Consider the following 57,077-nt stretch of genomic DNA (forward strand, 5'->3'; position numbering starts at 1 on the left):
ATCATCTGTTCTCTTCTACTCTTATCTTATAATTTTTTATGTCTAGCTACTTATTAAGGCTAAAACAAATCTAACGAATTTACCTGAATTATGTCCTTATACCTTTTGTTTATATAAAGATTCAGGTAGCTGTACATTTAAGTTAGTCATGGAATTTCTCCTACTATTTGCAAGAATTCTTTGGGTGAAACTACCCTCAGTCCAAATTTTTGTACGCCTTGTAAATCTTTTTGATTGTAAGTGATGATAAAGTCTGCTTGGCATTCAACAGCTAAATCGATGAGAAAATCATCATTCAATTAATCTTTGAATTATCCATTAAAGACCATCCTAAACTGGTTGGCTGTTCATAAACCCGCTTTAGAGTATTTATATCTCTAGCAGAAATAGGCGACGGGTTACGAACTTGAGAAAAGTATAAAGCATCAGTTTGTAGCGGACTATGACCCCAAATTCCTAGTGCATGACCAAATTCGTGGCGGGCTGCTGCAATCAGATACTCACCTGTTTGACTGGGGCTTAACAAGATGGTGAAGCGGTGGGACAAAACTTTGTTGCTGGTGTATAACTCGTAAGTAGTTTGTGCCGATCGCGCACGAGGTATATTACTACCTGGAGAAATTTGTAGAGGTGGCGCTTTTCGCACAATTGTAATATCAGCAACTTCTGGCTGTTCGACTACTGTTAAAGGTAAATAAGTACTCCATTCATGTACACCCTGCAAGACACCATTAACCCATGCTTGAGCTTGTTTTTTGCTGATGGCTTTTGGTGGTTCTACGTAAACTCGAATCGGAAATTGTGACCAAACTAAATAACCTACTTGGGTTGTTGTGATTTGGGAAAAGTAGTCACCACTGTTAGTGTTATCTTGCCACTGTGCGAGTGTGGGCGGTAGGGGATGAGGTTTTGGGGAAGATGAGGGAGATGGAGAGATGGGGAGAGAGATTATTAAGTCTGAATATGCATGTTTTGGTATTAGTGTAAACCCATCACTCGACTGGAGATTAATAAAAATGATTAACAGCCCTGTGCCAATAAACAAGGCAAGAGCTGTAATTAACCGTCGTGAAATTAAATTTATAAGGGTGTTAAGTATTGGGTGTTGGGTTCTTTTCCCCATTGACCTATCCTTATTTAGGCAGCCAACCGGCACTTAAAACTACTGTTAAACCGAGAAAAATTACTGTCAATGCCCAAGTAATTCGGTTTAAGGTGTTTTCTGCACTTTTGGTGCTGCTAAATAGCTGGGCTTGTCCGCCAATGGCTCCAATGCCATCACCTTTGGGGCTATGCAGTAAAACTAAGATAATCAAACCAATGGCGGAAAATGCCCAAATGCCTTGCACGATATTACTAACTGTCATGGTAGGAATCTCATTTATAACAATTTTTCAAACAGGGGGTCAGGGTTGGGAGTTAGGAGTTAGGAGTTAGGAGTTAGGAAAGTCTTAATTGATCACTATTAACTCTTAATTATTCACTCCTCACTATGAACTCTTAACTCCTAACTCTTTTACAGTCCCACTTGTACGGGGGTGCGAGTGCGTTGCAGTTCATATTCTGCTGTTTTTAGCAGCGATCGCCCAGTCATTTCTGGTGGCTGAGGCAGCTGTAAAATCTCTAGAATTGTGGGGGCAATGTCGGATAGCTTGCCATCGCTTCGCAGTTCGACATTTGTACCATATCCAGGGATTTTGACTTTCTCACCTTCTACCAAGATCAAGGGGACTGGGTTAGTGGTGTGGGCTGTCCAAGGATTACCCCCTTCATCTAGCATATACTCGGCGTTGCCGTGGTCGGCAGTAATAATTGTTGTACCACCGGCTTTGATAACGCTCTCTAGTAAGCGTCCCAAACAGCGATCAACTGTTTCAATTGCTGTAATGGTAGCGTCAATTTGACCAGTATGCCCTACCATGTCTGGGTTGGCATAGTTAATTACAACTAGAGAATACGTACCCTTTTGAATCGCAGCGATCGCTACATTTGTAACTGCTGCTGCTGACATCGCTGGGGCGCGATCGTAAGTCGCTACCATCGGGCTGCTTACTAGTTCCCGATCTTCGCCGGCAAAAGGTTCCTCCAGACCCCCATTAAAGAAATAGGTGACGTGAGCGTATTTTTCTGTTTCAGCGGTGCGGAACTGATTCAAACTATGATTGGCTATAACTTCTCCCAGAATGTTACTGAGATTCTGAGGCTCAAAGGCTACAGCCACAGGTAAGTCTGAATCATACTGTGTAAAGGTGACAAAAGACAGCGGTGTGATTTGCTGCCTTTCAAAACCGTTAAATGTGGGACTGACCAAAGCTTGAGTCAGTTGTCTGGAGCGATCGGGGCGGAAGTTGAAAAATATCACCCCATCCCCTGGTTGTATTGCGCCCGGAGCAATTCTGATGGGGTTGACAAATTCATCTTTTATCCCTTGGTCGTAAGATGCTTGCAAGACTTCCACAGCCTTGAGACCATTACCAACACTATCTTGTATCATCACGTCGTAGGCGCGTTTGACCCGATCCCAACGGTGATCGCGATCCATTGCGTAGTAGCGACCGCTGAGGGTGACTATGCGCCCAATTCCAATGCGGTCTAGATAATCTTGCAGCAGTGCGATCGCTCTTACACCGTCAGTTGGTGCGGTGTCACGACCATCGGTGATAGCGTGGATACAAACTTCTGGAATTTGCTGGTCTTTGGCTAAGTCAAGTAGTCCGAATAGATGGGTGATATGCGAATGTACCCCTCCCTCAGAACAAAGCCCGACTAGATGCAGCTTGCTATTCCGAGAACGAACTTCCTGGCAAATTTTGACAAGTGCTGGGTTTAAGGCAATAGAACCGTCTTCGACCGCATCGGAGATGCGTACCAGTTCTTGCGGTACCACTCGCCCAGCACCAATGTTCAAATGACCAACTTCTGAGTTGCCCATTTGACCATCTGGCAACCCTACGGCTTTTCCTGATGTGTGGATGAGGGTATGCGGGTAAGCTGCCCATAAACTGTCCACAATCGGAGTTTTAGCAGCAACAATAGCGTTTCCTCGCGTCTGATCGCAGTAGCCCCATCCGTCTAAAATGACTAGCACCACAGGAGCAACAGGTGCTTTGGTCATAGTAAAATTGCCCTTTACTTTTTGTAATACCCGAATGATACCATTGCTAATCCACGCCGCAAGTGAATTTTTGCTTATTAATTTCTTTTATGAATGACTTGCAGTGTTTTGAAAGATTTTTAATTTTTAGTAATTTTTCTATGATATTTTTGAGCGCTATTAAACCAATTCGCAATTCGCAATTCGCAATTCGCAATTACGTTTTGTGACGGGGGTTTAGACCCCGACACAAAACGTTCTGCCGTCGTTAGGCTCTTTATTTAAACCCCCAAACTTTGTTAACGAGTGATTACTTAGTAGTAGCGTTTTCGCACTACTACTAAGGCATTTTCCAATCCCTTATTTCCTTTTTGTGGAAGATTTAGCAGCTTTAGCAGCTTTTTTCGCTGCTTTTTCGGCTTCTATTGCAGCTAACTTTGCCTGTTCTTTTTCTTCGGCAATTTTCTGGAGATAGTAATGATAATCTCCTAAATAGACGCGGAATTCTCCATCACGAATTTCAACGATTTTATTTGCTACTTGAGAAATAAAGTAGCGGTCATGAGAGACTACAATTGCCGTGCCATCATAGTTTTGGAGCGCCTCTTCCAGCATTTCTTTAGCTGGAATATCTAGGTGGTTTGTTGGCTCATCTAAAATTAGTAAGTTTGCGGGACGTAAGAGCATTTTTGCCAACGCCAAACGAGCTTTTTCTCCTCCACTTAATGCCGCAACTGCCTTGAATACAGTATCACCACTGAATAAGAAGCGTCCCAAAAGCGTGCGGACTTCTTGATTATCCCAATCTGGAACTTCATCATGGATTGTTTCCATGACAGTTTTCTTAAAATCCAAGGCTTCAGCTTGATTTTGCTCAAAGTAACCGGGAATAACGTTGTGAGCGCCTAATTTAACGCTACCTTCTGTGGGTTGTTCCATACCCATAATCACGCGCAGAAGTGTAGATTTTCCAGCACCGTTAGGGCCAAGAAAAGCTATGCGATCGCCCCTTTCAATGAGAAGATTCGTTCCTAAAAACAGAATCTTATCATCATATATATGAGTTAAATCTTTAATTTCTACTACCTCCCGTCCACTACGGGGTGCAGGAGGAAAACGGAAGTGGAGAGTTCTTAACCCAGCAATGGGTGCTTCAATGCGCTCAATTTTTTCGAGTTGCTTTTCTCGGCTTTTTGCCTGGGTACTACGGGTAGCACTGGCGCGGAATCTATCAACAAAGGTTTGCTGTTTTTCTAATTCTTTCTGTTGACGTTCGTAGGCGCTAAGTTGTGCTGATTGATTTTCACCTTTTTGTAACAAATATGCCGAGTAGTTACCAAGGTAAGTACTGGAAACGCCACGTTCAGTTTCCACAATTTGGGTGCAAAGGCGGTCAAGGAACTCCCGGTCATGGGAGACTATTACCATCGGTGTAATCAGCCCTCTGAGGTAATTTTCCAACCACTCAATGGTTTCTAAATCTAGGTGGTTAGTCGGTTCATCCAGCAGCAACAAGTCAGGTTTTTGCAGGAGGATTTTACCTAAACTCATCCGCATTTGCCAACCACCACTGAAGGCACTGACGAGGCGATCGCCATCTTCTAGCCCAAACCCCATTTCTGGTAAAATTTTCCCAATGCGTGCATCTAAGTTGTAGCCATCCAAGGCTTCAAATTTGCGCTGCAAGCGATCCAACTTGTCGATCAGTCGATCCAGTTCCTCTGGGGCAGCCGTTTCCATCTCTTGAGGCACATGCGCCAGAGATAACTGTACTTCGTTGGCTTCTTTGAAGACAGTCCAAAATTCTTCTCTAACGGTGCGGGTGGGGTCTACTTCAAACTCTTGGTTGAGGTAGGCTATATGTAAGCTATTAGGACGGATAATTTCACCAGCGGTGGGTTCAATTTCCCCAGAGATGATTTTGAGTTGGGTAGATTTTCCAGCACCGTTGACACCGACTAAGCCGATGCGATCGCCTGGTTTAACTTCCCAGTTGATATCTTTGAGAACTTCGCCTGTGGGATAAATTTTACTTATATGTTCTAGTCGCAGCATTAAGTTTCTCTCAGGTAGGGAGTGGGTGGTTGAGGACGAAGTACTAACACCGCCTCTAATATTAACAAAAATTAACTATAAATTCGTCATTAGAAAGTCTGGTGAGTCGCAAACCAAATTTGGCTTGAGTCATGGATAAAATTTACCACATCTATCTTAAGGCTGGCTTTGTGTTGCTTGTCTAACTTCTTCGACACTCAAATCTAACGCCTCTGCTACTTGTCCTACAGTCAACCCTGCTGCCAACATTGCTGGGACTGCTTTTAGTTTCCCTTTAAGCTCACCTCTAACCTCACCTCTAATCTCACCTTGTTCAAGACCTTCCTGAAAGGCTTCCTGATAAAATCTGGTTTGCTTTAACTCGCTTAAGCCAAACATTTCCTCCATCTCCTCCCTACTCATTGCAGGAAACTTGTAAGCCAAAATAGTCTCTATAAATTGTAATAGTTGCTGCTGTTTTGGTGGTGAGTTTATTTCTGACTTAGTTCTGTTTATCAACTCCCTTGCTTGTGCGATCGCTATATGTCGGTTGCAATTACTAATTTAGCAGTTGCAATGCCAATTGGAAACGATGCACCTTCATTTAATTCATCCAAATAAATGCACCTGACGCGTCCACTTGTGAAAAACTCACGGTAATGTTTGATATTGCCTATATCTACATTCCTATTTGGGTATAAAACCACAGCACCCCAGTCATTTAATGGTTGATTCTGACGGAGATATAAACATATTTCTGCAATTAGCCGTGAATAAATTCCCCCATCAGCTTGAAATTGCACTTCAACAAAGTAAATTGGGTTCTCGCGTCCTTGTGTAGGTAGAAAAACACCATCGATTCTGAAGGCTGTTTGTTTGATTTCAACTGATGAAAATTGATAAAGGCTAGCTGATTCTGGGGGATTCCTAATAAGCTCAAAGAATATATCAGGAAATTCTTGAAACAGGCGATAAAAGATGATGTCTGTTTTCACAATTTTATATAATTTGAAGATTTTGATTTGCTGTTCATGTGTTGCTTGATTCTTCCGAACCATCTCGCACTTCCAGCAACCGCTCTTTTGCCATCCCTAATATCCGTGATAGGGGCGCTAATAAACTATCATCAAATGCTTCTCCAGCATAAATATTATTCAGTTCAGTGGGAGATAATTTAAAGGTGTCACAGAATTTAGTAAACTCCTGGTTACTCAAGTCAAGCTCTTTTTGCCGATCATGAAGTAAAACTGCGATCGCTCTAGTTCCATACTTCGGACGTTCACTAGTTTTTATATATTTTTCCATTAAATAATATACTTTTCTCGTATCGCCTCCCAGTTTTTTAATTAAATCAGTACAAGCCATTTTTAGTGCTTTTTTTAAAACTTCTTCTTCATTCAGAAACTTAATAATTTCACTAGCATATTCTGGTTTAAAAAATCCCACTAAATCGCCTTTATGGTAAACTGGGATATAAGGCTCATTTGATTCAAAATGCCAATCTAACGGTTCGTTACGTAGAGACATAAATACCCCTCTAAATCATTTAAGATTTCACCATTTTAAAACCATTTATTCTTTAACTGCCAGTGGTGATATTGGGAGCATCTCACTTTTGTAAAAATACTATAGGCGATTATAAATCGCAGCTATACAGACAAAATCCACGTTCGTGGGTTTCAACTTGCTGGAGTCCGCACAGACTGATTTAGTTTGTGTAGCCGTTATGTATTTCTACCAAAACCTCGAACTCAACCAAAATTAGCGATCTCGCCTTGCTCATTCCCAAGTGGCTAAAAGGTTCCCAGAGGGGCATTTGGTAGTCTTATGAGGCTGTTGTTAGATATTCAACCATAATGGGCATACTGTAAATATCAAGTAAGTAAGCATCAAAACAGGGTAAACAGTATGTTGACGATAACGTGGCAAGAAGAAATTGCATCTTTGAAACAAGATTTGAGGAAGGAAATTAAAAAAATCTCAAGTAATTCTAAAATTAATATACCTAATCATATTTGCATTAATAATTTGAAATCTAAGTTAGAGCGATTAGATGAAATAGAAAAAATTCTTAGTATAGAAAAATATAAGATTGCTTTTATAGGTACTATTGGTCAAGGAAAGACGACAGCTATTTGCCATTTGTTTAACTTAATAAGCAACTTCAATGTTTCCAAAACTATTGCTAATAAGTCTCGAAATGTAATCGAAACTAAAGAGTTGCTATCAACAGGAGCAGGTAGAACTACTATATGTGAAGTAATTCTCAAAGCTGCGGAAAAAACTTACATAGAAATAGAACCTTATACAGTTGATGAGATGGAAAATCTTATTTTTGAATTCTGCGAGTATATTGCAGATAAAGACAATACTCAAGCAGATAAGAAAATAATTATTTCTACAGAGATTGAAAGGGCTATTAGGAATATTACAGAAATGAAGTTACGCTATCCAACAATTAATAATGAAGTAACAAAAATTGACCGAGCTAAGGAAGAATTTGATAAATTAGGATTAGATGAGTTTAAAAAACTTGCTTTGAATAATGCAAAGCTTGAATCTAGAAATAATAAGAATATTGAATTTGATAATCAAAAAACTGAGCAAGAATGGATAAAAAATACCTTTGCTGCTATTAATAATGTTGAGTTAAAAGAGTTTGCTATCCCAAGAAAAGTATATCTTTATGTGAGCCATGATGTTTTATCTGGCTCAAACTTGTCTCAGTTTGATTCAATTGTGGATACTAAAGGACTTGATGAAAATCCAATTCGTAAAGACTTACAGAAATATATTGAAAATCAGGATACTATCTGTCTCTTTGTAACTCCCTTTAATGCGGCTCCTGAAGCTAATATCAGTAAATTAATAGGTTATCACCTTACATCTAAATCCAAAGATTTTCATCATAGATTTGTAACTTTGGTATTGCCTCACAAAAATGAACCTGAAAGAGTAAATGGATGTGATGGAGATCGAGATATAGGAATTAAAATCAGAAAAGAAGAGATTCAAGCAACATTCAAGCGTTTAAACCTAGATTTTTTCCTAGAAAACATTTTGTTCTATGATGCTTTGAGGTACTACCGTGATGATATAGTCAAGCTAAATACTGACATTTATAATGAAGAAGATGTACAGGCAGATAAAGATGATTTTCTAAATGCTGTAGCCAGTGTAGTAAAACGTAGACATAATATTTTATTGGACGAAATAAAAAATATTCAAGAAAGCTTTACGAGAATAAAAAATGGTGATGCTTTGACAGTATCAGAAATAAAAGCAATTGAAAATGCCATTTATAATATAAAAGATTTACGCTATTTAAATAAAAGAGTACCTAGTTTTGTTTATAAAGATTTTATTGATAAATATATTGAATATTATCGTACTGTTTATCGAGCATGGAACACTAAACATGCTATACATAGAAACTTTGGTTACTATGATCCAAGGAATATAGATATATATTACGATATGAGGATTATTGCTGAGGGAATAAATGAAGATGAAATGTTGAAAAAGTTTACCAAACAAGCTAAACAGGAATTAGAAAATATCCTTAATGAGCTTACCTCTGCAAATGAATCATTAAAAACACTTATTCCTGAATTAGTCATGCAATTTAACTCATTTTATGACAATTTTATAAGTGAAGTAGGTGTAAAAATTCAAGATGAAGCTATAAGAAAATTATCACCTCAAAGTGAAGATTCTGATTTCTGGACAGCTCTAATTAATGAAAAGGGTAGGGTACAGCTTCCAGGTGAAACCTATACAGGTAACGTATGTCAGACCTTGAAGCACGAACTTGAAACTGAGCAAAGCTTAAATATATTTTTAGAGATTAAAGCAGGACAATATTGGGCAGAATTAGTTACTAAAATATTAAGCTTTTTTGGAGAAAAATAGACAGATAGTAATTTTAAATGGCATGGAAAATATTAAGGAATGTAAGGAGATTGCGTCTCTATAACCAGTTTATAAATAAACCTGATTATCTATGAGTAGCTTAAGTGAAGAAATATCTATAAAACTAAATATATATAAGAGAAACTATGCAGAATATACAAAGTGTTTAATTAGAGGTAATGAAATTGTTCTTGATGGACGACCAGAAGAAAAAGTTAGGCAATTGTTTATCTACTTTTTGGTAAACCAAAGTAAATTATTTCCAAATGAAATTGATATAAGAGTGGAATCTGATTATCATGATATAGAATTATGTAAAACTGTAAAAAATGACTATTTTAAACCATATTGTCCCCCTCTAATGATTGTGGAAGTGAAGCGAGAAGAAGAAAACTTACGGAATCATGAGAAGCAGATTGAAAGATACCTAAAAAAATCTTGTTCAGAAATTGGAATTTTATATAATTACCATGAAATTATTGCATATACAAAAAAAGATGGCGTATTTACGAGTAATCATCTCAATAGTCTTGAAGATATACCACCTTTAATCTTGCAAAGTTCTAATAAATTAAATGAAAATATACTAAAATTTGAAAAAGCTAGAAATGGAAGTTTTGATAGCTTTATTTATCTTGTTAATAAATATGGAAAATATAAACTTAACAGAATAGTTTTCAGACTTAAACATGAGCAGTTACCCATAGTAGGATCTTTCTTCAAGTTTCAAGATAACAAGCTGTACTACAATATATATGTTCAAAATGTTCAAAAACAGCAAAGCTGTGATTTCCAAGATTTTGAAAAGCTAGTTTGTATTATTTATTGACAAATATAACGTGTTTCAAAATAAAAATGAGCGTCAGAAAAATGGCAGTAATTATCCTTCCCAGTCTTGACGAGTATCCCACAGAAAATTGGCTGCGATCGCATCATCAAATAAATAGGGGCAATCCTCTGGAAAAGTTCGTAGCACTCGACGCAACATTAGAAAACCACCTGTGTGTATTAAAAGCAACAATACAACAAGTGGTTTTACAGTAATATTAACAGCAAAAATTAGTTAGCGGCAGAAGTCGCTAACTCCGCGAGACGTTCTTGTTGGTCTAGAGATATACAAGACTGGATTAGTGTCTCTAAATCACCATCCAAAACAGGGTTAAGAGAATAATTCTGACCTAACCGATGATCGGTAGCACGGTTATCTTTATAATTATAGGTGCGAATTTTTTCCGATCGCGATCCTGTACCAACCTGCGATCGCCGCATAGAAGTTACAGCTTCTTGTTGTTCGCTTAACTTGATTTCATACAACTTCGCCCGCAAAATTTGCATCGCCCGTTCTTTGTTTTGCAACTGGCTGCGTTCTTCTGTACAGAAAATCCGAATTCCCGTTGGTTTGTGCATCAAGTCAACGGCTGTTTCCACCTTGTTGACGTTTTGTCCACCAGCACCACCAGAACGGGCTGTGGTCATTTCAATATCTTTCGGATCAATGTGAATTTCCACATCATCCACCTCTGGCATAATCGCCACCGTAGCTGTGGAAGTATGAACCCGTCCCCCGGATTCAGTTGCCGGCACGCGCTGCACACGATGCACTCCAGCTTCAAACTTTAACTGGCTGTAAACGTCATTACCTTTAATTTCGAGAATGACCTCTTTCCAGCCACCCATTTCTCCACGAGATTCGCTCACTAGAGAAACTTTCCAACCTTGAGTCTGGGCATAGCGGGTGTACATCTGCATCAAATCACCAGCCCAAATACTTGCTTCATCGCCACCAGTACCAGCGCGAATTTCCAACATGATATTCTTTTCATCATTGGGATCGCGTGGTAGCAATAAGACTTTTAACCGAGACTCTAAATGTTCTATTTTTTCTTCAAGTTCTTTTACTTCCAGTGCTGCCATTTCTTGCAACTCTGGGTCACTCGCAGATTCTCTATAAACTTCACGCGCTCCGATTAAGTCTTCTTGGGCTGCTTTCCAAATTTCATAAGTATTAACTACCTCTTCCAAAGAAGAACGAGACTTAGCAATTTGTTGATACTCATCAGGATTGCTAGCTGTATCGGGGTCGCCAAGACGACGTGTTAACTCATTAAAGGTTTGTTCAACAGATTTTAGTTTGTCCAGTAAGTATGATTCAGCCATGACGAGTGCGATCGCTCCTTAAAAAAATAACAAATTGGCTCGAGCATATAAATGACAATCGACCCCGAAAAATGCAGGGTCGTCGTTAACAGCAGAGCCAACCCGCTACTTTTTCTTTTTGGTGCCGGTGCTTTGTTCGCTGGACATGCCGTATTTGCGGAGGAAACGTTCAACTCGACCCTCAGTGTCAATAATCTTCTGAGTGCCTGTGTAAAATGGGTGATTTCCAGACCAAACATCTACGTGCAATTCTGGCTTGGTAGAGCCAATGGTCATAACAACTTGACCGTTGCAGTAAACTTTAGCATCTGGATACCACTTGGGGTGAATATCAGCTTTAGCCATTGTTCCTTGTGTGATGAATCTATATTAATTATAACTTTCAGGTTTCAATTGGGGTTAGGGAGTGGGGAGTAGGGGAAGATGAGGGAGTGGGAGAAACCAATACCCAATTCCCAATACCCAATGCCCCATGCCCAATGCCCAATTTCCTAACGCTTAGAGTACTGAGGTGCTTTCCGGGCTTTATGTAAACCATATTTCTTCCGCTCTTTTGCTCTCGGATCGCGAGTCAAATAACCTTCGGTTTTCAAAGGTGGGCGGTTATCTGGGTCTAGTTGGCACAAAGCACGAGCAACTCCCAAGCGGACAGAATCAGCCTGTCCGGTCAAGCCGCCGCCTTCTGCTTTTACCAAAATGTCATATTCGTTTTCTAGTCCTAGAGTTTCTAAGGGTGCTTTAATCACTCCTAAGTAGTTGGGGTTAAATTGAAAATACAAGTTTCCATCTTTACCGTTCACAATCAGTTGACCGCTACCTGGAACCAAGCGCACCCTTGCTACTGCATTTTTACGACGACCAGTACCCCAGTATACGGCGCGACCGCTATTAGCATCTGCTACTACCATTAATTTTCTTCTCCAGGAATTGTACTAACTTTTAGTTCTTTAGGTTTTTGAGCATCATGGGGATGCGTAGGCCCAGCGTAGACTTTCAGCTTGGTGAACAACTGCTTACCGAGGCTATTCTTCGGTAGCATACCTTTAACAGCTTGTTCTAAAATCCGCTCTGGTATGCGCTCTTGCAGTTTAGCGAAAGTTTCCGTTTTCATCCCACCGGGACGACCAGAATGGCGGCGGTAAAGCTTTTGAGTGCGCTTTTTGCCTGTGACTGCGACTTTCTCGGCATTGATGACGATTACGAAGTCACCTGTATCTAGGTGGGGCGTATATTCGGGTTTCTTTTTGCCTCTTAGTACCTGAGCGATTTCGCTGGCGAGGCGACCGAGGCGTTTATCGGTAGCATCTACTATGTACCACTCACGCTCAAGGGACGCTTGAGAAGGAAGGTATGTTTTACTCGTTGTCATTTGTCATTTGTCCTTTGTCATTTTTGATTTGTCATTAGTCATTTGTCATTTGTCCTTTGTTATTTGTCCTCTGTCTTTTGTCAATTGTCGTTTGTCATTTGTTCTTTGTTATTCACTAATGACCAATGACTAATGACTAATGACTAATGACCAATGACTAATGACTCTTGACTAGTGACGAACTTTGGTAAGGTGTCGTACCAAATCTCTTTTGGAAAGGGAAAATCGGGATAGCCGACTCGCAACAAGCACAAGCCTTGAGGTGGTGCGGCGTATTTCACTTCTTCCCGGCGTTGTTCTTTCCACAGTTCGGTGAAGCTAGAAAGTGTTCGTTGTCCAGAACCTACTTCTACCAGCATCCCTACCAACAGCCGTACCATGCCATACAAAAATCCATCTGCCTGTATTTCAATATGGATAAATGGCCCACTGCGACGACACTCTGCTGCTTGCACCTCTACCCAGGAATGCGATCGCTTTGAGCCTGCACGGTGAAAGGCAGCTAAGTGATGTTTTCCCAAGAGAGGTTTTAAGGCAGCTTGGATTAAAGATTCATCCAGGGGTGCATAATAATAATGCCAACTGAAGGGTCTTATAAACAAGTTAAGCCGATCTTCAGTATATATTGTGTAGCGATACCGTCGATAGGCTGCACTAAAGCGAGCGTGCCAACGGTTATCAACACTAGCTGAAGCCCTGATTAATATATCTGGTGGCAGATAGCTATTTAGGATTGTTGCCCACTTGTGAGGCGGAATTAAACCTGTAGCTTCAAAATGGGCTACTTGAGCAGCAGCGTGAACTCCAGAATCGGTTCGCCCAGCACCATGTAATGTCACATGATGCCCAATAATAGTAGCGATCGCAATTTCGATCTCTTCTTGGACAGTCCGTTGGTTTTTTTGCCGTTGCCAGCCATGAAAATGAGTGCCCAGGTATTGAATTACCAAGGCTACTCGATGAGTTTGTGTCGGCTGGTGGCTTTCTAACATACAGATTTTGTCCTTTGTCATTTGTCTTTTGTCAGTTGTCCTTTGTTATTCACTAAAGACCAATGACTAATGACTAATAACCAATGACCAATGACTTAAACTAATTCAATTATTGCCATTTGGGCATTATCACCCCGACGCGGTACGGTATGCAGGATGCGGGTATAACCGCCCTGGCGACTACCATATCGAGTCGGAGCTTGCTCAAATAGAGCGTGAACCAGTTGTTTGTCGAACATATAGCCAAGAGCTTCGCGGCGTGCTGCCAAGGAGCCATTTTTGGCTAAAGTAATCATTTTTTCCACTTCACTTCGCAGAACTTTTGCTCTAATTAAAGTGGTGGTGATTTTACCATGACGGATCAGCTCGGTGGTGAGCGATCGCAGTAAAGCACGACGTTGATCGGCGGGTTTACTGAGTTTTTTGACGCGACAACGGTGACGCATAATTATGCACTATGAATTATGAACGGTTTTTCTTAAGGGTGTTTCGAGCCTCTTTCCATTGGCAGGGTGATGCCCAAGCGTCGCTGCAAAGCTTCTACAACTTCTTCTGCTGACTTCTGCCCAAAGTTCTTAATTTCTAAGAGGTCTTCTTGGGTATAATCCAACAAATCTGCCACAGAGTTAACTTGTGCCCGTTTGAGACAGTTATATGCCCGCACAGAAAGTTGCAACTCCTCGATGGGTATCTGAGCAGTTGGGTCGTCTGGAATATCCGAACCTGTGTCTGTTGGTTCTAGAGAGATATCTTTCAACGGGTTGAATAAATCTACCAATATTGCAGCGGCCGAAGATAGTGCTTCTTGAGGGGAAATACTGCCATTTGTCCAAACTTCCAACAGTAGTCGGTCTTTTGGAATCAAGCCTTCCCCACGAGATTCTTCAACACTGTAGTTGACTTTTCGCACAGGCATAAATATCGAGTCGATTTGGAGAAAATCCAACGATGTGGCTTCCTCGCGTCCTCGCTCTACGGTACGATAGCCTTTGCCTTTCTCAATCCGAAATTCCATTTCCAGCTTTCCACCCTCAGCGATGGTGGCTACATACTGGGTAGGATCGATGACTTCTACTTCACTGGGTAAATCAAAATGTGCCGCAGTGATTGTTGCTGGGCCGCTAACGAGTAATCTACCAATCTGGGGCTGCGAAGAATAGTTTTTCAGGATAACTTCCTTCATTCTCATGAGGATTTCCAGCACATCTTCCCGCACGCCCGGAACTGTAGCAAACTCATGTGAAACGCCTGCAATCCGCACTGCTGTAACTGATGTACCTTCTAGATTAGACAGTAAAACCCGCCGGAGTGCGTTGCCAACAGTTGTTCCTTGACCGCGTTCTAGAGGTTCTAGAACAAATTTACTGTAATGGTTCCGACTTTCTTCGGTATTTGACTCTACACATTCAATTTGAAACTGCGCCACGGATGAGCCTCCCTTTTTCTAAGGTGCTGCTAGCAGACAAATCAATTGCCTCCCGAATTGAATTTATGTCCTGTAGATTATAGGTATATCAAACTATTAATATAAAAATATAGTATACTTTGATACTTCTATTTCACTTGCAGGCGCTAATAATATTTTGGGTAGCCCGAAGATTAACAGCTTTTCCAGCGGGAAAATCTGACGTGCTTCTGGTGGCCCAAGCTTTGAATCAATGACAGTTTGCACGTTAGACGCTCAAGCGGTCATTACTAGGCTGTAACTTTTCGTCCTCACTGCCCAAGTCTTGGTATTTAAACTCGACGGCGCTTGGGTGGACGACAACCATTGTGAGGAATCGGGGTAATATCCCGAATCAGTGTAATTTCCAGCCCTGCTCCTTGGAGTGCCCGAATAGCGGTTTCTCTACCTGCTCCTGGCCCACTGACCATTACCTCGATTTGGCGCATTCCTTGATCTATAGCTCGGCGAGCTGCACTTTCAGCTGCGGTTTGCGCTGCAAAGGGAGTCCCCTTTTTTGCTCCCTTAAAACCGCTAGAACCAGCGCTAGCCCAGGAGATGACATCTCCATTTTGATCGGTAATGGTGACAATGCTATTGTTGAAAGTAGACTGGATGTAGGCCATTCCACTGGGTACATTCCGTTTCTGCTTCTTGCTCCCGGTTTTTTTAGTTGGTTGTCTCGCCATACTTGTTTAGTTGATTTAAGGTAAAACTTGCTCGGATTAGCAAGCGTTGCAAAATTATTTCCCTGGAGCCTTCTTCTTCCCAGCCACTGTCTGCCTTCTGCCTCTACGGGTTCTGGCATTTGTGCGAGTTCTTTGGCCTCTGACTGGTAAGCCCATACGATGACGACGACCTCTGTAGGTACCAATGTCAACTAAGCGCTTGATGTTCAAACCCTCCAAGCGCCGCAAGTCGCCTTCAACTTGATAGTTGGTTTCTATTTCCCCTCGTAGGGCTGTCACATCAGCATCACTTAAGTCCTTAACGCGGGTGTCTGGGTTCACACCTGTAGCCGCTATAATTTCTTGAGAGCGTGATAATCCAATTCCGTAGATGTAAGTCAGACCGATCTCGACGCGCTTATCGCGTGGAAGGTCTACTCCGGCAATCCGTGCCACAATGAACTCTCCCTATTGTTTTCGCAATTACTATTGGTTGGAAAAACGTGATTAATCGCGTCTTTTCGTTTTAATGATGATATGCGTGTTACAACTGACTCTGTTGGTAAGATTGTTATCCTTGACGTTGTTTGTGCTTGGGGTTCACGCAAATCACCATAACGCGACCACGACGTTTGATCACGTTACACTTTTCACAAATTTTCTTGACTGAGGCTCTAACTTTCATGCCTTTTATTTTTTGACTCCAAATATAAGATTATAGCATTTCTAGGAAAATTAATCCAGTTAAATGACTAGTAAACAGTCAAAAAAATGGTTTTATGGTAAAATTCTCTACATATACTTACTTCTTTCGTAGTCGATAGGTAATTCTGCCTTTGGTCAAGTCGTAGGGGGTTAATTCCACCTTGACGCGATCGCCGGGCAAAATCTTGATATAATTTCGGCGAATCTTGCCGGAAATGTGAGCTAGCACGTTAAAACCATTGTCCAAGTCAACGCGAAACATCGCATTGGGCAAGGATTCTGTAACCGTGCCTTCCATTTCAATCAAATCTTGTTTAGACAATTTGTTTTTTCCTCAACTCAACAATTTCGTGTTCAGTTGCAGCGCTTCATCTGCAAAAGAACACATTTTAAGAAATATATCAACAGTTTATTAATATATCTTAGCTAAAATTGCTCTTTTTTTTGGTAAAGAGGCATGGGGCATGGGGCATTGGGCATTGGGCATGGGGCATTGGTTATTAATTCTTGTTTCTAATTCCCTCACTCCGTCACTCCCTCATCTCCCTCATTCCCCTCATCCCCTCCCCCTCTTTTTCAGTCAGCAATTAATTACCTTTTGCAGTTCACCAGTGACATCTTCTTGGGACTGATTGCCATTAACTGTTAGGAGTTTTTGGCGATCGCCGTAATAATCAATTAAAGGTGCAGTTTCAGCGCGGTACACTTCTAAACGACGACGAATCACCTCTTCGGTATCATCTTTTCGTCCTCTAGCTAGCAAACGTGCGATCACAATTTCATCTGGTGCATCTAAATTGACTACCCTTTCGCCACCTTGATGTATTGCTTCCAGTAACTTCTCCAGAAAAGCTGCTTGGGTCACTTTCCGGGGAAATCCATCAAGAATCCAACCATTTTTGGCATCTGGTTGATTGAAGCGCTCCTGTACCAAGTCCTGCACTAGCTGGTCGGGTACTAACTCGCCGCTATCAACATAGCTTTGAGCTTTGATTCCTAAAGGAGTCTGCTCTTTCATGGCTTGTCTTAATATTTCACCAGTAGAAATATGGGGAATATTCAAGTGTTCAGCCAAGGTTTGAGCTTGTGTTCCTTTACCCGCTCCAGGTGGCCCCAAGAAGATTAATCGCGTCACTATTATTTCACCATTCCTTCATAGCGCTGAGAGATGACATAAGTTTGGACTTGTTTGGCTGTCTCAATTGCCACACCAACTAAAATTAACAAAGAGGTCGCACCTATTCCCTGGAAAGTTTTCACATTCAAAGCGCTTTCCACGGCGGTAGGGATAATAGCAACAAAGCCCAAAAAGATCGCACCTAAAAAAGTGAGTCGGTTGGAAACGCGTTCGATATACTCGCTAGTTGCCTTACCGGGACGAATGCCAGGAATACTAGAACCCATTTTCTTCAAGTTCTGTGCCACATCTACCGGGTTGAGAATCAACGAAGAATAGAAGTAGCTGAAGAAAATGATGGAAACCATGTATACCAAGGCATAGACCCAGGAGCTAGAACCGCCTGGACTCAAATAAGTGTTAACTATATTCGCCAATTCGGGATTTTTAGTAAAATTGGCGATCAGCAGTGGCAAACTGAGGATGGCAGCAGCAAAAATAATTGGCATCACGCCGCCTTGATTTAGCCGCAGAGGCAGATAGCTACGTTGCTCTGCCAAAACTCGCCGACCTACTTGGCGGCGTGCCGAAATAATTGGGATGCGGCGCATTCCTTCTTGGACAATCACAATACCAACAATTGTTGCTAGGAAAACTAAGATCAGCACGATCACCCGACCCACTGTTTCCCGACCGCCGACTTGTACCAAGTCGATGGTATCACCCAAAGCTTTTGGTAATGAGGCAACAATGTTGACAAAAATCAACAATGATGCTCCGTTCCCAATGCCCCGTTCTGTAATCAGTTCCGATGCCCACATGACGAACATTGAACCAGCAGTCAGAGCGATCGCAGTTTCAGCTACGAAGATCGGCCCTGGCTTTAAGGCGAATTGCTGGAGGAATAATGCCGAAAAAGCTGTACTTTGTAGAATTGCCCAACCTACAGTGACATAGCGGGTAATTTGCGATATTTTTCGCCGACCAGCTTCCCCTTCATTTTTCTGTAAATTTTCTAAAGATGGAATCGCTGCGGTGAGCAATTGAATGATAATAGACGCATTAATGAAGGGCAAAATCCCTAAAGCAAAGACTCCCAAAGTCGAAAGTCCTCGCCCGGAAAATATATCCAATAAGCCGAATATAGAATTACTCCCCGATATGGCTTCGGCAAATCTCGGTCTATCAATCCCTGGTACGGGTAAGAAGATACCCAGGCGAACCAAAATCAAAATACCGACAGTGACAAGCAACCTACCTCTGAGGCCAGCTGCCTGTGCCATCTGCATAAAAGTTTCTTGAGCCGTTGGGGCTTTATCTCGACTGATCATAGAGTGCTACCTTTATAGTGAACCAAGCACTGGCAGCGAGTTGGCTTGCATTTAAGTGCGCTGTTCCGGCTCACTCATAAGACTTCACAACTCCCCCCAGCTGCCTCAATTTTGCTACGAGCTGAACCTGTGAAAGCTGCCGCTTGTACTTTGAGCGGAATGCTCAATTCCCCGTTACCTAAAATTTTCAATGGCCCTTTGACAGCAGTCAGGATACCTGCGGCTTTCAATGAGGTCAAAGTTACTTCCGTATTCGCGGGAAGGGAGGCTAGCTTCTCTACATTAATCGTAGTGTAAATCTTCTGATTAATAATCGGAAAGCCCTTCAGCTTAGGTAAGCGGCGGTACAATGGCTGTTGACCACCTTCAAAACCTGGTCGAGTTCCACTACCAGAGCGAGATTTTTGACCCCGCATACCTAGACCAGCACTAGCACCTTGACCAGCAGAAATACCTCTGGCTACACGGCGCTTGCGTTTCTTTGAGCCTTTTTGCGGCTTAACATCATGGAGTCTCATAAGCTAAAAATGTCATTTGTCATTTGTCATTTGTCATTTGTCATTGTCGTTTGTCATTTGTTCAAAACAAAGGACTACTGACTAAGGACAAATGACTAGTTAGATGTAGAGATTTTGAATAGGAATACCGCGATCTTCGGCGACTTCAGAAAGGGTACGCAGTGTAGATAAAGCATTAACTGCGGCTCTAGCATTATTGAGCGGATTGTTGGAGCCTAGTTGTTTGGCTAAAACGTTACGAACTCCTGCTAATTCCAACACAGTTCGCACAGCACCACCCGCAATTACCCCAGTACCAGGTGCGGCTGGACGCATAATTACTTTTGCACCGCCACCGACACCATCAATGGGATGGGGGATGGAGTTGGATTTGGTGATTGGGATATCAATGAGGTGTTTTTTACCGTCGGCTACGCCTTTTTTAACGGCACCAATTACATCTGAGGCTTTGCCTACTCCGACACCAACTTGACCGCGTTCGTTACCAACGACAACGATCGCTCGGAAGCTGAGTTTTTTACCACCTTTGACCACTTTACTTACGCGTCGGATTTGGATAACCCGCTCTTGCCAAGTAGTTTCTTCTTTTTTGGCCCGCTTTGTTCTACTTTTACGCTCTGTTGCCATAACTTATGCTCTTTTAATGTCATTTGTTCTTTGTCATTTGTCTTTTGTCATTTGTCAGTTGTCCTTTGTCAGTTGTCCTTTGCAAACGACCAATGACCAATGACTAATGACCAATGACTTTAGAAATCTAAACCAGCTTCGCGTGCTGCATCAGCTAGTGCTTTGACACGACCATGATATAAGTTACCACCGCGATCGAAGACTACTTTGGTGATACCTTTTTCTAGCGATCGCACTGCGATCAACTTGCCAACTTGCACTGATGCATCGCGGTTTGCACCTGACGCTAAACTAGATTTCAACTCTGGTTCTACAGTCGATGCAGCCACGATGGTTTGATGCTGAGTATCATCAATTACCTGGGCATAAATATGCTCATTAGAACGAAATACCGCTAAACGCGGACGTTCTGGGGAGCCAATAACCTTGCCGCGAACGCGTCGATGACGACGGTTTTTTGATTCTCTACGAGTAAGTTTCATTTCTACTTCTTACCACCCTTACCAGTCTTACCAGCTTTCCGTCTGACCACTTCACCGGCATAGCGAATGCCTTTACCTTTGTAAGGTTCTGGTGGACGAACAGCACGAATTTTGGCGGCTGTGTTACCTACAATTTCTTTGTCATAGCCGCTGACAATAACATTAGTAGTACCTTCTACAGCAAACTGAATCCCTTCTGGCGGTTCAATTTGAATTTGATGGCTATAACCCATATTTAAAACTAGGTTACGTCCTTGAACTTGTGCCCGATAACCAACACCTTGAATTTCCAAACGGCGCTGAAAACCTTGAGAAACTCCCTCGACCATGTTGGCAACTAAAGTACGACTCAAGCCGTGCAGTTGCTTTGAGGTACGAGTTTCATCCCGACGATTTACCTGTAATATTTCTCCCTCTTGAGAGAGTGAGACATTCGCTGCTAGAGTGCGAGAAAGTTCTCCTTTGGGCCCTTTCACCACAATATTCGTACCATCGATCGCCACTTGAACTTTGGCGGGAATAGTAATTGGACGTTTCCCAATACGAGACATGACTTTTTGTCCTTTGTTATTTGTCCTTTGTTATTTGTCTTTTGTTATTTGTCCTTTGTTATTTGTCCTTTGCTAAGACAAATGACCAATGACAAATGACTAATGACAAATGACCAATGACCAATGACTACCAAACGTAACAAAGTACTTCGCCACCCAAGTTCTGACGCCGCGCTTCGCGGTCAGTCATAATGCCACTGGATGTAGAAATAATGGCAATGCCAATACCGCCTAGTACCCTTGGTAATTCTTTTCGATTGGAATAAACACGCAAGCCAGGCTTACTCACTCGCTTTAAGGCGGTGATCAGAGGCTGACGGTTTTTACCCTTGTATTTCAGGGAAATCACCAGATTGCGTTTTACCCCTTCTTCTGCTTCTTCGATTTCAGCAATAAAGCCTTCCTCCCGTAGCACTTTGGCAATGCTCCGGGTCAATTTTGTCGCTGGCACTTGTGTAGTTTGATGCCGCGCCAGGTTGGCATTGCGGATGCGCGTCAGCATATCTGCAATTGTGTCGTTAGCCGCCATCGTTCCCTCTATAGATGAACTTCTTGATCGCGAAAGGGCATTCCTAATTCTTTAAGTAAGGCGCGTCCCTCTTCGTCGTTTGTTGCTGTGGTAATGATGGAAATATCCAGACCACGCACTTGATCGATGCTGTCGTATTCGACTTCTGGAAAAATTAACTGTTCTCTGACACCCAGAGTATAGTTACCGCGTCCGTCAAAGCTTTTAGGGCTAACGCCGCGAAAATCTCGAATTCTGGGTAGTGACAAGCTAACTAATCGGTCGAAAAAGGCATACATCCGTTCAGCTCTGAGTGTCACCATGATTCCCACAGGCATCCCTTGACGAATCTTAAAGCCAGCGATCGCCTTTTTCGCCCGTGTCACCACTGGTTTTTGACCAGTGATCACTGAAATTTCGTTTATGGATGCTTCCAGCGCCTTCGCATTTTGAGCCGCTTCACCCAAACCTCGGTTAATCGTAACCTTTACCAACTTCGGTACTTGATGAACGTTGGTATATTGAAACTGATTGATCAGTTTGGGGACGATTGTCTCTTGATATAAGGTTTTGAGTCTTGTTGTCGCCATAGTTTTTTGTCCTGATATCCCTGGGCTTGGTCAGGGAACAAAGTTATAAGTTATGAGTTATGAGTTATGAGTTATGAGTTAAATTTAATTCCTAACTCTTAATTCCTAACTTCTAACTATTTATCCAGAATTTCGCCAGTTTTCTTGAGTTTTCTGACCTTTTTGCCTTCTGAGGTAAAGGTATAACCAACACGACTGGCAACGTTTTGCTTGGTGGAATAAAGCATCACGTTTGAGCTATGAATCGGGAATTCTTGGGTAACAATTCGCCCTGATTCCCCTTCTTGCTGGGGTTTGACGTGCTTGGTTTTAATGTTGACACCTTTGACGATGACTTTACTCAGTTGGGGAAGTGCTTGGATAATTTCACCAACTTTTCCTTTGTCTTTGCCAGCAATCACTTGTACGGTGTCGCCAGTTTTGACATGCATTTTGTGGAATACTTTGGGCGTACCCTGTTTGGTTGCCATTAAAGCACCTCCGGAGCCAGAGAAACAATTTTGGTAAAGTTTTTATCGCGCAGTTCCCGGGCAACTGGGCCAAAAACCCGTGTGCCTCTGGGATTACCGTCTTTATTGATGATTACAGCAGCGTTATCATCAAAGCGAATGCTCATGCCGCTGTCACGATTTACAGCCTTCCGAGTCCGAACAATTACTGCTTCCACAACATCAGACTTTTTTACAGCCATGTTGGGTGTAGCATCTTTGACAACTGCAATAATTTTATCGCCGATAAAACCATAACGACGGTTGCCTCCACCCAAGATGCGGATGCACATCAGCTTGCGGGCGCCGCTATTATCTGCAACATTCAGGTAAGTCTGGGGTTGAATCACAATTATTTTCCCTTGTAATGTTGTTAATTTCTAACAACGATGAGGTTTAAGTAGGCTTGACGTTCAGGACTTCTGTGATTTTCCAGCGCTTGGTTTTACTCAGGGGTCTAGTTTCCTGAATGCGAACGCGATCGCCTACTTTACACTGATTTTCTTCGTCGTGAACTTTATATCGTTGGGTGTTGACTACAATCTTGCCGTACTTGGGGTGAGGAGCGCGGTTTTCTATGGCGACTACCACAGTTTTTTGCATTTTATCGCTCACTACCAAGCCAACTCGTTCTTTAACTGCCATAATCTCCTACTTTTTTTCTTTAGCCGATTGACTTGCTGCCCGTTTGCGTTCTGTTTCTACCGTCAGCAATTGGGCTAGGCGGTGGCGCATTTGTCGGAACTGGTGGGGCTTTTCTAATTGTCTGGTGGCTTTTTGCAAGCGCAACTGAAATAGTTGTCTTTTGATCGCGACAATTTCATCAGAGAGTTTCTCGTCACTTAATTCTCTAGCTTCTGAAATCTTGGGAAGAGGCATAAGCTACTCCTGCTCCTGTGGTTGAGAGCGCACAATAAACTTGGTTTTGATGGGCAGTTTAAATGAAGCCAAACGCATCGCTTCACGGGCGATTTCTTCAGAAACTCCACCGATTTCAAACAAAATCCGTCCTGGCTTGACTACAGCTACCCAAAACTCTGGATTACCTTTACCGGAACCCATCCGGGTTTCAGCAGGACGCATGGTTACAGGTTTATCAGGGAAAATCCGAATCCAGATTTGTCCACCCCGACGAATATAACGAGTCATTGCTCGACGGGAAGCCTCGATTTGACGCGAGGTAATCCAAGCAGGTTCTTGCGCTTGGAGTGCAAAATCACCGAAGTTAAGGGTGCTGCCACGGCTGGCTAGTCCCTCCATTCGTCCGCGCTGTTGTTTGCGGAATTTAGTTCTTCTAGGGCTTAACATGGTTTGTCATTTGTCCTTTGTCATTTGTCCTTTGTCATTTGTCATCTGCCATTTACTAATGACTAATGACTAATGACTAATGACGATTTACCCTTCATTTGAGCGGTCTTCAAATTGCTGGCGACGACGTTGTTGTTGACGGCGACGGGGATCGCGATCGCGTTCGCCGCGATCACCGCGATCGCGTTCGCGGCTTGCTGGTGGTAACGGAGTTTCTTCCTGTCCAGGAATAATTTCTCCCTTAAACACCCATACTTTAATACCCAAAATGCCGTAAACAGTTTTTGCTGTGCAATAAGAGTAGTCAATGTCAGCCCGTAAGGTATGTAAAGGTACTCTACCTTCACGAGTCCACTCTGTCCGAGCAATTTCCGCACCGTTGAGGCGACCGCTAACTTGGATTTTAATACCTTGGACACCAGCGCGTTGGGCACGTTGAATCGATTGCCGCACTACTCGTCGAAAGGAAACCCGACGTTCCAATTGTTGAGCAATGTATTCGGCAATTAGGTAGGCATCAGCATCAACCCGTTGAATTTCAACTACGTTAATGCGAATTTGGCGATTACTACCCAACAGTCCTTGGAGTCCGGTACGTAAGGATTCAATACCTTGTCCACCGCGGCCTACTACTACGCCTGGTCTAGCTGTGCGTACTTCTAAGTCGATTTGGTCAGCTTTGCGCTCAATCCGCACTTCGGAAATTCCGGCGTTGTTTTGAGCCTGTCTACCCAACTTTTGTTCTATGTATTGACGGAGTTTGTGGTCTTCTTGGAGAAGTTCTGGATAGCGATCGGGAACAGCAAACCAACGGGATTGATGTTCATGTGTAATACCCAGGCGAAAACCAACTGGATGAATCTTTTGTCCCACGAATGCTTCCTCTAAAATTTCTGACTTTACGCAATTTATTCCTGTAAAAAAAGCTTATTTTTCTGGGGCGGCTGCAACAGCTACAGTAATATGACACGTCGGTTTGCGAATTTGGTAAGCTCGACCTTGCGCTCTTGGCTGAAACCGCTTCAACGGCGGCCCTTGATCGGCATAAGCCTGAGTAATCACAAGTTGAGTCCGATCTAACCCAGCGTTATGTTCGGCATTGGCAGCAGCGCTTCTGAGAACCTTCAATATGGGTTCAGTGGCGCGATAGGGCATAAACTCCAGGATGATTAACGCTTCCCGGTACGATCGCCCCCGGATTTGATCGAGGACTCGACGCACTTTGTAAGCCGAGATGCGGATAAAACGAGCGATCGCTTTTACTTCAGTAGTATTATTAGCCATAATTTTCTCCAATTTTGTCCTTCATCTTTTATCTTTTGTCCTTTGTCGAAAGCTAATAGCTAATGACCCTTCGGGTGAGCCAGTTGCTCATGGGGGAAACCCCCAACACCGCACTGGCTCACCAATGACAAATGACCAATGACTAATAATTACCTACCTGCTTTTTTGTCGCTTTTTCCATGACCCCTGTAGGTACGTGTCGGGGCAAATTCGCCCAACTTGTGTCCTACCATCTGTTCATTTACAAAAACGGGAACGTGTTGGCGTCCGTTGTGAACAGCTATGGTATGACCTACCATTAAAGGCAAAATTGTCGAAGCTCGTGACCAAGTTTTAATAACTTCTTTTCTGTTGTTGTCATTGAGCTTTTCAATTTTCTTTAGAAGATGATCCGCAACAAAAGGACCTTTTTTTAGAGAACGACCCATAATTTAATTTTGGATTTAGGAATTAGGAGTGAGGAATTAGGAGTGAGGAGTTAGGAGTGAGGAGTTAGGAGTTAGATTTTACTCTCAACTTATAACTCTTAACTCCTAACTTTTTAAGATTCACGACCACCACGACCGCGTTTAGAAGACTTACGACGACGACGCACAATCAACTTGCTGCTAAGTTTCTTGCGATTGCGTGTCTTCGCACCCAATGTGGGTTTACCCCAAGGTGTAACAGGCCCCGATCTCCCGATAGGCGCTCTCCCTTCACCACCACCATGTGGGTGATCCACTGGGTTCATGACGCTACCTCTAACTTTAGGACGGCGACCTTTCCAGCGATTTCGTCCGGCTTTACCTGCACTCAGGTTTCTCGCATCGGTGTTGCCTACTTGCCCAATAGTGGCGTAGCACTCGCGTCGAATCAAACGGACTTCTCCTGAAGGCAACTTGAGAGTTACATAATTACCTTCTTTTGCCACGACTTGGGCGCTAGCACCAGCAGCCCGGACAATTTGACCACCTTTACCAGGAGTGAATTCTACATTGTGAACACTAGTACCCAAGGGAATCTTTGAGAGCGGTAAGGCATTACCGTCTTCAAAGGGTGCTTCAGGCCCAGCAATAACTATTGTTCCAACTTTCAAACCGTTGGGGTGGAGGATGTACCGTTTTTCGCCGTCTTGGTAATACAAAAGAGCAATTCGGGCATTGCGATTAGGATCGTATTCAATCGCTGCGACTTTGGCAGGAACATTATGTTTATCCCTTTTAAAATCGATGATCCGGTAAAGCTGTTTGTGTCCGCCACCCCGGCGACGACTAGTAATCCGCCCGTGATTATTCCGACCTTTGGCGCGATGCTTCGAGGTTGTTAAAGATTTCTCTGGCTCGGTTTTTGTAATTTCCGCAAAGTCAGAGACTGTAACTTGGCGAGTGCTGGGGGTATAAGGGCGATAAGAACGAGTACCCATAATCTATTTTGGATTTTGGATTTACTTAATTTTGGATTTTGAATTTTGGATTTTGGATTTAATGAGTGTTTAATTAATTACGTCCATTTTTGGGACTTGATTGAGTAAACTCCTCAATCTAAAATCTAAAATCTAAAATTCCTAGACTTCTGGGAATAGAACTTGTCTAATCTTTTCTTCATCCCCAGGTGCGACGGTGACAATGGCTCGCTTATATTGGGGTTTATAACCAATAAATTTACCAACGCGCCGCTTTTTGCGCGGTGGTAAGGTGGTGTTAACTTTTACAACCTTGACCTGAAATAAGTCTTCGATCGCAGCCTTGATTTCTGGCTTAGATGCCTTTGGAATTACTTCAAAGGTGTACTTGTTTTGCTCCATCAAAATGGTCGCTTTCTCGGTGACGATTGGGCGACGTACTAAATCGGCAAGGTCGCGGGGGTCAAAGCTAGGCACTGTAGACCTCCTGAATTTTTTCTAGGGCTGATGCCGTAACTACAATTTTGTCAGCGTGCAGTAAATCAAAAACATTTAACTGGTCGGCTGCAATTAGTTTTAAATTTTCAATATTGCGGGCTGATAAATAAACGTTATCTGTACCCGCAATTTCAGACAAAATTAACAGTGATTTGGTTTCTGGTGCTACTCCCCAACGGGCAAGCGCGGCCACTAATTCTTTAGTCTTTGGGCGAGATAGCTCGGTGCTAAATTCTTCTACTACGATCAAGTCGTCAATGCGGCTGACAAATGCTGTCCGCAGTGCTAAACGTCGCTCTTTGCGGTTCAACTTCAGGTCGAAGTCTCTGGGCTTTGGCCCAAAGATCACACCACCACCACGCCACAATGGTGAACGAATAGACCCTGCACGAGCGCGACCAGTACCTTTTTGCCGCCAAGGTTTACGACCGCCACCTCTGACTTCTGAACGAGTTTTTGTGCTGGCATTGCCTTGACGAGCATTGGTTAATTGCCGTACTAAGGCGCGGTGCACAATATGAGACGCTGTTTCTTCCTTGGCAGTGCGCAACTCGAAGGTCGTCTCGCCGACCTGTTCTCCTTGCCAATTTTTAACTACGCTTTCAACCATCTTTGTTATTTGTCCTTTGTCCTTTGTCATTTGTCATTTGTCATTTGTCCTTTGTCCTTTAACCAATCGACTAATGACCATTGTACAGACACGATTAATCGCGTCTCTACTGACTAATGACTTTTAACTATCCCACTATTTTTGCTGGCACAACACTTACTAAAGCGCCTGGTTTACCAGGAATGGCTCCCTTAATTAGCAATAAGTTGCGTTCTGGGTCAACTCGCACTATGGTCAGTTTGCGGATTGTAATACGTTTTCCACCTAAACGCCCTGCCATCCGCTTACCTGGATAGACACGACCGGGTGTTGTACCAGCACCAATAGAACCGGGTGCTCTGTGGTTTTTGGAACCGTGTGACATTGGCCCGCGACCAAAGTTGTTGCGCTTCTGGTTTCCCGCAAAGCCGCGACCGATGCTTGTACCGACGACATCGACAATTTGACCAGCGCTAAAAATATCTGCTTTAATCTCTTGACCTAAAGCATAATCATTAGAGCGATCGGTGTGATATTCATTTAGGTGACGCAATGCTGGGGCAGATGATTTAGCCAAATGACCCAGTAGTGGTCTGTTTAGTGCCTTGGGTTTGACTTCGCCATAACCAACTTGAATCGCAAAGTAACCGTCGGTTTCTTTCGTTTTAACTTGTGTAACGGTGCATGGCCCTGCTTGAATGACAGTTACAGGAATAGCTACTCCTGCTTCGTCAAATATTTGGGTCATGCCCAGCTTGGTGCCGAGAATACCTACAGACACAGTAACTGGTTCTCCTTTCTACTTGCTGACCTTGGAATTGGACTCTAGTGGACACGCTTTGTACGCATCAGTTTCGGCTGGGTTAGCCTGCGAAATTTAGAATGGTTTCAATAAACCGCTCCAAATGCTTTCGGACACAACAAACCGTGTCCGTACTGCTTGGTGAATCTGTTTAGCTTCACTCATCAGATCACCAGAACAGCCACAAGTCTCTTCCCCTTGGGAAGAAGTAACTTCTGGAATCAATGCAAGGCGCTACAGCTTAAAGCTGTGTGCAGCAATGCTTTCGTCCAAGCAATTGCTCTGGCACTTTCTGGAGGCAGCGCTGTCGGCGGGTTTTCCGATTTTTACACGCCCGAAGGGCGGCTTCCCGGAGATTGGCTACTGCCGTGTTGCAGTTGGACTTAAGCGGTTATTACCGCCCAGTATCCGTTAACTGAGACTGACGTAATGCCATGAAACCAACATTGCTGCTCAGTCTTTACTTCCTTAAACACCTTAAACTATTGTTTAAGCTTTTGCCTGCTTTTTTTGAGGCACAGGAGTAAACGTACCTTGGAGCTTAGGATTAACTTTATTATTCTTCCATAAGCTCTAATGTTGACCTAAAAGCTTTCTTAGTTTACCAGTCTACGATCGCTCTGAGTTAGATTATCCAATTTGGATTAAGTCATCAGTTTTTGATGCTAACACTACCTCAGAATGACAATAAAAAGTCAACCTAATTTGCGTGTTTGGTCACAATCTAATAATATAAATTATTTATTTATGTTTGTCCAGTAATTTATAGAGCTATTTTTAGGGAGTGAGTGACGGAAGTAGGGGAGCAGGGGATGAGGGAGATGAGGGAGATGAGGGAGCAGAGGAGAAGTAGCAGTAAGTCTTTCCCCTTTGCACCTCTGCCTCTTGTGCCCAATGCCCAATGCTCAAAAAAAAATGCTTTTAATCTATCGGTTCAGGGTAAATAATAGAGATATCTAAGTGGGATAAGACGAAAATCTATGGCACTAATTACCACTGGCAATGGTTTAATCCGCGATCTGGAGAAATTTGGCGCTCTGGGAGTGTATCTACCTCTGGAAGGAGGTTATGAAGGTCGATATCAGCGCCGACTACGGGCAGCTGGCTATACTACCCTCCACATTACTGCTAAAGGACTGGGTGATGTAGCTGCGTATCTCACAAGAATTCATGGAGTCAGACCTCCTCATCTTGGTAAAAAAAGTACTGGTAGCGGTGCGGCAGTAGGTCAAGTGTACTATCTTCCACCAATTCTCAATTCTCATTTAGAACAGCTACCACCAAAGTCTAAGGGGCTGGTCTTGTGGATTATTGAAGGACATATTCTTTCCAATCAGGAACTTGAGTATTTAGCGAATTTGCCTCAGCTAGAACCACGAGTGAGAGTAGTAATTGAAAGAGGTGGCGATCGCTCTTTCCGTTGGACTTCTCTAGAAAAAACTCTGTTAGCTAGTTAGTCCTTTGTCATTAGTCATTAGTCATTTGCTTATGACTAATGACTCAATTCAATCAGCATTTCAATAATGCTGAATCGAAAACCACAAGATGCAAACAACCGTCGTGAAGCTTCGTTAGCAATTGCTGTATCTAGACGAATTTGCTTGATCCCCATCTGATGAAAGCGTTTAACACTTAGCATCACCATCTGCCGCGCAATTCCTTTTTGGCGATATTCCGGCTCGACCCAGATATCATGAATAAAAGCAAATTCCTGTAATCGGTAAATTGGTATTTCTCGCTCAACTGTTGCCACCAGAAACCCTAGAATTTGCCCTTCATTTTCGGATACTAAAAATACACTGCGATCGCTATTTGTCAAACGCGTCAACCATTGCTCATAACGCTGTTCTGGATGCGGTAGAAAACCATACTTAGCGGAATCCCAAGATTCATGCAAAGCACAAATTTTGGCAACCATTGGTAAAACTGCGGGTACGTCAGTTATTGTAGCGGGGCGGATCAGCATAAGCTTTCAAGTACAAAAAGCACAAACAAGAAAGAATGCCTTGCAGTGAGGTATTAGTTTTTATTCACTTACTCAGCCAAGAGTATCGTTTTGTTGACCCTGAGCATCATAAACTTTGAAAAACTTTGTTTTTAGCATTGGGGAAGGGCTGGCTTGGTTAGAACAAGAGTGATGTCTAAGTGGAGTATTTGAACCACATCTGTTGTAGGGGTGCAAGGACTTGCGCCCCTACCGCGTGGTCTATTTACCTGAAAATAGCTGTAAATGCTGATTAGCTAGTAAGTTTTTTCGTAAATCCACGCAATCGGGTTAACACTGGCTTTGCCCAATTTCCACCAAGCAAATCGTGCAACAGAATATAAAAACAGGGGATGATGAATAATGTCAGCATTGTTGCGATCGCCATCCCAAAGAAAACTACAATCCCTAAAGGCTGCAAAAACTCAGAACCTTCGCCAATACCCAATGCTAAAGGAAACAGCCCCAAGATAGTAGTGACTGTGGTCATGATAATTGGGCGCAAGCGTTGAGGAGCAGCTTTCACGATCGCAATTTGGCGAGTACAACCAACTTCTTCCCGAATTTGATTCGCCAGTTCCACCATGAGAATCCCTGCGTTCACCACAATTCCCACCAGCAGGACGACACCAACAATTACAGTTGCGCCAATTGCAGTTTGGGTAATGTAAAGTCCAAAAATTCCCCCAGCTAATGCTAGTGGTACGGTGAAGATAATTACCAATGGGTCAATCAGCGAATTATATTGCACCGCCATAACTACAAAGATTAAGAACACCGCCAACGCCCCCAAAGTTTTTAAAGCATCCTGAAGTTGCTGATTCGTTTCTTGGGCAGAACTAGGCACAATTGAAACGCCATCAGGTAAGTCTACATCCTTGAGTACCTCGTTGACTTCTGCGATCACTTCACCAAGACTAGCTCCCTCGCTGAGATTTCCTGCCACAATAAAAGCTTGGCGCTGATTAATCCGTTGCACCTCACCAGGCGCTTGACCTTCTTGAATGTTTGCCACATCAAAAAGCCGGATTAGTTGATTGTTTTCTGTAAATAGCGGTAATTGCTCTAACTGCGAAGGACGTTGAATCGCTTCTTTATTTAGCTGCACCCGCACATCAACTAAACGATTACCGCGTTGAATTTGCGTGGGAACTGAACCTTCAATTGCTGTTTGAACTGTTGCACCAATTTGCTCTGCGCTCAACCCTAAAGCTGAAACCCGTTCCCAGTCGGGGCGAATTTGGATTTCCGGTTGTCGGGGGTCGGCATCTGGTCGGAATGTCGCTAATTTTGCCCTTTCTTGCAATGCTTGCAGTACTTGAGCGCCTGCTTGCGTTAAGTTTTCTTCATTTTCGCCTTGCAGAATCACGTCAACTTCTGACCCTTGCACTGGAGAATTACTCAAGATTAAACCCCGCACCTGACCAGGATTGAGGCGCAGCAGAATTCCTGCTAAGTTGAGTTTGTTAAATTCCTGAGTTACTTTTTTGACGAAGGCTTCGACATCTGTGCCTGGTTTTAGATTGATGGTACTACTGGCACGTAAAGGATTTTCTGTAGTATTGCTACCAAACAAAGAACCACCCACAGTTGTAAAAGCAGACTCTGTTTCTGGTTGTTTGAGCAAAATGTCATCGACAATTTGCATAACTTTTTCAGAAGTTGCTAAAGGTGTACCGGGAGGAAACTGCGCTCTCAAGTTAGCTTGACCAGTACTGATCCGGGGTAAAATTTCTTGGGGAATTTGACCAAACATGAAGAAGCTGCTGCCGCCTAAAATTACCAAAGCAACGGGAACTACGAGGAGCCGATAGCGTAAAACCTTGGTTAAGAAGTTACTGTATCCCCGCGTAGCATCTTCAAATCGGTGATTAAACTGTCTAAGCAGCCAAAATTCGCTGATCCGACTAGACCAGCGGATTCCCAAAAGTCGAGAAGACAGCATCGGCACTACTGTAATCGCAACAACAAGGGATGCTGCGACTGCAAAGCTAATTGTCAGAATCAGTTCATTAAATAGTAGTGCAATAAAGCCGCCAATTAAAAGGAACGGCACTACAGAAACTAAGTTAGCACCTGTAGCAGCAACTAAAGCAGATTCTACTTCTTGGGAAGCTGCGATCGCACTGTTAATAAAGAATTTGGAATTCCTCTGCTCCCCCTGCTCCCTCTGCTCCCCCCTCTCTCTCTGATTGGGAGTCATCCCTGCTCTTTCGGAAATGTTCTCCAAGATTACAACCGATGTATCAATTGCTTGACCGACTCCTAATGTCAGACCTGCCAAACTAAACACATTCAAGGTTAAACCAAATATTCTCATTAAAGCGATCGCTGCCAGAGTACACAGCGGAATCGTCAAACTGATAATAAATGTTTGCCTGAACGATCCCAAAAATAACAATACTGCTGCTGCTGCTAACAATGCCCCGGAAATCCCCGAAAAGATCACATCATTTAAAGAATTGCGGATGAAGACAGATTCATCTGTGGTCGGACTCAAAGTCATGTCTGCTGGAATTAAACCTGATTGCCGTAATTGTTCAATTCGCCGCTTCACAGCATCTACAACTGTGATTGTGTTGGCTTCAGGCTGCTTTTGGATTGAAAATTTCACCGCAGGCTGACGATTTAGGTAAACAAATACTCGCTGTTCTTCTGTATCATCAATTACCTCCGCAAAGTCTCGCAAATAAACGCGGCGGGAAGGTGCAGGGGAAGTGGTAGTAGTGGTAGTGGTATTACTGTTATTAGTGGTATTAGCACTAGCAGGAGAAGAGGAGGAAACTTCCAAGGAAAGGTTTTCAATTTCCTTGGCATTTTGGAAGCGTCCGACAGTTCGGGTCAATGGCTCGGAATTTTGCCCCAGAATCCGACCTCCAGAAGTATCTTGGTTACGGGCTGTTAATTCATTTAAGACATCATTTAACCCTACACCCAAAGCTTGCAATCGGTTTAAGTCAACAAGTACCCGTACTTCCTCCTCTGCACCGCCAGATACGTCAACTGAGGCGACTCCCGGTACAACACTGAGTTCACGCGTTAACTCTTCATCAGCAAATATGCGTAAATCTTTCCCTGGCAATGAAGCAGAGGTCAGCGCTAATTCATAAACTGGCAATTGAGAAGGATCGACTTTGAATAAGCGCGGCTCCTCTATCGTATCTGGTAGTTGTCCTCGATTTCGGTTAAAAGCAGCAGTTGCATCGTTTAGAGCTTGGTCAATATCGCCCCCTGGTTGGAAGTATAAATCGAGGCTGACCTGTCCTTCACGGGTGCGAGAAAAAACTTGTACTACATTCTCAGTTGCTCTTAAAGCTTCTTCTAAGGGTCTGGTAATTTCATCTACTGCTACTTCTGGTGAAATACCAGGGGCTTCTAGCCGAACCCCAATTCGGGGATAGGTAATTGATGGTAGGAGATCGACTTGGATCGTTGTGAGAAAAAATACCCCAATGACAATTACTGCCACAGTGAGCATGAGTGTGCCAATGTGTTGGCGGATAGCGATCGCACTAAGGCTAAATCCGCCATTGCCATGATTATTTGTCTGTTGCATGATACTAAGTGATAAGTGCTAAGTGTTGACTACTGAGTACTTTTTTCATTGGTATGGTGGTTATTACCCACCAAAATAGTGCTGAGTGCTGAGTAACAAGTGCTGAGTAAAAAGTAAAATTCAACGGACTAGGCATATAGAGTAGTCGCGCCCCTAAATTTATTTATGAAAAAAATAAAAATATTTTTTTCGAGACACATAGTGCAAGAAAAAATATGTCCTTATTTCAATCCCCCCGCTTCGCTATGGGGTTACTCAGCACTCAGCACTCAGCACTCCTGAACCTACTATTACTTTTCTGAAAGAATTGAAAGACTTACAGTGTCACCTTCTTTTAACGGCTTACCACTACGAACAACATAGCGTTCTCCCGCTTGCAAACCGGATAAAATTTCCACCTTGCCATCAGCCTTTTGTCCTAAAGTGACAGCACGTGTCGCTACTTTCGTCTTGCCTTCTGTGTCTTTCACCACAAATAGCGTCCCCGACAGGTTTTCTTGCTCTTTTCCGGCTTCCTTTGCTGCCCCTGCTTGTTTTTGAATAGCTGTTTGCGGCACTACTACTCGCTGTTGAGCCTGGTTTTCAAAGTTGACTCGCGCCAGTAGTCCGCTGCCAATCTTACCTTGAGTGTTGGGAATCACTACTTCTATCGGTATCAAGCGAGCTGTGGCATCGGCAGCTGGCGAAATGCGCGTAACTCTGCCAATTAATGCTTCTTTGGGGAAGGCATCTAAGCGCACTTGTACAGACTGCCCAACCTGAATTTGTGCTAGTTCTAATTCGGAAACTTGGACTACGACTTTGACACGGTTAAAGTCACCAATTTTCAAGACTTCGCTACCTGCTTGCAGCAGGTTGCCTGGTTCTGTCACCTTTTCTGTGACTACGCCAGTGATGGGAGATACCAGCCGAGTATAAGACCTGCGCTCTTTAGTTTGGGCAACCAATGCCTGTTGAGCAAGTACTCTACCTTGGGCGGCAGCAACGGCTTGCTGTTCTGTCCGAACTTGTTCTTGGGCTGCCCGGAGTGCCTGGGCGGCTGTTTTTGCCTGGGTACGCGCTTGCTGGGCAGTTTGTTCAGCGATCGCTCCTGCTTGGAAGAGTTTTTGCTGCCGTTGGGAGTCTGCTTGAGCTTGTACTACTTCTAGCCGCGCCCGTTCAACGTCTGCACGAGCATTGCTTACCTGATTTGTTGCCCTAGCTACTTCTGATTTGAGAGCTGCTAATTCTGCTTCTGCTTGCTTTAATTCGGTCGAAAGTATGGCATCATCTAACCGCCCGACGTTTTGCCCAAGTTTAACTGTATCGCCCACATCTAAGTTTAAAGCCAACAACCGGGCTTCTACCTGCGATCGCAGTGACACAATTCGGAAGGGTATTGTATTACCTGTGTATTCTGGTTGTGTTTGTAGCGTATCAGTTCGAGCGATCGCTGCATCTACAGCCGTTGCACTACCACCACGTTTTCCACTACCAGGACTCTGAGATTGTGCATCAGCCGCTTCTTCTTTCGGTAGCGCTCCACAATTCGCTGTCAGCAGTCCTATGCCCAGCAAACAGGGAATCAATAATATGGATGCAAAAGGGGAAGACACCTTTGTTTCAATGCGACTCTTTGTATCTGCAACAGCCATATCAGTCTTCATAACTGAATTTAACTGGGTATTAATTACCTGGTTAGCGGCTGCGAAAGGTGAGATTTTCGCCTGCTTGTGCGGCTTATTTCTGTCCAAAATCATTTATTTTCTCGTATTTGGGGAGCTTTTTGGGTTAAACAGCCGTGCATTACCAAGTAATTTTGAAACATTATGAATAGTGAAAAGCGGCGAGAGTCAATTAGCTATCTTCTTGCAGAATTTTGTATCAAAAATTACTTTTTATTTAAAAAAATTCTCACCACTTTAATTCATTAAATTGAGTCGCCCACTTTTTAGCAAACGATGCAATTATTAACTCAGTATAAATATTTTTAAATTTCTTGCAATCTGCTTTTAGTAGAAGACTTGTATTTACTGAAGATACGGGACTTTCGCACCCTACTTCTAATCTGGGCAGTATTAAGTAACTATACTTAGGCTGACATTGCTAGGCTTGCTATAGAAAAATGCCTGGTAATTTTTACGCTCGATCAAATATATTAAGAATAATAAACATAAATTGCTTTTTTTGGCGTTGTGATGTCTAGATCAAGCGATCGCATAAACAGCTAAGAAAAGAGCGATATATATTACAGCCACCAATATTAGGTCAGGAAAGTTAAAAGTGACATCATTGCTAAAAATTGCACAAACTGCTGATGAAGCCCAGATTTCCGAATTTTTCCAGGAATCGGTGGGTAAGTGGCGATCGCAACGCCGCTACTATACCCTACCGGAGGGAGAAACCAAGGAGATGGAGAGTATAGTTACGATCAATTTTCTCAACCAAGGCTGTGATGAATTGCAAAACCTAGCTCAGATGCACGATTTGCCTGATACAGGTAGCTTGATCTGTGGTGCAGCAGTTATATGGGAAAGTACAGATGTACTAAAGTCAAGGAAAGAGTCGCAAGGTTCAACGATATTTGGGGCTGTGGGAAACATTTTATATCGCGATCGCGGTTTTGCCATATCCAAACCAGTCACCGCTCAGTATTATTTTTCCTACCCTAAAACAATGTGTTTGCGAACTGAGTACAACGGTTCAGTCTTTGAAGAAGAGTTAAAGCTAATTGGCAGCAAATACCGCACCAGACAAACCGTTATCTCCCGTGCTGGTGAGCAATTGATGATTGGTCAATATTTAGAAAAGAGAGTGGATTAGTTGATCTCGTGGGTGCGGTTCACTAGAGCCTCATCCGTTTTAAGACTAGCTAGCATCTAGCTATTAACCGCTTATATAACTTTTTATAACAGTTTTTCAAACCTTTTTCCCAGAAAGTTAGTTGTTATGTCATCATGGGAAGTGAAATGAGAATTAATTCGGTGACAGTGTTTGTTTTTAGTATTGACAGGCTTTTCCCTTTTGGTATTACAGACTTCTCTCCGAAATCTAAATCTCTACAAACTTATGATTTTGGAGACATTTGATGTCAATTTACGTAGGTAACCTCTCCTATGATGTTACACAAGATGCGCTGAGTGCTGTATTTGCAGAATATGGTGCTGTAAAGCGTGTTCAATTACCGACTGACCGTGAAACAGGTCGTTTACGCGGCTTTGCTTTCGTGGAAATGAGTTCAGAAGATGAAGAAGCAAAAGCTATTGAAGCTCTTGATGGCGCTGAATGGCTTGGTCGCGACCTGAAAGTAAATAAAGCCAAGCCCAGAGAAGACAGAAGTGGTGGTTCCTTTGGGAACCGTGGTGGTGGCGGCGGCTACAACCGTAGCAACAACCGCTACTAAGGTTAATTGAATTTAGAAAAGGCTCAGGCAGGAATGCTTGAGTCTTTTTTATGAAAAACTTTGATTGTGAATAATCTCAGGCAATTACTTATCATACCGCACTGATGATTCTCTAACCAGAGTGCCCTGATGAAAGATCATTTTCCATTGATCATTATTTAATTTCCAGATGGAACTTCGCAGCGAATGAACAGGCTGTTCGCCAGATATGTATCTGACTATACGATAAGTTACTAAAACAACCCCTGTTGCTAAAACTAACGTTTTGAATTCTGTTATCAATCTTTGAGTCAGGGATTGGATGGGTTCATTCTGCAAGCTCTCGATAATTTGCTGTTTATTAAAAACACGCCCTGAGCTTCCGAATTCAATGAACTCGTCAGCAAGTAAATCCATGATATCTTTAGCTGACTTTCGGACATCGGGTTGAAGCAAACGCTCCTCCAACTCACGAAAAAGTGATTCTTCTAAATAGTCTCCTTTCATATATGTTTTGAAGAATAAATTGGATAGTGGCAGGTATGATTAGGCGATCGCTTTAACTTTGATTTTGATGCAAATCGCACCCTTGAGCAAGTTAATTAAAAAAACCCGCTGATTGGTAGGGATTCCAGCGGGGTTAAATAATACAGTTATCTTTTCAGAAAAACCAACACTAAACTTGATTACAGAGCTACTAGAAACTTTTACGACTAATAGTAACTATTTATAAGTGTTTATGAACTAGTTTTTTAGCATGATGCCTGTGATGTTTAGTATGATGAACTTTAGCAGATTTTACGCTACGATGATGGATAGTTTTAGCTTGAGCTTGAGATGCAAAAGCGGTTACGGGTGCAGCAAAAATTAGAGCCAAAAGTAAAGCTTTAGCGAACTTATTCACTTGAAAATCCTCATCAGGTAATCAACAATTTAACTATCCGATAGACGTATGTCATAAGTTTGTAATTGATATGAATCTTTCATGTCTATTTTTACATTTGTAAAATATAGGACTTACGTGGACTTACGTGGAATATCTAGCGAAAAAATACTTACTGGCATTTCAATCTTAAATATAAGGTTTTGGATATCATCCAAATAACTGTAATTTCGCTACGATCGCCGTGTTATAGCACAAGCCTTGGTGATCAGGACATCAACAGATGAGAAAACTTAGACACAAAAAGACTTTTCACACCCAGTCCCCATTACCCCTTATCCCCAGAGGGGGCCCCACCATCCCCAGTCCCCAGTCCCTTGCTATAATTTTGATTAGGAAATGCTGAGAGCCATCAATTCTTCTGCTACGTCAAAGTTAGCTGTGACATTTTGTACGTCATCCAAGCCTTCTAGAGTATCAATTAACTTGAAAAGCGATCGCGCCTGATCGGGATCGGTAACTTCTACACTATTACTAGGAATCCAGCGCAATTCGACATCAGTTACCTTAAAGCCTTGATTTTTGAGTGTCTGACTAAGGGTTTCTAAATTTGCAATATCAGTAAATACCTCAGCCATCTCATCTTCAGTCATCTCATAAGACTGAGCACCGCCTTCGAGAGACGCTTCTAAAAGCTGTTCTTCGTCAAGTACACCCTGCACTAGACAAACGCCTTTTTGTTCAAACATCCAGCTAACGCAACCTGTTTCACCAAGATTGCCACCATTTTTACTAAAAGCTACACGCAAGTCAGCAGCAGTGCGATTGCGATTATCTGTGAGGGCTTCGATTAAAATCGCTACACCACCAGGACCATAACCTTCGTAGCGAATTGCTTCAAAGGTAGCATTATCGCCGCCAAAAGTACCTGCACCTTTAGCGATCGCTCGTTCAATATTATCATTGGGAATACTCGCTGCCTTTGCCTTGTCAATTGCCGTGCGAAGTTGAAAATTCAGCGCTGGATCTGGTATACCGCTTCTAGCCGCCACGATAATCGCCCTGGATAACTGAGTGAAGGTTTTTCCCTTTTTTGCATCTACTACCGCTTTCTGGCGCTTAATATTTGCCCATTTACTATGTCCTGCCATAATTTGAGATTATCAAAACTCTATTTAAGATTAGGATATACCTAGCTTTTGTCTCAATGCAAAGGTGCATTTGCTAAAAGGGAGTGGGGAGTAAGAATTTTAGATTTTAGATTTTGAATTTTAGATTGTAATTTAATCCAAAAGACGCTTGTAGACTCGCTCTAAGCGAATCGCACCCCTTTAAATCACAAAAGGTTCAAGTTCATGGTTATACCATTCATCTTCAACCCGTTCAGTAATCAACGGTCTAATGATAAACTTGGGCGGGATACCATCCAGAACATCAATCCGCACACATGAATAAGGCAGTCGGTTCTGGAAATTGTAGTTATGACGACCCACAAATAGCATTGAATCCGCAACTTTCCGAGTGGGTTTACCTGCAATCTCAGCAAAAGTTTCCATCAATTCAGTCCCTTCTCGCCGTTGATAGCGGGGACGATGACCGCTACCACCAGAGATAATGCAGTTAATGTGCGAGTCTGCAAATCCGGTATCAGTTGTACAAAGATGCTCTAAACAGTGAGCGTGACCATTTAAAATCAAATCGACTATGGGACGTTCTTTAATTAGAGAACCAAGAGTTTCTGCTACTTGTTCAAACACCCAGCGCAAGCGGTGGCGAACCGCCAAGGTTTGTGCCTGATTCCATTTGGTAGCTTCTGTGACGTAGGGGGGATGGTGGAAAAAGATTACACGTCCGCGCACTTCGGAGGTGTTCCAAGATTCGATTAGTCTGCTTCGCAACCATTCAAGTTGTTCAAAGTCGATCGCAGGCATTTTCTGAGATGCCAATTGTTTTTCAATATCGATTTTGATCTCGTTTATTTGGTCTAATTTGGCGCTAAGTTCATCAAGTTGTTCTGCTTCGGTGGGTTTATCTGGGTTGAGGCGATCGCATATTTTCAAAATCTCCAATTCTTCTCGATCTATTTCCTGGCGACGCTTTTGTAATTCGTGACGGTATATTTCTCCTTCTTGAGTTACAGGTAAAGGTGATGGTGTATTAAGGGTATTAGAATCCAGTGCAAAAAAGTCAATCCCGCCGTAACGAAAGGTGTAATAACGATTGGGTAAACGGGTAAATTGTCCAGGTTCATAACGCAAACAGCGCCCTGTGTCGGTCTTTGCAGTGTAGTGCAGATCTAAATGACGTTCTAATTCTTGTGGAGACATCGCCTGAGTGTAGTCCATAAATGCCCGTGCATAAGCATTACCTTGATACGATCCATGCCAGCCAATCTCGATATCTTTGTAGCGGAACAGGCGACGTAGTGACGATGTTGTGCCAGTAAATAAACGGTACATCAACGGGACATCGTAGTAATCATGATTACCAAGTACTGGCAAGAAGGGCAGATTAAACACCATGCGGTCATAAGGAATGCCTTTCGGGTTGTTGCCACCAACAAGAAATTCCCGGTAAGGCTCAATAAAGTTTGTTGAATAATATTCTTGGGAACCCACCACATAGATGACATCGCCAGTATGCAACACAAAGCTGCAATCATCGCGGTGAGGCAGCATTAGTTCGGCAACTTTTCGTTGGGGGTGGTGTCGAGAATGGGATTTAGTGCCGGAATCACCGATAACCATAAAGGAAAATTCTGGATTATCCTGCCTGCGATCGTCAATAACTATACTAGTTTGGTCAATTCCCCGTTGCACAAAACTTGGATGCATCCACCGCACCCGTTCCTTCATCTTTTGAATTTTCACAGGAATCGGTGGATCGGAAATCAATTTCATGGCTGATAACTCTTGAATGTCTTTAGCTTGACTTTATCCATTTTTACCGTAGCCGATGCTTTGGGGAGGTTGGGAGGGGTCAAAATAATGTGCAGCTTCACAGAGAATTGGTATTCACAACTATTTCCGAAAAAAGCTTGTCCAAAAATAAGTTATACTGCAAAGGTTTCAGGGATGATGAGCAACACCAACATAGTATATGTATGTTTATTCTTCTTTGTGATAATTGTCTTGTTTAAGATGTTAGAAAGGCAGATTCAGGCAAATTCCTTTCCAGTAGTTGAACAGCAGGCAATCAGAGTTTTATTTATTGGCAATAGCTATACCTATTTCAACGATCTTCCTTGGTTGACACAACAGTTGGCGGCTTCGGCGAAAGCACCTAAAAAATTAGAAACTGAAATGGTTGTGATTGGTGGAGCTACACTCAAAAACCACTGGAAACGTGGTGAAGCACTCAGACTTTTGAAAGCAAAACGCTGGAATTACGTAGTACTGCAAGAGCAAAGTACTTTACCAATTACCAATCCCCAGGAAATGTATAAGTACGCTAGTCTGTTTGATGCCGAGATTAAACGAGTGAATTCCCAAACAGTGTTTTACTTGACTTGGGCAAAGCAAAATCAACCAGAAACGCAACAGATATTGACTGATGCTTACATGAGCATTGCTAAAGAACTGAAAGCTAAAGTTGCACCTGTGGGAATAGCTTGGCAAAAAATTCAGGAAGCGAATCTAAAATTAAACCTTTACAGTTCGGATCAAAGCCACCCTAGTCCGATTGGATCGTATGTAGCAGCATGTGTATTCTATATAACATTTTATGAGAATGGTCCCGTAGGCTTGAGTCGCCGTATATATAGTAGTAATGCTAGTACCCCACAACAAAGTAATAGAATTGAGTTGGAAAGTTTAAGTGAAACAGATGCCCAAATGATTCAACAATTAGTTGAGTACATCGTCAGAAAGATATAGGAACAGCCTGTTGTGTGGTTTAAAGGATAAGAGAAAGTTTTTGGTCTGCATTCAGACTTTTCACTTTGAAATCAACGTTAGTTTTTTGGGGTAGGTGGGTAGTATAAATTACCTAAAAACTAATTTGGTATATAGCGATGTTCAAGACTAAATTATCACAATCCCATACTTGGGGGGAACTTAATACCTCGAGGTTATTTGATCGCCATGTTGGAGCGATCGCAGCTTTAATTTTAATTAGCTTACTCAGTTCATTGAGTGGAACACCATTTGACCATACCATTTCTAACGGCTGGGAAGGCTTTATCTGGGGATTAGCAGATCCAGTAATTAGCTTGAATTGTTTAGTTGGTATTGTTGCTATTGGCTTACTCTCATCTGTGTTTGTTCGTGGCGCTGCGATCGCTGGATGTTTTGTCTTGGCAACAGTTTTAGGCATTGTAATTCATTTATTTCAGCTAAATTTAGCAGGCACAGAAATAGCGATCGCCCAAAGCGTTGGCGCAGCGATCGCTATTTCTACCATTGTTTTTGGTACTATGCTGATGATGCCAAATCAACTAAACTTTTTGGTGCTTGCTTTGCTGGGCATCAGTGCTGGTTTATTTCAGGGTTACGCTAATGCTGAATCTATTGTTGCGGCAGGAATAATACCAGTAGTTGCCTATATACTAGGTATTACCTTAACTCTGTTTGCCGTTGCCATGAGTGCCAGAGAAATTGGTGTTGCGATGGGTATGGGAGAAATAAACCGAATTTTACCTTGGAAAATCAGCCTTGCTGGCTTCGCTTTTTGTGCGATCGGCATTGTATTTTTAAGCAATTCGCTTATTTAAATCACATATTTCAATTCAGTGGAATACATTCATTCGTGGGGGCGTACACCTAGCTGTGCGCCCCCACTGCGTTTTCAGACTGGACAAGCAAGCCTTCTAGTGAATCAGTTGATGCACCTCTGCGCTAATCTAGAGGCTATATATATAAATATAAGGTTATGACACCTGAAGAAATTGCGGCTACGCTAACAGAATTATTTGACACATCGGCTATTGCTACGACTGCTTCTGGATCGTGGCAAGTAGACACTCCTACTTTTCGGCTGTTGGTGCTGCTTTCCGAAAATAATACTTGGCTACGAGCTTTACTGCCTATTGTGCCCATCCAACAAGCGCAACCATTTTTAGGACAGTTCCTAGAAGCCAACTTTGATGAGACTCAGGAAGTACGTTACGCTTTGTATGAAGGGGTAATTTGGGGGGTATTTCAACATAACATTGACACTTTAGTGAGTGCAGATTTGTCCAATGCAATCAACCGACTTGTATCTCTTCATCAGGCTGGATTAGATAATGTCTTTAATCAACTAATTGAAAGCCGCATCCAGCAAATTATTCAGGCAGCAAAACAGCAAGGACAATCTCTGCAAGCTACTATGCAAAGCTTAGAACGCTTTTACGCAGAAGGAGTGATGGGTGAAATAAATCAAACCTCAGAGGCGCGAGAAGAAGTCCTAGCTACTTGGCGGCGTCAGTTAGAACGTTTATGGAATGAAGGTTGATTTCAATTTTTCAGTTTTCATATTAAACCAATTTACAGATATATTTATCTATCATGGATATCATTGAAATCCTCAAAGAAGACTATCAAAGATTCCCAGTCAATCAAACTTACAGCATTTACACTCCAAACGTTTATTTTCGAGACCCACTGAATAAATTTCGTGGTGTTAAACGTTACAAAGCAATGATTAATTTCATTGAGACTTTATTTTTAAATCCCAAGATGGACTTACATAATATTCAACGTTTAGGAGACACAATAAAAACTGAGTGGACACTCAGTTGGAATACTCCTCTCCCCTGGAAGCCACGGATCTCTATTCCTGGTTGGAGTGAATTAGGTCTTAACTCTGATGGTTTGATTGTCTCTCATATCGATTATTGGAACTGTTCACGCCTAGATGTGGTGAAACAGCATTTTTCCTCTTGAAAAAGTTAATAATTGATATATCTAAACAGATGATTGCTATTACACTAAACGTAACAACAAAAGCCATGAATCTTTATGAACGAGAAATAAAAGGATACACAGCAAGTAAATTTCCTTATGGGGATTGTTAATTTTGAATTTTGAATTCGGAGCAAAGCGACGTGACGGCTGCCAAAAATCCTGAAATTCCTGCTGAATTAACTATACATACAGAAGCAGAAGATATTATCATTCCCCCTAGTGATTTATGGAGTGATGAGCCTCCTTTGGAAAGCGATCTACACCGCGAGCAAATTGAACTACTGTTGGCGTGTCTGAAATGGTGGTGGCGTCAGCGTAATGATTTTTATGCTACTGGAAATTTAACAATTTATTTTAGCCCAGAACAGATTACCACACGAGACTTTAGAGGCCCAGATTTTTTTGTCGTCAAGGATTGTGAAAATCGCCCCCGCAAAAGTTGGGTATTATGGGCAGAACAAGGGAAGTATCCGAATGTGATTATTGAATTACTTTCTAACAGTACTGCCAAGGTTGATAAAGGTCTGAAGTTTGAACTTTACCAAGAGACTTTTCGCACGCCAGAATATTTTTGGTTTCACCCCAATACTTTGGAGTTTCAAGGATTTCGTTTAGTGGGTGGAAAATATCAAGCTTTGGAAGCAAATGCTCAAGGGTGGCTGTGGAGTCAGCAGTTAGAATTATTTTTGGGAATCTATGAGTTCAAATTACGCTTTTTTAACGTAGATAATCAGTTGATAGTGACTCCTGAAGAAAGGGCACAAACAGCAGAACGAGAAACTGAAATAGCATACCAGCAGGTGGAAAAACTGAAGGCTAGATTGAAGGAATTGGGGGTTAATCCAGAAGAGTTAGAGTAGAAAAAATAAGCACTACTTCTCTTTCTCTTCATCTAGTGCTTTTTGGATAGCACGACGACAAAATTCTGGCGGGTCATCTTTAGCTTTTACCTCTTCTTTCATAGATTCAGTAACACGAAAGCTGAGATTTGCTATTAACTTTTCTTCTCTGTTTGATTCAATAGGGTTTAAATTTTCTGGTGTTCCTTTGGGATTAGGCATTTATATAGAAACGTAAATATATCTTGAACGATATGCGCGCATAACAATAGATTGTATTTAAGGTAGGTGTTCACCCTGGAAAAGCCCTGAAGATGTTGGGTTTCGTTCCTCAACCAACCTACACCAAAGTGATCTTTTAGGCTTAACCGAGCAGTATTGAAGTACTACCTCTCTTTCTCTTCATCTAATGCTTTTTGGATAGCACGACGACAAAATTCTGGAGGATCGTCTTTAGCTTTTACCTCTTCTTTCATTTCCTTGGTGACTCGCAAGTTTATATATTCAGTCAATGGTTTATCTCTGTCAGTTTTAAAACCATGATTTTTAATTTCTGGATTTCCACGATTATCTTTAGACACTTTATGTTACTTAATATATCTGGATTAATTGATATACATATTGACTAATGATTTATTAGTGGGTATTTCGCCTGAGAAACTAGATACCCACTAAATATCCCATTAGAAACGAGACACTTCTATTTTATGTTCACGCGTTCCGAACTTGAAATCAAAACCATTCGAGAGTTACGCGACTTATGCCGACGCTACGGTATCAAGCCGACAGGAAATCCAGGATACAAAGTTTCTTACATCACTTCTCTGATGGCATTCCCGCAATTAGCACTACATCAGATGCCAATACGGTTCAGTTAAGGAAATTTATCCGTTGAGGCAGGCAGGGGGAGCACGGGATGCAGGGGAAGCAGGGGGAGAAAAAAAAGCTTATCTGAACCGTATTGCATCAGATGCAAGAGGGAAGAGGATTAAAGCCTCCCACTTTCACGACTTTTCAGTATATTGGCGCAGCGATAGATGAGATGAGTTCACCTACAGATGAGCAAATAGCACTGATTCGGCTAACGCTCGAAGGTAGGAAAATGACTTACCCAGATAGATTTGAACAGGAAAAGCTTTTGAACTTGCACAAGGCTAAGATGCTTGTTGAGCAAGCTTTTGCCATGTTGAGCCAGTAAACAGCCTCGATCGCAATTTCAGGTAATGAAACCATAGTGCAGGTTAGCACAGTTGTGTTGCTCTACGGGGGATTGAAACAAAATCCCCCAATACTTTAGAGTGAATAATAAACTCAACTCGAAAGCGCGATCGCAATGACTGATAAAGAACTCAAACATCTACTTGAGAGTAATGCTAAAACAGTCCAAGCTATGTTAGATGAAATGGCGGAAGCACGTCAAGAACGCCAAGAACTCCGAGAAGGAATGCTTCAAATCCAGAATGCAGTAGCACAATTAACGAATATACAAGAGAGAATAACCAATTTACTAATTTCTCTTGATGGCGATCGCCCCACAATTCTCAAAAAACTTTCAGCACTGGAAACTAAGCTCGATCGGCTATTGCAGCAAAACCCAACAGATGAGTTAGGGTAAATACTCATAATAATGCCTATACGTGTTGAAACAACATTTATTTTCCTTAAACAGTCGATAATGTAAATAAATGTAAAAAATTCTCAGGCAGGATAGAAGCATCTATGCGTGTAATTTTGATGACTGGTAAAGGCGGTGTGGGCAAAACTTCCGTCGCTGCTGCAACTGGACTTCGTTGTGCAGAACTCGGCTATCAGACATTGGTTTTAAGTACAGATCCCGCCCACTCCCTCGCAGACAGTTTTGACATGGAACTGGGACATGCACCCCGAAAAATTCGCCCAAATCTGTGGGGTGCAGAACTAGATGCGCTGCAAGAACTGGAAGGAAACTGGGGTGCTGTGAAACGTTATATTACCCAAGTTTTACAGGCAAGGGGTTTAGAGGGCGTACAGGCGGAAGAATTGGCAATTTTACCAGGCATGGATGAGATTTTTGGCTTGGTAAGGATGAAACGCCACTACGACGAAGGCGAGTTTGATGTCTTGATTATCGACTCAGCCCCCACTGGCACAGCACTGCGTTTGCTGAGTTTACCAGAAGTCGGCGGTTGGTATATGCGCCGTTTTTACAAACCCTTTCAAAATATCTCGGTAGCACTTAGACCTTTGGTTGAACCTTTTTTTAAACCAATTGCTGGTTTTTCGCTACCAGATAAAGAGGTAATGGATGCGCCTTATGAGTTTTATGAACAAATTGAAGCTCTGGAAAAAGTATTAACAGATAATACTCAAACCTCAGTGCGTCTGGTAACTAATCCCGAAAAAATGGTGATTAAAGAGTCACTCCGCGCCCATGCTTATCTGAGTTTGTATAATGTTGCAACAGATTTAGTAGTGGCTAATCGGATTATTCCCCGCGAAGTCCAAGATCCATTTTTCCAACGTTGGAAGCAAAGTCAGGAGCAATATCGCCGGGAAATTCATGATGATTTTCACCCTCTGCCTGTGAAAGAAGTTCCCTTATTTTCTGAGGAAATGTGTGGATTGGCTTCATTAGAACGCTTGAAAGAAACTCTTTATAAAGATGAAGATCCGACTCAGGTTTATTACAAAGAAACAACTCTGAGAGTAGTGCAAGAAGAAAATCAATACAGCTTACAACTTTACTTACCTGGTATTCCTAAAGACCAAGTTCAACTCAGTAAAACTGGAGATGAATTAAACATTACTATTGGCAACCATCGTCGTAACTTAGTTTTGCCACAAGCCTTAGCAGCACTACAACCAGCCGGAGCAAAGATGGAAGATGACTATCTAAAAATCCGCTTTGCTGATAATACAAGAGTTTAATTTTGTTGAACGTTACTCTGTTAACAAAAAGTTAAAACTAAAAAGCAAGAATTTTCTCTTGTAGCTAGTACAGACGCAATCTTTTTAGCGTCTGTTTTTATGATTTTTTGGTGAATTTTGATAAAAGGCAAAAAAATATTTTTATTAATGATTTGACCGTAGTTTTACTGAAGACAAAATGATGAAATAAATTTCACAATGTCTTTAGATTTAATTATGTCAGTTTTCAAATTATTAATTTATTTTGCTATAACAATGGCCTCCAATCCTGAACAAGATTTGCCTTTATGTCGTGATGAAGAAAGTTTACTACGCCGCATTACAAACCGTATCCGACGAAGCTTAGAGTTAGAAGAAATTATCACAGTGACAACGGCAGAGGTGCGATCGCTATTAAAAACCGATCGAGTGATGATTTACAAATTTCATCCCGATGGTAGTGGTCAAGTGATTGCTGAATCAATTAATAACAATTGTTTGCCATCGCTACTTGGGCTAAATTTTCCCTACGATGACATCCCATCCTCTGCCCGTGAACTATTTATCAAATCACGGGTGCGTTCTGTTGTGAATGTTAATACTAAAGAGATTGGTCAAATTCACCTGCGTGATTTGGATAATGGAGAAACTATCTCAGAGGAGATCCGTTACCGCCCTGTAGACTCCTGTCATATTGAATATTTGACGGCAATGGGGGTAAAATCTTCTGTAGTAGCGCCTATTCTCTATCAAGATCAACTTTGGGGGCTGTTAGTCTCTCATAATTCGGAAGCGCGTTTGATTTCCAAATATGAGCTAGAAGCAATACAAATGGTAGTCGAGCAGCTGTCAATGGCGATCGCTCAAAGTACCCTTCTTGCTCAAGTCCGCAAAACAGCCGAACAGGAAGCGATCGTTAATCGCATTGCTACTCTGCTACATTCACTGCCAACAATTGTATTACAGCCAGCCCTAGAAGAGGCTGTTGCTGCCTTTAATGGAGTTGGTGGCAGACTTTGCATTAGAAATGAAGCTCTTGATTTCCACAATGGCAACGTCACCAGCTTAATAGAATGCTTAATACCAGGAAATACTTGTATCAAGCTTTATATCTGTGGACAGCAACCTGTGATGGCAGAACAAACTATATATCCACTGATAGAGCAGTATAGTGTCTGGCAGGAACACTATAAATTTAGTAACTACGATGTTTGGGCGATTTCAGATATATATAACACTCCTGGCTTGCGAAGTTTGCAAGTTACTTTTCAACCAACTAAAATTCGCAGCATATTGATGATCCCGCTCCAGTATCGCCAGCAATTACTGGGCTATTTAAGTATTTTCCGCAATGAAGTAGATACAGAAACTTTATGGGCGGGGCAGCATGACAGCGATCAAAGGCAGCTTTACCCCCGTTTATCGTTTGAGGTTTGGCGCGAATCTAAAAAAGCACAAGCTCAAAAATGGACGATTGAAGAGATTGAACTGGCTAGAAACCTGAGTAAACACTTTGCTTCTGCAATTCAGCAGTATGAATTATACCAACAAGTACAAGTCTTCAATGAAAATTTAGAAAAACAAGTTAAAAGACGCACAATTGAGTTACAACGGACAGCTGAACAAGAACAGGCTGTGTTTAAAGTTATTGCCGAGATTCGAGAATCTTTGGACACAAATACGATTTTTCAAACCACAACTAAAGAAGTTTGTCAATTAATCAAAGCCGATCGCGTTTCTGTTTATCGTTTCGATTCTAATTGGGGTGGTGAATTTGTCGGAGATTTCGAGGCTGCTAGTCCATACTGGTCGAATCAGTCCGAACTAGGTATTAATACAATTTGGAATGACACCTACTTACAAGACACACAGGGAGGACGTTACCGCAACAATGAAACATTCGCAGTTGATGATATCTACAAGATGGGGTTTGCTCAATGTCATATCGACAATCTAGAGCAGTTTCAAATTCATGCTTTTGTGCTGGCGCCGATTTTTGTTGGGCAAAAACTTTGGGGTTTACTAGCAACTTATCAACACACTGGCCCTCGGCAATGGAAAGCCTCTGAAGTGAATTTTCTCAGTCAGATTGCAGCTCAAATGGGTGTAGCACTCCAGCAAGCTGATTTACTCTCTCAGACACGACAACAAACATTAGATTTGCAACAAGCAGCAGAACAACAACGGGTATTGTTTGAAGTTGTGGCGAAAGTTAGAGAATCTCTTGACTTAGATGCGATTTTTCAGACAACCACTCAAGAAATTTGTAAATCACTACAAACGGATCGAGTTGCAGTCTACCGCTTCCAGGCTGATTGGAGTGGTGAATATATCGCCGAGTTTGTGGGTGATAACTGGTTAAAGTTAGTAGGTTTAGATACCAAGACAGTTTGGCAAGATAGCTATTTGCAGGAAACCCAGGGTGGGCGATATCGTCACAATGAAACTTTTGCAGTTGATGATATCTATGAAGTTGGGCACTCTCAATGCCACGTGGCAGTTCTAGAGCAAATTCAAGCAAGAGCTTATACGATCGCACCTATATTTATCGGGCAACAGCTATGGGGCTTATTAGCAGCTTATCAGAATTCTGCACCTCGGCATTGGGAACCCTCGGAAATTAAATTTATTACTCAAATTGCCAATCAACTTGGGGTTGCACTCCAACAAGCGCAATTACATAATCAAACCAAAGAGCAGACCCAAAAGCTAGCTCAAGCTTTGCATGATTTAAAGCAAACTCAAACCCAACTGATCCAAACTGAGAAAATGTCCTCATTAGGTCAACTGGTAGCTGGTGTTGCTCACGAAATTAATAACCCCGTGAACTTCATTTATGGCAACATCAATCATGTCAATGATTACACCCAAGATTTACTTAGTATCCTAGACCTCTATTTACAAAATACTCCCAACCCTAGTTCTGAGATTAGCGATCGCGCCTTCGAGATCGACTTAGAATTTATCATAGAAGATTTGCCCAAAACTCTATCTTCCATGAAAATTGGGGTCGATCGCATCCGGCAGATTGTCTTGGGTTTACGGAATTTCTCTCGCCTTGACGAAGCAGAAAAAAAACCAGTTGATATTCATGAGGGCATTGATAGCACCTTGCTAATTTTGCAGCATCGCTTGAAAGCAAAACCAGAAAGTCCGGCAATTAAATTAGTCAAAGAATATACTAACCTTCCTTTAGTAGAGTGCTATGCTGGGCCGCTAAATCAGGTATTTATGAATGTTTTGAGCAATGCGATCGATGCTTTAGAAGATTACACAGAATCTCAATCAAAACCTCATAGCAATCAAATTACTATCCGTACTGCTTTTGGAGAACTTGAAGGCAATATCAAGAGTGTAGTCATTCGCATTGCAGACAATGGGCCAGGAATACCCGAAGCTCTCAGAGCAAGAATATGCGATCCCTTTTTCACAACTAAGCCAGTGGGAAAAGGCACTGGCTTGGGGTTGTCAATTAGTTACCAGATTGTCGTAGATAAACATGGTGGTGTGTTTAGATGTGATTCTCAGCCTGGTTTGGGTACAGAATTTTGGATTGAAATTCCGATTACACAAATTAGTCATTAGTCATTGGTCATTGGTCATTGGCAAAGACTTTTACTTTAACTGAAGCGTATTACCGATCTCCAATTTTTTGAAAAAGTTGGGGATCTAAATCAGGGTTAAATAACATTTTATTTTACAGTAAGTAACAGTACTTACGCAACTGGCACAGTGCGATCGCCATTTTATAGTTTTGTTGAATTTACCTTACAGTAGGCGCTCTAAGCGTAATTAATCGGAAGGGAGCAAGCGTACACAACAAACTTTACTACCAATTTTCTAAGCTCGTCCTGCTAGCTCTGCAACGAACAACGCTAATTGATTTGGCTCGACAGGTTTAGCAACATGCATTTGAAACCCAGCCTCAATGCTCAGTTGTTGTTCTGACTCACTTACATAGGCAGTCAGCACAATGGCTGGAATTTGCCCTCCGGCTTCTGCACTCAAAGATCGCACTTGCCGAATCAACCAGTAGCCATCTAACTCTGGCATTCCCAGATCGCAAATTAGCACATCATACCGATTGGGGTTTTTACTTAGAACCGCTAGAGCAACTCTTGCAGATGCCACGGTCAGCACTTCAGCCCCGTAGTCTTCCAGCACAAGTTTAACTATGTCACGGGCATCAACTTGATCGTCAACCGCTAAAATCTGCAAACCCGACAATGAGGGGACAGGATCGCTGGAACGATCTGGGGCGATTTCTAACGCAGTCGGCTCTAAATCGCTCGACAGTGTAAACTCCCCTTCTAGATCCCTTTTTGGCAGCCTGACGGTGAATGTTGCTCCTTGTCCTGAACCCGGACTCTCTGCCTGAACTGTGCCACCATGCAGTTCAACCAGATACTGCACGATCGATAGCCCCAGTCCCAGCCCTGGCTTCGCTTTCGTGGTGCTAGAATCTCCTTGACGAAATCGCTCAAAAATATACGGCAACAAGTCTGCCGAAATTCCTTGTCCTGTATCACTGACTTGAATTTGAGCGTGAGTTCTGTCAGACATGAGCCTAACTCCGACTCGTCCACCTTCAGGCGTAAATTTGATCGCATTCGATAAAAGATTATACAGGACTTGCTGCAAGCGTTCGGCATCGCCGACGATGATCTCAGAACTCAAGTTTGAAACGATTTGAATATTTTTTGCTTCGGCTGATAATTGCACTGTCTCGATCGCAGCTTGCACCACTAAAAGCAGATTGATCGGGCGGGTGCTGAGATTGAGCTTACCGCTGACAATCCGAGAGGTATCTAAAATATCATCAATTAACTGAGATTGCGCTCTTATACTCCGCTCAATGATTTCTAAAGCACGAGTTCTCGTGGCTTGATCGAGTCCGCGGGTGCGTAGCATTTGTGTCCAGCCCAGCATGATGTTTAGGGGATTGCGGAGTTCATGCGAGAGGTTCGAGAGGAATTCATCTTTGGCTCGGTTAGCGGTTTCTGCCTGCTGACGAGCTAACTCTAACGTGACGGTATGGCGTTTAAGCGCGTCAATATCCAGGAAAACCATTGTCACCCCATCAATCTGGTTTTCTGTTGTGCGATAGGGGCGAATGCGGAGGGTATACCAATAGCCTGCTTGGGTTTGAATCTCCTGTTCAATGGTATTAAGTGTCTCCAGCACCTCTGATATCATCGATTCTAAGTTGGGAACGTCAAAATTGGTGCGGAGGTCGCTAAAAGGTCGCCCGACATCGGCAGCGATGAAATTGAAGAGTCGCTGGGCTGCGGGCGTAAAGCGGTGAATAATTAAATCATTGGTCAGCATGAGAATCGGAAGACTGATGCTATCAATAAAATTATTCAGATCGCTATTGTCTCTGTTTTGGCGCAAGTTGCGGTTGCGAAGTTCGTCGTTGGTCGTGGAAAGTTCTTCGTTGGTGGCTTGAATCTCTTCTTTAGCCGTTTGGAGTTCTTCATTTGTGCTTTGCAACTCCTCGTTGCTCGATAGAATTTCTTCGTTCGCCACTCGCAGGCTTTGGTTGAGATAATTTTGTTCTAGAATCACCGCTTGCAGATGCGCTTGAATTGAGAATTCGCGTTGCGTCGCGGCTGCTAGCGCCTGCCGTAGCTGAATAATTTCCCGCTCTAAGCTTTCGTTTTCTGGTTCTGGGCTTTGAGCAGTAGCAAAGCTTAGTTGAACCACAGGTAAAGCCGCTTCAAAAATCAGCAGGAAATAGATAGGGTTCCGCGTAGCGGTTGCGGGTTTGAATGGAATCACTTCCAGATTCAGGAGGGTCGAGCGCTCACCCGCTTCAATGCGAATTTGCTCTTGTCGAACTGAAAGGTTTTGGGTTTGGGCTTGATAAATTGCCGTTTGCAGCGCGCTGATCAATCCTTCTCTTGCCATCAGCACCACATTTAAGTTGGTTGTGTCAGCAGGCAACTTCAGGTAGGGATCGGCGTCTCCTCGCAGTTGCAAAATCTGCATTTGGTCATCGACTACGACAGATACAGGCGCGTAGCGATTTGAGATTATTTGCTCGACTTCTCGCGCTAAATCAAAATTAGCAGCGATGGTTTCAGTTCTTCGCTGCCGCTCAACGCTCATGGTGGGGTAAGAACTGGTCGTGAACGAAAACAAAGGACGGGTCAGGCTCAATTTTCTCACATAGATTTTGAAGGTCTCGTGGATAGGCTTAAACAGGTCTGAAGAGTTTTTGACGCTTTCTGAACTACCCAACATCAGAAAGCCAGTCAAGTTGAGACTGTAGTGAAACAGCGACATAATGTATTCCTGCAACGAATCTGATAAGTAAATCAGCACGTTGCGACAGCTAATCAAGTCGAGATTCGAGAATGGCGGGTCGCTCCCCAAATTATGCCGAGCAAAGACGCACAGTTCGCGGACAGTGCTGCTAACTTGATAGGCACCGCTTGCCAATGGCACAAAAAAGCGGTTGCGGCGCTGGGGTGAAATTCCTTGCAACTGATTGTCTAAATAAAAACCTGAGCGAGCTTTGTTGATCGCAGCTTCGCTGATGTCTGTGGCAAATATCTGAATTGGAAGGGCGCTGGCGCGATCGCTGAAAAACTCTAATAGGCAAATAGCAATCGAATAAACTTCTTCACCCGTTGAACATCCCGCCACCCAAATCCGAATCGGATTGTCTGCTGATTTGTTTTGACTAATGCTAGGAAAAACCTGGGTTTTCAAGTATTCAAAGGCTTCTGGGTCACGGAAGAAACTGGTGACGTGGATCAGGATGTCTTCATATAGCGCTTGCACTTCATTAGGATGCGCTTGCAGGTACTGAGCGTAGTCTTCCAGCTTTTCTAACTTGTACAACAGCATCCGTCGCTGTATTCGTCGATCCAGTGTTGTCGGTTTGTAGAGGGTAAAGTCAACGCCAGTGGTTGTCCGCAGGAGCGCAAAAATGGTGGTCAAAGCATCACCTGGTTGAGGCGGTTGTTCGATCGTTATTAACGGCTCTGAGTAAAACAAAAAGGGACTACGACTAAGCTCTGCCAGTTTTTCAGCAATCGCTTCAGGCGGCAGCACAAAATCAACGTTTCCGGTGGCAACGGCAGTATTTGGCATATGGTCAAATCTAGCCGTGCTTTGGCACTGAGCAAAGGTGATGCCTCCTGCTACCTTGATAGCTTTCAGTCCTTGCGCCCCGTCTCCATCAGTACCCGATAGAACGATAGCGATCGCTTTGTTGCCCTGCTCCGCTGCCAATGAGTGGAAAAACGTATCTCCCGGCATATATTTTCCTAAAGTTTTCTGGCGGGGAGCCAAATGCAGCATTCCATTCCTTAGCGTCATCTGAGTGTTAGGCGGAATGGCGTAAATTTTGTTTGGCTCGATCGTCATCTGGTCTTGCACTTGACACACAGCCATTTCGGTCACTCTACCTAGAATTTCGGACAGCAGGCTTTCGTAGTTCGGGGATAAATGCTGAATCAGCACAAATGCCATACCCGTATCTGTAGGTAGGTGGCTGATGAGCTCTGTAAATGCTTCTAGCCCACCCGCTGAAGCAGCGATGCCGACGACAGGAAAAAGGGCATCGGGTTGACTTGGGTCAGATGCAATAGAAGTATTCAATATAGATGAATTGTCTGGAGCAGGTGAGCTAGAAGTCATAGAACCAGGAAGGGATGCGGTGTTGTTGAGCTGGGCTGATCTGTCTTTAGGAAAATACTGCGTTAAGACGGGAAGCGCTCTGTTGGCTAGCCTTAATCTCAAACTGACTCATTATGAGCAGCAAGGCTTGCAGTTATCGAAGTGCCAGAGGCATAGAAGCATTCATCAAAGAAGACACATGTCTTCTTCGATAATTCGATAAATTGTATAGTTCATCACAATAAATTGTATAGTTCATTAAATAGTGTAGGGGTGCAAAAGCACATCTACCTCTCGAATAGCTTCAAAATGCCACTCCTTTGAGAATCAGCATGATTTACATCAGACTCAAGACGGATGACAGATGCAAAATTGCCTCTATTTAGTACAGCTTTACGTAACATCGTAACGTTTTTAATGCAAGGAGACGCGTTGGCATTGTCAGTCGATGCATTGTCATTGTCAGTCGATGCATTGGCATTGTTAGTCGATGCATTGGCATTGTTAGTCGATGCATTGGCATTGTCAGTCGATGCATTGGCATTGTCAGTCGATGCATTGGCATTGCAGAGTATTGCCAAATTTAATTTGCTACGAATTAATGAAATGCTGTACTTAGTTCGGTTGGGTGTTGTTGAGTTTAGTTAAACTCACTCCCCTGCTAGTTGCGTATTTTTAGCTATGGCAGTACGTTAAGGTTTATCAGCTTAATTGAATAACTAACAGGTCAATGCAATCCAAGAACGAAGAAAATTTGTCGGCGGCAAATTCTTTTTGTGTAACTAGAACCGAGCGAAGAAATCTATGCCTGGACACGACATCATCGTTATTGGAACTTCAGCAGGTGGACTCAAAGCGCTAAGTACCATCATTAGTGCTTTGCCTGCTGACATCGATGCTGTTTTGTTGATCGTTCAACACCTGGCAGCAAACAAGCCGAGTCTTCTGCCCCAGATTCTTGAAAGCGTAAGCTCTCTTTCCACATCCCATCCAAAGGATGGTGAGAAAATTCAAAAAGGACACATTTACATTGCTCCGCCAGATCATCATTTGTTAGTCAGCCAAGAACATCTACGGGTGGTGCATGGGCCTCACGAGAACCGATTTCGACCCGCAATTGATGCGTTATTTCGTTCAGCCGCGATTACTTATGGCCCCAGGGTTGTGGGTGTAATTCTCACTGGCTACCTGGATGATGGCACAGTAGGTTTACAAGCGGTTAAAAAGCGGGGCGGAGTTGCCATAGTGCAAGACCCACAGGAGGCACAATACCCCAGTATGGTAAAGAGTGCATTACAGTTTGTCAAAGTCGATTACTGCCTAACACTAGCAGAAATTCCAAACCTGCTAGTCCATTTAACTAAGGAACCAGCAGCAGAAGAAAAAGCTTATCCAATACCAAAAGAAATGGAGATCGAGTCAAACATTGCTCTACAGCAAATGAACAGTAAAGAGTTTTTAGAGAATGTAGAAGAGATTGGGACTCGCACGACTTATACTTGTCCTCAATGTCATGGTAATATTTGGCAAATTAAGGACTCGAAGCCGCTGCGATTTCGCTGCCATACCGGGCATTCTTTTACTGCCGATGTCTTGTTGAGT

General features: G+C 42.7%; 64 protein-coding genes and 1 pseudogene (1 of these 65 running past the window's edge). 17 read left to right on the forward strand and 48 right to left on the reverse strand.

What is annotated here, in order from left to right; translation table 11 throughout:
• Positions 1-146: 146 nt before the first annotated feature.
• The 7 genes and pseudogenes from RMY63_RS25320 to RMY63_RS25350 form a co-directional block, all read right to left on the reverse strand.
• The gene (locus RMY63_RS25320; protein ID WP_322731356.1) at positions 147-299 is read right to left on the reverse strand and encodes a hypothetical protein; all 153 of its coding nucleotides are present in this window, start codon (positions 297-299) and stop codon (positions 147-149) included.
• A complete protein-coding gene (locus RMY63_RS25325) occupies positions 296-1,123 on the reverse strand; it encodes a peptidase (RefSeq protein WP_322731357.1) in 828 nt (275 codons plus the stop codon). The genes RMY63_RS25320 and RMY63_RS25325 overlap by 4 nt, the downstream gene beginning before the upstream one ends.
• Before the next feature lie 10 nt (positions 1,124-1,133).
• Complete coding sequence (secG, locus tag RMY63_RS25330; protein WP_322731358.1) at positions 1,134-1,367, reverse strand: preprotein translocase subunit SecG; 234 nt, start codon at positions 1,365-1,367, stop codon at positions 1,134-1,136.
• A gap of 149 nt (positions 1,368-1,516) precedes the next feature.
• A complete protein-coding gene (gene gpmI / locus RMY63_RS25335) occupies positions 1,517-3,115 on the reverse strand; it encodes a 2,3-bisphosphoglycerate-independent phosphoglycerate mutase (RefSeq protein WP_322731359.1) in 1,599 nt (532 codons plus the stop codon).
• A gap of 339 nt (positions 3,116-3,454) precedes the next feature.
• Positions 3,455-5,149 (reverse strand): ABC-F family ATP-binding cassette domain-containing protein, encoded by a 1,695-nt coding sequence (locus RMY63_RS25340; protein WP_322731360.1) that lies wholly within the window; start codon positions 5,147-5,149, stop codon positions 3,455-3,457.
• 156 nt (positions 5,150-5,305) lie between these two features.
• Positions 5,306-6,123 (reverse strand): annotated as a pseudogene (locus RMY63_RS25345) (Rpn family recombination-promoting nuclease/putative transposase).
• A gap of 34 nt (positions 6,124-6,157) precedes the next feature.
• On the reverse strand, positions 6,158-6,655 hold the full coding sequence (locus RMY63_RS25350) for a hypothetical protein (protein ID WP_322731361.1): 498 nt from the start codon (positions 6,653-6,655) through the stop codon (positions 6,158-6,160).
• A gap of 381 nt (positions 6,656-7,036) precedes the next feature.
• Between RMY63_RS25350 and RMY63_RS25355 the strand changes: the two genes are divergently transcribed.
• The gene (locus tag RMY63_RS25355) at positions 7,037-9,040 is read left to right on the forward strand and encodes a hypothetical protein (RefSeq protein WP_322731362.1); all 2,004 of its coding nucleotides are present in this window, start codon (positions 7,037-7,039) and stop codon (positions 9,038-9,040) included.
• Between the two features lie 91 nt (positions 9,041-9,131).
• Positions 9,132-9,869 (forward strand): type I restriction enzyme HsdR N-terminal domain-containing protein, encoded by a 738-nt coding sequence (locus tag RMY63_RS25360; protein WP_322731363.1) that lies wholly within the window; start codon positions 9,132-9,134, stop codon positions 9,867-9,869.
• Between the two features lie 230 nt (positions 9,870-10,099).
• Here the strand turns inward: RMY63_RS25360 and prfA are convergent, their stop codons facing one another.
• The 31 genes from prfA to rplC all read right to left on the reverse strand — a co-directional run bounded on the left by prfA (position 10,100) and on the right by rplC (position 28,431).
• Entirely contained in the window at positions 10,100-11,197 is a 1,098-nt protein-coding gene (prfA, locus tag RMY63_RS25365; protein WP_322731364.1) for a peptide chain release factor 1, read from the reverse strand.
• Between the two features lie 105 nt (positions 11,198-11,302).
• Complete coding sequence (gene rpmE, locus RMY63_RS25370) at positions 11,303-11,542, reverse strand: 50S ribosomal protein L31 (RefSeq protein WP_322731365.1); 240 nt, start codon at positions 11,540-11,542, stop codon at positions 11,303-11,305.
• A 146-nt stretch (positions 11,543-11,688) separates the two neighbouring features.
• Positions 11,689-12,105: a 30S ribosomal protein S9 gene (gene rpsI, locus RMY63_RS25375; RefSeq protein ID WP_109011935.1), complete on the reverse strand. Its 417-nt coding sequence runs from the start codon at positions 12,103-12,105 to the stop codon at positions 11,689-11,691.
• On the reverse strand, positions 12,105-12,566 hold the full coding sequence (gene rplM, locus RMY63_RS25380) for a 50S ribosomal protein L13 (RefSeq protein WP_322731366.1): 462 nt from the start codon (positions 12,564-12,566) through the stop codon (positions 12,105-12,107). Before rplM ends, rpsI begins: the two co-directional genes overlap by 1 nt.
• Positions 12,567-12,709: 143 nt before the next feature.
• On the reverse strand, positions 12,710-13,558 hold the full coding sequence (gene truA, locus RMY63_RS25385; RefSeq protein ID WP_322731413.1) for a tRNA pseudouridine(38-40) synthase TruA: 849 nt from the start codon (positions 13,556-13,558) through the stop codon (positions 12,710-12,712).
• 95 nt (positions 13,559-13,653) lie between these two features.
• Positions 13,654-14,004: a 50S ribosomal protein L17 gene (gene rplQ / locus RMY63_RS25390; protein WP_322731367.1), complete on the reverse strand. Its 351-nt coding sequence runs from the start codon at positions 14,002-14,004 to the stop codon at positions 13,654-13,656.
• Between the two features lie 32 nt (positions 14,005-14,036).
• Positions 14,037-14,984: a DNA-directed RNA polymerase subunit alpha gene (locus tag RMY63_RS25395; RefSeq protein WP_322731368.1), complete on the reverse strand. Its 948-nt coding sequence runs from the start codon at positions 14,982-14,984 to the stop codon at positions 14,037-14,039.
• 311 nt (positions 14,985-15,295) lie between these two features.
• A complete protein-coding gene (gene rpsK / locus RMY63_RS25400; RefSeq protein ID WP_069070761.1) occupies positions 15,296-15,691 on the reverse strand; it encodes a 30S ribosomal protein S11 in 396 nt (131 codons plus the stop codon).
• Positions 15,692-15,745: 54 nt separating this feature from the next.
• Positions 15,746-16,126 carry a 30S ribosomal protein S13 gene (rpsM, locus tag RMY63_RS25405; protein WP_322731369.1) on the reverse strand — a complete coding sequence of 127 codons (381 nt, stop codon included), beginning with the start codon at positions 16,124-16,126 and terminating at the stop codon, positions 15,746-15,748.
• Positions 16,127-16,241: 115 nt separating this feature from the next.
• Complete coding sequence (gene rpmJ, locus RMY63_RS25410) at positions 16,242-16,355, reverse strand: 50S ribosomal protein L36 (RefSeq protein WP_015129703.1); 114 nt, start codon at positions 16,353-16,355, stop codon at positions 16,242-16,244.
• Between the two features lie 117 nt (positions 16,356-16,472).
• Entirely contained in the window at positions 16,473-16,697 is a 225-nt protein-coding gene (gene infA, locus RMY63_RS25415) for a translation initiation factor IF-1 (protein WP_006276978.1), read from the reverse strand.
• A gap of 258 nt (positions 16,698-16,955) precedes the next feature.
• A complete protein-coding gene (locus RMY63_RS25420) occupies positions 16,956-17,510 on the reverse strand; it encodes an adenylate kinase (RefSeq protein ID WP_322731370.1) in 555 nt (184 codons plus the stop codon).
• Between the two features lie 2 nt (positions 17,511-17,512).
• Positions 17,513-18,823: a preprotein translocase subunit SecY gene (gene secY, locus RMY63_RS25425; RefSeq protein ID WP_322731371.1), complete on the reverse strand. Its 1,311-nt coding sequence runs from the start codon at positions 18,821-18,823 to the stop codon at positions 17,513-17,515.
• 74 nt (positions 18,824-18,897) lie between these two features.
• Positions 18,898-19,341 carry a 50S ribosomal protein L15 gene (rplO, locus tag RMY63_RS25430; protein ID WP_322731372.1) on the reverse strand — a complete coding sequence of 148 codons (444 nt, stop codon included), beginning with the start codon at positions 19,339-19,341 and terminating at the stop codon, positions 18,898-18,900.
• A gap of 99 nt (positions 19,342-19,440) precedes the next feature.
• Positions 19,441-19,968 carry a 30S ribosomal protein S5 gene (gene rpsE / locus RMY63_RS25435; protein ID WP_012410709.1) on the reverse strand — a complete coding sequence of 176 codons (528 nt, stop codon included), beginning with the start codon at positions 19,966-19,968 and terminating at the stop codon, positions 19,441-19,443.
• A 119-nt stretch (positions 19,969-20,087) separates the two neighbouring features.
• Complete coding sequence (gene rplR / locus RMY63_RS25440) at positions 20,088-20,450, reverse strand: 50S ribosomal protein L18 (RefSeq protein ID WP_109011929.1); 363 nt, start codon at positions 20,448-20,450, stop codon at positions 20,088-20,090.
• Positions 20,451-20,452: 2 nt separating this feature from the next.
• Positions 20,453-21,001, reverse strand: coding sequence for a 50S ribosomal protein L6 (rplF, locus tag RMY63_RS25445; RefSeq protein ID WP_322731373.1), 549 nt, complete (start codon positions 20,999-21,001; stop codon positions 20,453-20,455).
• A 127-nt stretch (positions 21,002-21,128) separates the two neighbouring features.
• A complete protein-coding gene (gene rpsH, locus RMY63_RS25450; RefSeq protein WP_094349096.1) occupies positions 21,129-21,530 on the reverse strand; it encodes a 30S ribosomal protein S8 in 402 nt (133 codons plus the stop codon).
• A gap of 8 nt (positions 21,531-21,538) precedes the next feature.
• Positions 21,539-22,099, reverse strand: a complete 561-nt coding sequence (rplE, locus tag RMY63_RS25455) for a 50S ribosomal protein L5 (RefSeq protein ID WP_322731374.1) — start codon at positions 22,097-22,099, stop codon at positions 21,539-21,541.
• A 116-nt stretch (positions 22,100-22,215) separates the two neighbouring features.
• Positions 22,216-22,569, reverse strand: a complete 354-nt coding sequence (gene rplX, locus RMY63_RS25460; protein ID WP_322731375.1) for a 50S ribosomal protein L24 — start codon at positions 22,567-22,569, stop codon at positions 22,216-22,218.
• Entirely contained in the window at positions 22,569-22,937 is a 369-nt protein-coding gene (rplN, locus tag RMY63_RS25465; RefSeq protein ID WP_099101129.1) for a 50S ribosomal protein L14, read from the reverse strand. Before rplN ends, rplX begins: the two co-directional genes overlap by 1 nt.
• Positions 22,938-22,983: 46 nt before the next feature.
• Positions 22,984-23,232 carry a 30S ribosomal protein S17 gene (gene rpsQ / locus RMY63_RS25470; RefSeq protein WP_094349093.1) on the reverse strand — a complete coding sequence of 83 codons (249 nt, stop codon included), beginning with the start codon at positions 23,230-23,232 and terminating at the stop codon, positions 22,984-22,986.
• Between the two features lie 6 nt (positions 23,233-23,238).
• A complete protein-coding gene (gene rpmC / locus RMY63_RS25475; protein WP_322731376.1) occupies positions 23,239-23,466 on the reverse strand; it encodes a 50S ribosomal protein L29 in 228 nt (75 codons plus the stop codon).
• A gap of 3 nt (positions 23,467-23,469) precedes the next feature.
• A complete protein-coding gene (gene rplP, locus RMY63_RS25480) occupies positions 23,470-23,895 on the reverse strand; it encodes a 50S ribosomal protein L16 (RefSeq protein ID WP_069070775.1) in 426 nt (141 codons plus the stop codon).
• Positions 23,896-23,982: 87 nt separating this feature from the next.
• Positions 23,983-24,768: a 30S ribosomal protein S3 gene (gene rpsC / locus RMY63_RS25485; RefSeq protein WP_322731377.1), complete on the reverse strand. Its 786-nt coding sequence runs from the start codon at positions 24,766-24,768 to the stop codon at positions 23,983-23,985.
• A gap of 54 nt (positions 24,769-24,822) precedes the next feature.
• A complete protein-coding gene (rplV, locus tag RMY63_RS25490) occupies positions 24,823-25,179 on the reverse strand; it encodes a 50S ribosomal protein L22 (protein WP_322731378.1) in 357 nt (118 codons plus the stop codon).
• Positions 25,180-25,328: 149 nt separating this feature from the next.
• Positions 25,329-25,607: a 30S ribosomal protein S19 gene (gene rpsS / locus RMY63_RS25495; RefSeq protein WP_012410721.1), complete on the reverse strand. Its 279-nt coding sequence runs from the start codon at positions 25,605-25,607 to the stop codon at positions 25,329-25,331.
• A gap of 113 nt (positions 25,608-25,720) precedes the next feature.
• The gene (rplB, locus tag RMY63_RS25500; protein WP_322731379.1) at positions 25,721-26,584 is read right to left on the reverse strand and encodes a 50S ribosomal protein L2; all 864 of its coding nucleotides are present in this window, start codon (positions 26,582-26,584) and stop codon (positions 25,721-25,723) included.
• Between the two features lie 141 nt (positions 26,585-26,725).
• Positions 26,726-27,040, reverse strand: coding sequence for a 50S ribosomal protein L23 (locus RMY63_RS25505; protein ID WP_094328461.1), 315 nt, complete (start codon positions 27,038-27,040; stop codon positions 26,726-26,728).
• Positions 27,033-27,671, reverse strand: coding sequence for a 50S ribosomal protein L4 (gene rplD, locus RMY63_RS25510; protein WP_322731414.1), 639 nt, complete (start codon positions 27,669-27,671; stop codon positions 27,033-27,035). The genes RMY63_RS25505 and rplD overlap by 8 nt, the downstream gene beginning before the upstream one ends.
• Before the next feature lie 127 nt (positions 27,672-27,798).
• Positions 27,799-28,431 carry a 50S ribosomal protein L3 gene (gene rplC / locus RMY63_RS25515; RefSeq protein ID WP_322731380.1) on the reverse strand — a complete coding sequence of 211 codons (633 nt, stop codon included), beginning with the start codon at positions 28,429-28,431 and terminating at the stop codon, positions 27,799-27,801.
• 1,001 nt (positions 28,432-29,432) lie between these two features.
• On the opposite strand from rplC, the gene RMY63_RS25520 reads away from it, so the two are divergent.
• A complete protein-coding gene (locus tag RMY63_RS25520) occupies positions 29,433-29,909 on the forward strand; it encodes an NAD(P)H-quinone oxidoreductase subunit N (protein ID WP_322731381.1) in 477 nt (158 codons plus the stop codon).
• A 35-nt stretch (positions 29,910-29,944) separates the two neighbouring features.
• Here the strand turns inward: RMY63_RS25520 and RMY63_RS25525 are convergent, their stop codons facing one another.
• The 3 genes from RMY63_RS25525 to RMY63_RS25535 all read right to left on the reverse strand — a co-directional run bounded on the left by RMY63_RS25525 (position 29,945) and on the right by RMY63_RS25535 (position 35,626).
• Entirely contained in the window at positions 29,945-30,418 is a 474-nt protein-coding gene (locus RMY63_RS25525; protein WP_322731382.1) for a GNAT family N-acetyltransferase, read from the reverse strand.
• 271 nt (positions 30,419-30,689) lie between these two features.
• The gene (locus RMY63_RS25530; protein ID WP_322731383.1) at positions 30,690-33,992 is read right to left on the reverse strand and encodes an efflux RND transporter permease subunit; all 3,303 of its coding nucleotides are present in this window, start codon (positions 33,990-33,992) and stop codon (positions 30,690-30,692) included.
• Positions 33,993-34,282: 290 nt separating this feature from the next.
• On the reverse strand, positions 34,283-35,626 hold the full coding sequence (locus RMY63_RS25535; protein ID WP_416212549.1) for an efflux RND transporter periplasmic adaptor subunit: 1,344 nt from the start codon (positions 35,624-35,626) through the stop codon (positions 34,283-34,285).
• Positions 35,627-36,254: 628 nt separating this feature from the next.
• Between RMY63_RS25535 and RMY63_RS25540 the strand changes: the two genes are divergently transcribed.
• Both RMY63_RS25540 and RMY63_RS25545 read left to right on the forward strand, forming a co-directional pair.
• Positions 36,255-36,794, forward strand: coding sequence for a phycobiliprotein lyase (locus RMY63_RS25540; RefSeq protein ID WP_322731385.1), 540 nt, complete (start codon positions 36,255-36,257; stop codon positions 36,792-36,794).
• Between the two features lie 265 nt (positions 36,795-37,059).
• Entirely contained in the window at positions 37,060-37,374 is a 315-nt protein-coding gene (locus RMY63_RS25545) for an RNA-binding protein (RefSeq protein ID WP_322731386.1), read from the forward strand.
• A gap of 84 nt (positions 37,375-37,458) precedes the next feature.
• Here the strand turns inward: RMY63_RS25545 and RMY63_RS25550 are convergent, their stop codons facing one another.
• From RMY63_RS25550 to RMY63_RS25565, 4 genes are all read right to left on the reverse strand, one after another.
• Entirely contained in the window at positions 37,459-37,860 is a 402-nt protein-coding gene (locus RMY63_RS25550) for a nuclear transport factor 2 family protein (protein ID WP_322731387.1), read from the reverse strand.
• Positions 37,861-38,080: 220 nt separating this feature from the next.
• Positions 38,081-38,257 (reverse strand): hypothetical protein, encoded by a 177-nt coding sequence (locus tag RMY63_RS25555; RefSeq protein ID WP_322731388.1) that lies wholly within the window; start codon positions 38,255-38,257, stop codon positions 38,081-38,083.
• 371 nt (positions 38,258-38,628) lie between these two features.
• A complete protein-coding gene (locus tag RMY63_RS25560; RefSeq protein ID WP_322731389.1) occupies positions 38,629-39,387 on the reverse strand; it encodes a YebC/PmpR family DNA-binding transcriptional regulator in 759 nt (252 codons plus the stop codon).
• A gap of 180 nt (positions 39,388-39,567) precedes the next feature.
• Positions 39,568-41,136, reverse strand: coding sequence for a metallophosphoesterase (locus tag RMY63_RS25565; protein ID WP_322731390.1), 1,569 nt, complete (start codon positions 41,134-41,136; stop codon positions 39,568-39,570).
• 87 nt (positions 41,137-41,223) lie between these two features.
• On the opposite strand from RMY63_RS25565, the gene RMY63_RS25570 reads away from it, so the two are divergent.
• The 5 genes from RMY63_RS25570 to RMY63_RS25590 all read left to right on the forward strand — a co-directional run bounded on the left by RMY63_RS25570 (position 41,224) and on the right by RMY63_RS25590 (position 44,981).
• On the forward strand, positions 41,224-42,111 hold the full coding sequence (locus RMY63_RS25570; protein WP_322731391.1) for an SGNH/GDSL hydrolase family protein: 888 nt from the start codon (positions 41,224-41,226) through the stop codon (positions 42,109-42,111).
• Positions 42,112-42,248: 137 nt separating this feature from the next.
• The gene (locus tag RMY63_RS25575) at positions 42,249-42,947 is read left to right on the forward strand and encodes a HupE/UreJ family protein (protein ID WP_322731392.1); all 699 of its coding nucleotides are present in this window, start codon (positions 42,249-42,251) and stop codon (positions 42,945-42,947) included.
• A 158-nt stretch (positions 42,948-43,105) separates the two neighbouring features.
• Positions 43,106-43,669: a hypothetical protein gene (locus tag RMY63_RS25580; protein WP_322731393.1), complete on the forward strand. Its 564-nt coding sequence runs from the start codon at positions 43,106-43,108 to the stop codon at positions 43,667-43,669.
• A 53-nt stretch (positions 43,670-43,722) separates the two neighbouring features.
• Positions 43,723-44,100, forward strand: a complete 378-nt coding sequence (locus tag RMY63_RS25585; protein WP_322731394.1) for a DUF2358 domain-containing protein — start codon at positions 43,723-43,725, stop codon at positions 44,098-44,100.
• A 161-nt stretch (positions 44,101-44,261) separates the two neighbouring features.
• Positions 44,262-44,981, forward strand: coding sequence for a Uma2 family endonuclease (locus tag RMY63_RS25590; protein ID WP_322731395.1), 720 nt, complete (start codon positions 44,262-44,264; stop codon positions 44,979-44,981).
• A 12-nt stretch (positions 44,982-44,993) separates the two neighbouring features.
• On the opposite strand, the gene RMY63_RS25595 is transcribed toward RMY63_RS25590, so the two are convergent.
• Positions 44,994-45,182 carry a hypothetical protein gene (locus RMY63_RS25595; protein ID WP_292809150.1) on the reverse strand — a complete coding sequence of 63 codons (189 nt, stop codon included), beginning with the start codon at positions 45,180-45,182 and terminating at the stop codon, positions 44,994-44,996.
• Positions 45,183-45,346: 164 nt separating this feature from the next.
• The gene (locus RMY63_RS25600; RefSeq protein ID WP_322731396.1) at positions 45,347-45,541 is read right to left on the reverse strand and encodes a hypothetical protein; all 195 of its coding nucleotides are present in this window, start codon (positions 45,539-45,541) and stop codon (positions 45,347-45,349) included.
• A gap of 126 nt (positions 45,542-45,667) precedes the next feature.
• On the opposite strand from RMY63_RS25600, the gene RMY63_RS25605 reads away from it, so the two are divergent.
• The 5 genes from RMY63_RS25605 (at position 45,668) to RMY63_RS25625 (ending at position 51,431) form a co-directional block, all read left to right on the forward strand.
• A complete protein-coding gene (locus tag RMY63_RS25605) occupies positions 45,668-45,838 on the forward strand; it encodes a hypothetical protein (protein WP_322731397.1) in 171 nt (56 codons plus the stop codon).
• Positions 45,839-46,002: 164 nt separating this feature from the next.
• Positions 46,003-46,158, forward strand: a complete 156-nt coding sequence (locus RMY63_RS25610; RefSeq protein WP_322731398.1) for a hypothetical protein — start codon at positions 46,003-46,005, stop codon at positions 46,156-46,158.
• Between the two features lie 135 nt (positions 46,159-46,293).
• The gene (locus tag RMY63_RS25615; RefSeq protein ID WP_104904624.1) at positions 46,294-46,575 is read left to right on the forward strand and encodes a hypothetical protein; all 282 of its coding nucleotides are present in this window, start codon (positions 46,294-46,296) and stop codon (positions 46,573-46,575) included.
• A 104-nt stretch (positions 46,576-46,679) separates the two neighbouring features.
• A complete protein-coding gene (locus RMY63_RS25620) occupies positions 46,680-47,867 on the forward strand; it encodes a TRC40/GET3/ArsA family transport-energizing ATPase (RefSeq protein ID WP_322731399.1) in 1,188 nt (395 codons plus the stop codon).
• Between the two features lie 255 nt (positions 47,868-48,122).
• Positions 48,123-51,431, forward strand: coding sequence for a GAF domain-containing protein (locus RMY63_RS25625; protein ID WP_322731400.1), 3,309 nt, complete (start codon positions 48,123-48,125; stop codon positions 51,429-51,431).
• A gap of 255 nt (positions 51,432-51,686) precedes the next feature.
• On the opposite strand, the gene RMY63_RS25630 is transcribed toward RMY63_RS25625, so the two are convergent.
• Positions 51,687-55,496, reverse strand: a complete 3,810-nt coding sequence (locus RMY63_RS25630) for a CheR family methyltransferase (RefSeq protein ID WP_322731401.1) — start codon at positions 55,494-55,496, stop codon at positions 51,687-51,689.
• Between the two features lie 336 nt (positions 55,497-55,832).
• Between RMY63_RS25630 and RMY63_RS25635 the strand changes: the two genes are divergently transcribed.
• Together RMY63_RS25635 and RMY63_RS25640 are read left to right on the forward strand one after the other, a co-directional pair.
• The gene (locus RMY63_RS25635) at positions 55,833-56,123 is read left to right on the forward strand and encodes a hypothetical protein (RefSeq protein WP_322731402.1); all 291 of its coding nucleotides are present in this window, start codon (positions 55,833-55,835) and stop codon (positions 56,121-56,123) included.
• A 156-nt stretch (positions 56,124-56,279) separates the two neighbouring features.
• Positions 56,280-57,077, forward strand: partial view of a chemotaxis protein CheB gene (locus tag RMY63_RS25640; RefSeq protein ID WP_322731403.1) — the 5' portion only. Its footprint extends 243 nt past the window's final position; the window shows 798 of its 1,041 coding nt (coding positions 1-798); the start codon lies at positions 56,280-56,282; its stop codon lies off the right edge, out of view.

Source organism: Nostoc sp. ChiQUE01b (genome assembly GCF_034531255.1).
Classification (GTDB): Bacteria; Cyanobacteriota; Cyanobacteriia; order Cyanobacteriales; family Nostocaceae; genus Nostoc.

Bases quoted from the DNA above. Each gene is read 5' to 3' on its own strand.
- RMY63_RS25565 (WP_322731390.1), bottom strand. From the start codon at position 41,136: ATGAAATTGATTTCCGATCCACCGATTCCTGTGAAAATTCAAAAGATG.
- RMY63_RS25340 (WP_322731360.1), bottom strand. From the start codon at position 5,149: ATGCTGCGACTAGAACATATAAGTAAAATTTATCCCACAGGCGAAGTT.
- rplM (WP_322731366.1), bottom strand. From the start codon at position 12,566: ATGACAACGAGTAAAACATACCTTCCTTCTCAAGCGTCCCTTGAGCGT.
- RMY63_RS25525 (WP_322731382.1), bottom strand. From the start codon at position 30,418: ATGCTGATCCGCCCCGCTACAATAACTGACGTACCCGCAGTTTTACCA.
- gpmI (WP_322731359.1), bottom strand. From the start codon at position 3,115: ATGACCAAAGCACCTGTTGCTCCTGTGGTGCTAGTCATTTTAGACGGA.
- rplO (WP_322731372.1), bottom strand. From the start codon at position 19,341: ATGAGACTCCATGATGTTAAGCCGCAAAAAGGCTCAAAGAAACGCAAG.
- rpmJ (WP_015129703.1), bottom strand. From the start codon at position 16,355: ATGAAAGTTAGAGCCTCAGTCAAGAAAATTTGTGAAAAGTGTAACGTG.
- RMY63_RS25545 (WP_322731386.1), top strand. From the start codon at position 37,060: ATGTCAATTTACGTAGGTAACCTCTCCTATGATGTTACACAAGATGCG.
- rpmE (WP_322731365.1), bottom strand. From the start codon at position 11,542: ATGGCTAAAGCTGATATTCACCCCAAGTGGTATCCAGATGCTAAAGTT.
- RMY63_RS25325 (WP_322731357.1), bottom strand. From the start codon at position 1,123: ATGGGGAAAAGAACCCAACACCCAATACTTAACACCCTTATAAATTTA.
- RMY63_RS25605 (WP_322731397.1), top strand. From the start codon at position 45,668: ATGTTCACGCGTTCCGAACTTGAAATCAAAACCATTCGAGAGTTACGC.
- rplV (WP_322731378.1), bottom strand. From the start codon at position 25,179: ATGGCTAATAATACTACTGAAGTAAAAGCGATCGCTCGTTTTATCCGC.
- rpsI (WP_109011935.1), bottom strand. From the start codon at position 12,105: ATGGTAGTAGCAGATGCTAATAGCGGTCGCGCCGTATACTGGGGTACT.
- RMY63_RS25615 (WP_104904624.1), top strand. From the start codon at position 46,294: ATGACTGATAAAGAACTCAAACATCTACTTGAGAGTAATGCTAAAACA.
- RMY63_RS25635 (WP_322731402.1), top strand. From the start codon at position 55,833: ATGACAGATGCAAAATTGCCTCTATTTAGTACAGCTTTACGTAACATC.
- rplD (WP_322731414.1), bottom strand. From the start codon at position 27,671: ATGGTTGAAAGCGTAGTTAAAAATTGGCAAGGAGAACAGGTCGGCGAG.
- prfA (WP_322731364.1), bottom strand. From the start codon at position 11,197: ATGGCTGAATCATACTTACTGGACAAACTAAAATCTGTTGAACAAACC.
- RMY63_RS25630 (WP_322731401.1), bottom strand. From the start codon at position 55,496: ATGACTTCTAGCTCACCTGCTCCAGACAATTCATCTATATTGAATACT.
- truA (WP_322731413.1), bottom strand. From the start codon at position 13,558: ATGTTAGAAAGCCACCAGCCGACACAAACTCATCGAGTAGCCTTGGTA.
- rpsE (WP_012410709.1), bottom strand. From the start codon at position 19,968: ATGGCAACAGAGCGTAAAAGTAGAACAAAGCGGGCCAAAAAAGAAGAA.
- RMY63_RS25355 (WP_322731362.1), top strand. From the start codon at position 7,037: ATGTTGACGATAACGTGGCAAGAAGAAATTGCATCTTTGAAACAAGAT.
- RMY63_RS25610 (WP_322731398.1), top strand. From the start codon at position 46,003: ATGAGTTCACCTACAGATGAGCAAATAGCACTGATTCGGCTAACGCTC.
- rpsK (WP_069070761.1), bottom strand. From the start codon at position 15,691: ATGGCGAGACAACCAACTAAAAAAACCGGGAGCAAGAAGCAGAAACGG.
- RMY63_RS25580 (WP_322731393.1), top strand. From the start codon at position 43,106: ATGACACCTGAAGAAATTGCGGCTACGCTAACAGAATTATTTGACACA.
- RMY63_RS25625 (WP_322731400.1), top strand. From the start codon at position 48,123: ATGGCCTCCAATCCTGAACAAGATTTGCCTTTATGTCGTGATGAAGAA.
- RMY63_RS25570 (WP_322731391.1), top strand. From the start codon at position 41,224: ATGTGCAGCTTCACAGAGAATTGGTATTCACAACTATTTCCGAAAAAA.
- RMY63_RS25620 (WP_322731399.1), top strand. From the start codon at position 46,680: ATGCGTGTAATTTTGATGACTGGTAAAGGCGGTGTGGGCAAAACTTCC.
- RMY63_RS25585 (WP_322731394.1), top strand. From the start codon at position 43,723: ATGGATATCATTGAAATCCTCAAAGAAGACTATCAAAGATTCCCAGTC.
- RMY63_RS25550 (WP_322731387.1), bottom strand. From the start codon at position 37,860: ATGAAAGGAGACTATTTAGAAGAATCACTTTTTCGTGAGTTGGAGGAG.
- RMY63_RS25560 (WP_322731389.1), bottom strand. From the start codon at position 39,387: ATGGCAGGACATAGTAAATGGGCAAATATTAAGCGCCAGAAAGCGGTA.
- rplP (WP_069070775.1), bottom strand. From the start codon at position 23,895: ATGTTAAGCCCTAGAAGAACTAAATTCCGCAAACAACAGCGCGGACGA.
- rplE (WP_322731374.1), bottom strand. From the start codon at position 22,099: ATGGCGACAACAAGACTCAAAACCTTATATCAAGAGACAATCGTCCCC.
- rplF (WP_322731373.1), bottom strand. From the start codon at position 21,001: ATGTCTCGTATTGGGAAACGTCCAATTACTATTCCCGCCAAAGTTCAA.
- RMY63_RS25535 (WP_416212549.1), bottom strand. From the start codon at position 35,626: ATGGCTGTTGCAGATACAAAGAGTCGCATTGAAACAAAGGTGTCTTCC.
- rplR (WP_109011929.1), bottom strand. From the start codon at position 20,450: ATGAAACTTACTCGTAGAGAATCAAAAAACCGTCGTCATCGACGCGTT.
- rpsQ (WP_094349093.1), bottom strand. From the start codon at position 23,232: ATGGCAGTTAAAGAACGAGTTGGCTTGGTAGTGAGCGATAAAATGCAA.
- RMY63_RS25595 (WP_292809150.1), bottom strand. From the start codon at position 45,182: ATGCCTAATCCCAAAGGAACACCAGAAAATTTAAACCCTATTGAATCA.
- rplB (WP_322731379.1), bottom strand. From the start codon at position 26,584: ATGGGTACTCGTTCTTATCGCCCTTATACCCCCAGCACTCGCCAAGTT.
- rpmC (WP_322731376.1), bottom strand. From the start codon at position 23,466: ATGCCTCTTCCCAAGATTTCAGAAGCTAGAGAATTAAGTGACGAGAAA.
- RMY63_RS25360 (WP_322731363.1), top strand. From the start codon at position 9,132: ATGAGTAGCTTAAGTGAAGAAATATCTATAAAACTAAATATATATAAG.
- RMY63_RS25520 (WP_322731381.1), top strand. From the start codon at position 29,433: ATGGCACTAATTACCACTGGCAATGGTTTAATCCGCGATCTGGAGAAA.
- secY (WP_322731371.1), bottom strand. From the start codon at position 18,823: ATGATCAGTCGAGATAAAGCCCCAACGGCTCAAGAAACTTTTATGCAG.
- rpsH (WP_094349096.1), bottom strand. From the start codon at position 21,530: ATGGCGGCTAACGACACAATTGCAGATATGCTGACGCGCATCCGCAAT.
- rpsS (WP_012410721.1), bottom strand. From the start codon at position 25,607: ATGGGTCGTTCTCTAAAAAAAGGTCCTTTTGTTGCGGATCATCTTCTA.
- RMY63_RS25350 (WP_322731361.1), bottom strand. From the start codon at position 6,655: ATGTCTCTACGTAACGAACCGTTAGATTGGCATTTTGAATCAAATGAG.
- RMY63_RS25530 (WP_322731383.1), bottom strand. From the start codon at position 33,992: ATGCAACAGACAAATAATCATGGCAATGGCGGATTTAGCCTTAGTGCG.
- RMY63_RS25575 (WP_322731392.1), top strand. From the start codon at position 42,249: ATGTTCAAGACTAAATTATCACAATCCCATACTTGGGGGGAACTTAAT.
- secG (WP_322731358.1), bottom strand. From the start codon at position 1,367: ATGACAGTTAGTAATATCGTGCAAGGCATTTGGGCATTTTCCGCCATT.
- rplX (WP_322731375.1), bottom strand. From the start codon at position 22,569: ATGGCAACCAAACAGGGTACGCCCAAAGTATTCCACAAAATGCATGTC.
- rplQ (WP_322731367.1), bottom strand. From the start codon at position 14,004: ATGCGTCACCGTTGTCGCGTCAAAAAACTCAGTAAACCCGCCGATCAA.